Source organism: Pseudoalteromonas sp. Ld20 (genome assembly GCF_045064175.1).
Classification (GTDB): domain Bacteria; phylum Pseudomonadota; class Gammaproteobacteria; order Enterobacterales; family Alteromonadaceae; genus Pseudoalteromonas; species Pseudoalteromonas neustonica.
Genome location: NZ_JBISHB010000036.1, coordinates 173,015 through 230,685, shown reverse-complemented (window position 1 = coordinate 230,685; position 57,671 = coordinate 173,015). Strand labels below are relative to the sequence as shown.

Annotated in this window: 54 protein-coding genes (1 of these 54 cut by a window edge); 29 read left to right on the top strand and 25 right to left on the bottom strand. The window is 36.6% G+C overall.

Translation table 11 applies throughout. The features are described from left to right. Window positions 1–91 precede the first annotated feature (91 nt). On the bottom strand, window positions 92–613 hold the full coding sequence (locus tag ACJJVX_RS13640) for a TetR/AcrR family transcriptional regulator (RefSeq protein ID WP_054204611.1): 522 nt from the start codon (window positions 611–613) through the stop codon (window positions 92–94). Between the two features lie 107 nt (window positions 614–720). On the opposite strand from ACJJVX_RS13640, the gene ACJJVX_RS13635 reads away from it, so the two are divergent. Together ACJJVX_RS13635 and ACJJVX_RS13630 are read left to right on the top strand one after the other, a co-directional pair. Beyond that, complete coding sequence (locus ACJJVX_RS13635; protein ID WP_054204610.1) at window positions 721–903, top strand: hypothetical protein; 183 nt, start codon at window positions 721–723, stop codon at window positions 901–903. Between the two features lie 128 nt (window positions 904–1,031). After that, entirely contained in the window at window positions 1,032–1,889 is an 858-nt protein-coding gene (locus tag ACJJVX_RS13630) for an alpha/beta hydrolase (RefSeq protein ID WP_405631896.1), read from the top strand. Window positions 1,890–2,147: 258 nt separating this feature from the next. On the opposite strand, the gene ACJJVX_RS13625 is transcribed toward ACJJVX_RS13630, so the two are convergent. Continuing rightward, window positions 2,148–3,356, bottom strand: coding sequence for a porin (locus ACJJVX_RS13625; protein ID WP_054204608.1), 1,209 nt, complete (start codon window positions 3,354–3,356; stop codon window positions 2,148–2,150). A 311-nt stretch (window positions 3,357–3,667) separates the two neighbouring features. On the opposite strand from ACJJVX_RS13625, the gene ACJJVX_RS13620 reads away from it, so the two are divergent. The 7 genes from ACJJVX_RS13620 (at window position 3,668) to ACJJVX_RS13590 (ending at window position 12,264) form a co-directional block, all read left to right on the top strand. Next, window positions 3,668–5,254 (top strand): ABC-F family ATPase, encoded by a 1,587-nt coding sequence (locus ACJJVX_RS13620; RefSeq protein WP_082355598.1) that lies wholly within the window; start codon window positions 3,668–3,670, stop codon window positions 5,252–5,254. A 394-nt stretch (window positions 5,255–5,648) separates the two neighbouring features. Then, the gene (purE, locus tag ACJJVX_RS13615) at window positions 5,649–6,134 is read left to right on the top strand and encodes a 5-(carboxyamino)imidazole ribonucleotide mutase (RefSeq protein ID WP_054204607.1); all 486 of its coding nucleotides are present in this window, start codon (window positions 5,649–5,651) and stop codon (window positions 6,132–6,134) included. 1 nt (window position 6,135) lies between these two features. Then, window positions 6,136–7,284: a 5-(carboxyamino)imidazole ribonucleotide synthase gene (locus ACJJVX_RS13610; protein WP_054452978.1), complete on the top strand. Its 1,149-nt coding sequence runs from the start codon at window positions 6,136–6,138 to the stop codon at window positions 7,282–7,284. A 56-nt stretch (window positions 7,285–7,340) separates the two neighbouring features. After that, window positions 7,341–7,565 carry a DUF2798 domain-containing protein gene (locus ACJJVX_RS13605; RefSeq protein WP_405631893.1) on the top strand — a complete coding sequence of 75 codons (225 nt, stop codon included), beginning with the start codon at window positions 7,341–7,343 and terminating at the stop codon, window positions 7,563–7,565. A 7-nt stretch (window positions 7,566–7,572) separates the two neighbouring features. Further along, the gene (locus ACJJVX_RS13600; RefSeq protein WP_099458965.1) at window positions 7,573–8,505 is read left to right on the top strand and encodes a YeiH family protein; all 933 of its coding nucleotides are present in this window, start codon (window positions 7,573–7,575) and stop codon (window positions 8,503–8,505) included. A gap of 17 nt (window positions 8,506–8,522) precedes the next feature. Continuing rightward, window positions 8,523–9,677 carry an endonuclease/exonuclease/phosphatase family protein gene (locus ACJJVX_RS13595; protein WP_405631912.1) on the top strand — a complete coding sequence of 385 codons (1,155 nt, stop codon included), beginning with the start codon at window positions 8,523–8,525 and terminating at the stop codon, window positions 9,675–9,677. A gap of 97 nt (window positions 9,678–9,774) precedes the next feature. Continuing rightward, complete coding sequence (locus ACJJVX_RS13590) at window positions 9,775–12,264, top strand: prolyl oligopeptidase family serine peptidase (RefSeq protein ID WP_405631891.1); 2,490 nt, start codon at window positions 9,775–9,777, stop codon at window positions 12,262–12,264. A gap of 32 nt (window positions 12,265–12,296) precedes the next feature. On the opposite strand, the gene rrtA is transcribed toward ACJJVX_RS13590, so the two are convergent. Next, a complete protein-coding gene (gene rrtA / locus ACJJVX_RS13585) occupies window positions 12,297–12,884 on the bottom strand; it encodes a rhombosortase (protein ID WP_054204603.1) in 588 nt (195 codons plus the stop codon). 87 nt (window positions 12,885–12,971) lie between these two features. Here rrtA and ggt point away from each other — a divergent pair, with 87 nt between their 5' ends. From ggt to ACJJVX_RS13570, 3 genes are all read left to right on the top strand, one after another. Then, window positions 12,972–14,762 carry a gamma-glutamyltransferase gene (gene ggt, locus ACJJVX_RS13580; RefSeq protein ID WP_405631888.1) on the top strand — a complete coding sequence of 597 codons (1,791 nt, stop codon included), beginning with the start codon at window positions 12,972–12,974 and terminating at the stop codon, window positions 14,760–14,762. Window positions 14,763–14,922: 160 nt separating this feature from the next. After that, window positions 14,923–16,617, top strand: a complete 1,695-nt coding sequence (locus tag ACJJVX_RS13575; RefSeq protein WP_054204602.1) for an NAD-dependent malic enzyme — start codon at window positions 14,923–14,925, stop codon at window positions 16,615–16,617. 106 nt (window positions 16,618–16,723) lie between these two features. Continuing rightward, a complete protein-coding gene (locus tag ACJJVX_RS13570) occupies window positions 16,724–17,437 on the top strand; it encodes an SIMPL domain-containing protein (protein WP_405631886.1) in 714 nt (237 codons plus the stop codon). Window positions 17,438–17,447: 10 nt separating this feature from the next. On the opposite strand, the gene ACJJVX_RS13565 is transcribed toward ACJJVX_RS13570, so the two are convergent. After that, the gene (locus ACJJVX_RS13565) at window positions 17,448–18,800 is read right to left on the bottom strand and encodes a DUF2254 domain-containing protein (RefSeq protein ID WP_054204600.1); all 1,353 of its coding nucleotides are present in this window, start codon (window positions 18,798–18,800) and stop codon (window positions 17,448–17,450) included. A gap of 115 nt (window positions 18,801–18,915) precedes the next feature. Between ACJJVX_RS13565 and ACJJVX_RS13560 the strand changes: the two genes are divergently transcribed. From ACJJVX_RS13560 to ACJJVX_RS13510, 11 genes are all read left to right on the top strand, one after another. Continuing rightward, window positions 18,916–19,290: an MAPEG family protein gene (locus ACJJVX_RS13560; protein WP_054204599.1), complete on the top strand. Its 375-nt coding sequence runs from the start codon at window positions 18,916–18,918 to the stop codon at window positions 19,288–19,290. Window positions 19,291–19,292: 2 nt separating this feature from the next. After that, complete coding sequence (locus ACJJVX_RS13555) at window positions 19,293–20,183, top strand: hypothetical protein (protein WP_054452963.1); 891 nt, start codon at window positions 19,293–19,295, stop codon at window positions 20,181–20,183. A gap of 3 nt (window positions 20,184–20,186) precedes the next feature. Then, window positions 20,187–20,831, top strand: a complete 645-nt coding sequence (locus ACJJVX_RS13550; RefSeq protein ID WP_405631882.1) for a sulfotransferase — start codon at window positions 20,187–20,189, stop codon at window positions 20,829–20,831. A gap of 101 nt (window positions 20,832–20,932) precedes the next feature. Further along, window positions 20,933–21,505 carry a tRNA-(ms[2]io[6]A)-hydroxylase gene (locus ACJJVX_RS13545; protein ID WP_405631880.1) on the top strand — a complete coding sequence of 191 codons (573 nt, stop codon included), beginning with the start codon at window positions 20,933–20,935 and terminating at the stop codon, window positions 21,503–21,505. 537 nt (window positions 21,506–22,042) lie between these two features. Next, window positions 22,043–22,396, top strand: a complete 354-nt coding sequence (locus ACJJVX_RS13540) for a hypothetical protein (RefSeq protein WP_405631878.1) — start codon at window positions 22,043–22,045, stop codon at window positions 22,394–22,396. After that, window positions 22,374–22,637 (top strand): hypothetical protein, encoded by a 264-nt coding sequence (locus ACJJVX_RS13535; RefSeq protein ID WP_405631875.1) that lies wholly within the window; start codon window positions 22,374–22,376, stop codon window positions 22,635–22,637. Before ACJJVX_RS13540 ends, ACJJVX_RS13535 begins: the two co-directional genes overlap by 23 nt. Before the next feature lie 766 nt (window positions 22,638–23,403). Continuing rightward, a complete protein-coding gene (locus ACJJVX_RS13530) occupies window positions 23,404–23,784 on the top strand; it encodes a response regulator (protein ID WP_054204595.1) in 381 nt (126 codons plus the stop codon). A 7-nt stretch (window positions 23,785–23,791) separates the two neighbouring features. Then, window positions 23,792–24,697 (top strand): MoxR family ATPase, encoded by a 906-nt coding sequence (locus tag ACJJVX_RS13525; protein WP_342884195.1) that lies wholly within the window; start codon window positions 23,792–23,794, stop codon window positions 24,695–24,697. A 3-nt stretch (window positions 24,698–24,700) separates the two neighbouring features. Next, window positions 24,701–25,705: a DUF58 domain-containing protein gene (locus ACJJVX_RS13520; RefSeq protein ID WP_405631873.1), complete on the top strand. Its 1,005-nt coding sequence runs from the start codon at window positions 24,701–24,703 to the stop codon at window positions 25,703–25,705. Then, window positions 25,689–27,683 (top strand): DUF3488 and DUF4129 domain-containing transglutaminase family protein, encoded by a 1,995-nt coding sequence (locus ACJJVX_RS13515; RefSeq protein ID WP_405631871.1) that lies wholly within the window; start codon window positions 25,689–25,691, stop codon window positions 27,681–27,683. Before ACJJVX_RS13520 ends, ACJJVX_RS13515 begins: the two co-directional genes overlap by 17 nt. Continuing rightward, on the top strand, window positions 27,680–29,002 hold the full coding sequence (locus ACJJVX_RS13510; RefSeq protein ID WP_054204591.1) for a Na+/H+ antiporter family protein: 1,323 nt from the start codon (window positions 27,680–27,682) through the stop codon (window positions 29,000–29,002). The genes ACJJVX_RS13515 and ACJJVX_RS13510 overlap by 4 nt, the downstream gene beginning before the upstream one ends. 31 nt (window positions 29,003–29,033) lie before the next feature. Here ACJJVX_RS13510 and ACJJVX_RS13505 read toward each other — a convergent pair whose 3' ends face one another. After that, complete coding sequence (locus ACJJVX_RS13505; protein ID WP_405631869.1) at window positions 29,034–30,977, bottom strand: response regulator; 1,944 nt, start codon at window positions 30,975–30,977, stop codon at window positions 29,034–29,036. Between the two features lie 169 nt (window positions 30,978–31,146). Here ACJJVX_RS13505 and yvcK point away from each other — a divergent pair, with 169 nt between their 5' ends. Then, window positions 31,147–32,031, top strand: coding sequence for a uridine diphosphate-N-acetylglucosamine-binding protein YvcK (gene yvcK / locus ACJJVX_RS13500; RefSeq protein WP_405631867.1), 885 nt, complete (start codon window positions 31,147–31,149; stop codon window positions 32,029–32,031). On the opposite strand, the gene ACJJVX_RS13495 is transcribed toward yvcK, so the two are convergent. Continuing rightward, entirely contained in the window at window positions 32,014–32,346 is a 333-nt protein-coding gene (locus ACJJVX_RS13495; RefSeq protein ID WP_054204588.1) for an Hpt domain-containing protein, read from the bottom strand. The two genes, yvcK and ACJJVX_RS13495, sit on opposite strands and share 18 nt — an antisense overlap. A gap of 20 nt (window positions 32,347–32,366) precedes the next feature. Here ACJJVX_RS13495 and ACJJVX_RS13490 point away from each other — a divergent pair, with 20 nt between their 5' ends. After that, the gene (locus ACJJVX_RS13490; RefSeq protein WP_054453560.1) at window positions 32,367–33,398 is read left to right on the top strand and encodes a glycosyltransferase family 4 protein; all 1,032 of its coding nucleotides are present in this window, start codon (window positions 32,367–32,369) and stop codon (window positions 33,396–33,398) included. On the opposite strand, the gene ACJJVX_RS13485 is transcribed toward ACJJVX_RS13490, so the two are convergent. From ACJJVX_RS13485 to ACJJVX_RS13420, 14 genes are all read right to left on the bottom strand, one after another. Then, window positions 33,367–34,794, bottom strand: a complete 1,428-nt coding sequence (locus tag ACJJVX_RS13485; protein WP_054204586.1) for a sigma-54 dependent transcriptional regulator — start codon at window positions 34,792–34,794, stop codon at window positions 33,367–33,369. The two genes, ACJJVX_RS13490 and ACJJVX_RS13485, sit on opposite strands and share 32 nt — an antisense overlap. A 99-nt stretch (window positions 34,795–34,893) precedes the next feature. Next, the gene (locus ACJJVX_RS13480) at window positions 34,894–36,357 is read right to left on the bottom strand and encodes a SpoIIE family protein phosphatase (RefSeq protein ID WP_054204585.1); all 1,464 of its coding nucleotides are present in this window, start codon (window positions 36,355–36,357) and stop codon (window positions 34,894–34,896) included. Between the two features lie 7 nt (window positions 36,358–36,364). Continuing rightward, window positions 36,365–37,069 (bottom strand): AAA family ATPase, encoded by a 705-nt coding sequence (locus tag ACJJVX_RS13475; RefSeq protein ID WP_054204584.1) that lies wholly within the window; start codon window positions 37,067–37,069, stop codon window positions 36,365–36,367. Further along, window positions 37,066–39,159, bottom strand: coding sequence for an SLBB domain-containing protein (locus ACJJVX_RS13470; protein ID WP_054453554.1), 2,094 nt, complete (start codon window positions 39,157–39,159; stop codon window positions 37,066–37,068). Before ACJJVX_RS13470 ends, ACJJVX_RS13475 begins: the two co-directional genes overlap by 4 nt. A 1-nt stretch (window position 39,160) precedes the next feature. Continuing rightward, entirely contained in the window at window positions 39,161–40,033 is an 873-nt protein-coding gene (locus ACJJVX_RS13465; RefSeq protein WP_235575728.1) for an OmpA family protein, read from the bottom strand. A gap of 9 nt (window positions 40,034–40,042) precedes the next feature. Next, window positions 40,043–40,363, bottom strand: a complete 321-nt coding sequence (locus ACJJVX_RS13460) for an STAS domain-containing protein (protein WP_054204582.1) — start codon at window positions 40,361–40,363, stop codon at window positions 40,043–40,045. 164 nt (window positions 40,364–40,527) lie between these two features. Further along, window positions 40,528–42,351 (bottom strand): sugar transferase, encoded by a 1,824-nt coding sequence (locus tag ACJJVX_RS13455; protein WP_054204581.1) that lies wholly within the window; start codon window positions 42,349–42,351, stop codon window positions 40,528–40,530. A gap of 10 nt (window positions 42,352–42,361) precedes the next feature. Next, on the bottom strand, window positions 42,362–43,444 hold the full coding sequence (locus ACJJVX_RS13450; RefSeq protein ID WP_054204580.1) for a glycosyltransferase: 1,083 nt from the start codon (window positions 43,442–43,444) through the stop codon (window positions 42,362–42,364). Beyond that, entirely contained in the window at window positions 43,441–44,934 is a 1,494-nt protein-coding gene (locus ACJJVX_RS13445) for a sugar transporter (RefSeq protein WP_054453546.1), read from the bottom strand. Before ACJJVX_RS13445 ends, ACJJVX_RS13450 begins: the two co-directional genes overlap by 4 nt. Window positions 44,935–45,119: 185 nt before the next feature. After that, complete coding sequence (locus tag ACJJVX_RS13440; RefSeq protein WP_342884186.1) at window positions 45,120–46,262, bottom strand: glycosyltransferase; 1,143 nt, start codon at window positions 46,260–46,262, stop codon at window positions 45,120–45,122. 3 nt (window positions 46,263–46,265) lie between these two features. Further along, window positions 46,266–46,970 (bottom strand): acyltransferase, encoded by a 705-nt coding sequence (locus ACJJVX_RS13435; RefSeq protein ID WP_054204577.1) that lies wholly within the window; start codon window positions 46,968–46,970, stop codon window positions 46,266–46,268. 1 nt (window position 46,971) lies between these two features. Then, the gene (locus ACJJVX_RS13430) at window positions 46,972–48,327 is read right to left on the bottom strand and encodes an O-antigen ligase (protein ID WP_054204576.1); all 1,356 of its coding nucleotides are present in this window, start codon (window positions 48,325–48,327) and stop codon (window positions 46,972–46,974) included. Further along, window positions 48,311–49,729, bottom strand: a complete 1,419-nt coding sequence (locus tag ACJJVX_RS13425; RefSeq protein ID WP_082355622.1) for a lipopolysaccharide biosynthesis protein — start codon at window positions 49,727–49,729, stop codon at window positions 48,311–48,313. Before ACJJVX_RS13425 ends, ACJJVX_RS13430 begins: the two co-directional genes overlap by 17 nt. Window positions 49,730–49,737: 8 nt before the next feature. After that, window positions 49,738–50,889, bottom strand: coding sequence for a glycosyltransferase (locus ACJJVX_RS13420; protein WP_054204574.1), 1,152 nt, complete (start codon window positions 50,887–50,889; stop codon window positions 49,738–49,740). 151 nt (window positions 50,890–51,040) lie between these two features. On the opposite strand from ACJJVX_RS13420, the gene ACJJVX_RS13415 reads away from it, so the two are divergent. Both ACJJVX_RS13415 and ACJJVX_RS13410 read left to right on the top strand, forming a co-directional pair. Next, window positions 51,041–52,030 (top strand): glycosyltransferase family 2 protein, encoded by a 990-nt coding sequence (locus tag ACJJVX_RS13415; RefSeq protein ID WP_316244662.1) that lies wholly within the window; start codon window positions 51,041–51,043, stop codon window positions 52,028–52,030. After that, complete coding sequence (locus tag ACJJVX_RS13410; protein WP_054204573.1) at window positions 52,030–52,416, top strand: response regulator; 387 nt, start codon at window positions 52,030–52,032, stop codon at window positions 52,414–52,416. The genes ACJJVX_RS13415 and ACJJVX_RS13410 overlap by 1 nt, the downstream gene beginning before the upstream one ends. A gap of 7 nt (window positions 52,417–52,423) precedes the next feature. On the opposite strand, the gene ACJJVX_RS13405 is transcribed toward ACJJVX_RS13410, so the two are convergent. From ACJJVX_RS13405 to ACJJVX_RS13390, 4 genes are all read right to left on the bottom strand, one after another. Continuing rightward, window positions 52,424–53,335, bottom strand: a complete 912-nt coding sequence (locus ACJJVX_RS13405; RefSeq protein WP_405631858.1) for an endonuclease/exonuclease/phosphatase family protein — start codon at window positions 53,333–53,335, stop codon at window positions 52,424–52,426. Between the two features lie 129 nt (window positions 53,336–53,464). Further along, on the bottom strand, window positions 53,465–53,902 hold the full coding sequence (locus ACJJVX_RS13400) for an acyl-CoA thioesterase (protein ID WP_054204571.1): 438 nt from the start codon (window positions 53,900–53,902) through the stop codon (window positions 53,465–53,467). Window positions 53,903–53,907: 5 nt separating this feature from the next. Then, window positions 53,908–54,723, bottom strand: coding sequence for a M23 family metallopeptidase (locus ACJJVX_RS13395; RefSeq protein WP_405631856.1), 816 nt, complete (start codon window positions 54,721–54,723; stop codon window positions 53,908–53,910). After that, window positions 54,716–55,573, bottom strand: coding sequence for a 6-carboxytetrahydropterin synthase (locus ACJJVX_RS13390; protein WP_054204569.1), 858 nt, complete (start codon window positions 55,571–55,573; stop codon window positions 54,716–54,718). Before ACJJVX_RS13390 ends, ACJJVX_RS13395 begins: the two co-directional genes overlap by 8 nt. A 352-nt stretch (window positions 55,574–55,925) precedes the next feature. On the opposite strand from ACJJVX_RS13390, the gene fabA reads away from it, so the two are divergent. Then, a complete protein-coding gene (gene fabA / locus ACJJVX_RS13385) occupies window positions 55,926–56,441 on the top strand; it encodes a bifunctional 3-hydroxydecanoyl-ACP dehydratase/trans-2-decenoyl-ACP isomerase (RefSeq protein ID WP_054204568.1) in 516 nt (171 codons plus the stop codon). A gap of 70 nt (window positions 56,442–56,511) precedes the next feature. Here the strand turns inward: fabA and rmf are convergent, their stop codons facing one another. Further along, window positions 56,512–56,682 carry a ribosome modulation factor gene (gene rmf, locus ACJJVX_RS13380; protein ID WP_054204567.1) on the bottom strand — a complete coding sequence of 57 codons (171 nt, stop codon included), beginning with the start codon at window positions 56,680–56,682 and terminating at the stop codon, window positions 56,512–56,514. 446 nt (window positions 56,683–57,128) lie between these two features. Here rmf and ACJJVX_RS13375 point away from each other — a divergent pair, with 446 nt between their 5' ends. Beyond that, window positions 57,129–57,671, top strand: the 5' portion of a protein-coding gene (locus ACJJVX_RS13375) for a TetR/AcrR family transcriptional regulator (protein ID WP_082355623.1). 93 nt of this gene lie beyond the right edge of the window; only the first 543 of its 636 coding nucleotides appear in the window; its start codon is at window positions 57,129–57,131; its stop codon lies off the right edge, out of view.

Here is a 57,671-nt window from a genome sequence, read left to right as displayed (position 1 = left end):
ATAAAAGCTGTGGTTGGAAATGGTAGCCTAATAATATTAGGCTTTAATTACATATTGTGAATTAAGTAGCTTAAAACTACAGTTATATAAGCTAGATAATTGCTATTTTATTCATTAACATGCGTAACATTTTTTTTGGATCGGGGGTTGTTTGATTCAAACCTGAAATAATTGTCATAAAATAACAATCCATCATTACAGACGCTTTAATGTCATCAAATTGAGGTTGTTCACTAAATAGTAGTGCTTTAAAGTCATTTATTTGCAGCTCAAAAAACTCAGTTTGCCAAATCATATCGCTAATTAGTATTTTACTAAATTCAATATTACTACAATAAAATTCAAATAACGGTTGGGCGTAATGATGTAATTTCAATCGAGGTGAATGTTGAACATCGGTCTCTTTTGACTGCATGATTATTGTGCCTATCTGCTGATGCATACCAGCTTTAAGTAGGTCAATTTTGTTTTCAAAATGACTAAATACCGTGCCGGTTGCAACACCTGCATTATTAGCTATTTGCCGTGTAGATGTTTGCTCATAGCCTTGATTTAAAAATAAGAGCCAAGCAGAATCTAAAATTTTATGCCGTGTTATATTTTTTTTATTCATTTATTTCATTACTTTATTTGTTTTTTAGAGTGACTTAAATTACATAGCTTGATTTATTGAGCGCGCTCAATTATATTTATGAGCGCGCTCAATAAAAGGGAAGCAAAATGAATTTTTTCAAACGTGTTATCGGTTATGTTTTATTTTTACCATTCATCGGTTTTTATTCTTACATGTTAGGCCCGTTACTTAAAGGTATATTGATCCCTGGTGGCTTGATCATGCTGTGGCTTATTTTAGGCCCAAAAGAGGGGTATCTTGCCTTAAAAAAAGCGTTTATAACAAAATGATTATTTAGCCCTTCATCTTGTTCGCCTGTTTTAAGTGTAGTCACTGTGCTTACTTATAATAAAGATGTGACTTGTTATCTATTTTTTGATACGTTTTGTGAACTCTAAAATCTCATTACAAAGAACGAATGAAAATAAATAAAAGTCATATAATTACTTTTTGTTTAGTCATTGCATTGGTGGGAGTGATTACACTTACTGCGCGTTATAATGATCATTATGTATCCTCCTTTATGGATATTACAATAGAATCTAATGTATTGAATGAGTCAAGAAAGGTATTTATTCGATTACCTGAGAATTTTGATTCAAATAAAGCTTACCCGTTAATTATCAGGACTGATGGTAATTTTAACTTAACAAAATGGGATGCTGTGCTTAACGAACACACTAAAAATGGAGTTATATTAGTGTCAATTCCAAATCAATTTTGGGAATTCACACGTAATAGAGATTTAGTGCCGCCATATGCTCGACAAGATGTAAATACTGATGCTAGACCTGAGGCGAATTTTGAAGCGCGAGGTGAGGCTGATAAATTTTTACAATTTATTGAAATTGAATTACTCCCTTACCTGTCTTCAAATTATAAGCTAACAGATGATCGTATCTTAAGTGGTTTTTCAGCAGGCGGTAGTTTTGTACTTTACACATTGCATACAAAACCAGAGCTTTTTAATGGTTATTTCGCGTTTAGCCCTGCTGCGTGGTATGACGATATGACTGTTGTAAAACACTTTACTGATTTTTTACAAACATCGTTACACGAGTTACATCGGCCAACTTATTTGTACATTTCAGTTGGTGGGGCTGAGCATCCACTAATGCTTAATGCGTTTAATAAGCTTGAAGATACATTAACAGTAAATAGAAATGACCGCCTTGAGTGGCACAGCACCATAAATGCACATGCAGAGCATTCTGAGAACCCAGCATTAAGCGTCGAAAGTGCGCTAACTCGCTATAATAAATTTATAGAAAAATGACGCGTATATGCAAAGTATTGAACAGAAAACTCCTTATTAGTATCACACACGAAAAAGAACACATCATACATTTTTTTGATAATCGTAATCTCAACAAAGGTGCAAGGCTCATTAATAATTACCAAAGGAAAGTTTACTTCAGGAGTATGTTTACTTTCATTATTTCTATGGCTACAACGATTAAAAGAACTAAAGAAAAGAGTGTGGATCAGTAAAGTCAGAAATAAGCAGAACATGTAAGCTCTGCTTATTTAAATTTTATAAAGTATAGTTAAACCCAAATGCTATACCATCATCTTCAGATTGCTCCATTGAAGCTTGTTGTTGTTTATTGCTACTTGTAAAATCGCTAAAGTCTTTACGCGCTTCAATATATACAATTGTGTCTTCATCGAAAAGGTAGTGCAAACCAGCCACCGCAAACTGACGCTTAAATACATCGTTTGGGTCGGCATTGAAGTTTGGTTGAATTACGTAGTCAGCACCTGCATTAAATACGTTGTAGGCTACAAATGGTCTAAAGTCGTTATCAAACCTGTAAGAGACAAAAGTCTCAACACCAATAGCATCTTTGATTAACCGACCTAAATTATCAGTGTCGTGATTTTTATTTTTATTTATATTTGCTGCAACATAAAGGCCGCGAGAACTGATTTTACCAAAGGTAATACCTGCACCATATATTAAGTCAACGACTGACTTATTTTGACCATCTCCGTAGGCAATATTAAATTCACCACGGTTGACACCTGCGGTAAGTTTTATCTTATTTGTCATTGAGTAGGTCAGCGCAGCGCCGTAAGTTGAATTAAATTCTACCTTTTGGGCCGCTGTATTACCTGAATTCCACAGATCTTCACATGCTGATTGTGATATTGCGTCAATATCACAGGTATAAAAGTTATCATTTTTCAATTGTACTTGTGTGGCAATACTAAAATCACCAAATGTGTTTCGGTATTGCAGTAGCTTGTCACCTCGACCGGTGCCATTTACAGCGCCATCGTCTTTATTATATGTATATACACCGGCGGCATTTCCGTCCCAAACAAGGCTGTAGTTGGTACTATAAACAACGTCATACCAAGCTCCCCACTGTTTACCAAGAGTCAGCTGACCATATTTTTCATGTGCTAAGCCCACATAACCCAATCGGTTATATAAAAACTCATCTTGAATTGATTCAAAGCGGTTATTATAAATAATGTCGCTACTGCCAACAGGGTTTACTCCCCATTCAAGTAAGGCTAACGCCGTCCATTCATCGTTTAGTTCTCTACTGAAATCAAAATTAATTCGTGATGCACCATTTACAATTTCTGTTTGCCCTTGCGTATTAATAACGCGCGCATCGATAAACCCACCTATGGTAACGGTATTTTTATCATCCTTATAAATTTCGATAGCATAGAGATTTGGCGTAATTAAAATACTCGTGAGAGTAGCGGCAACTAATATTTTCTTCATGCGGTACTGCCTTGTTTAAATTATTTCATATTGTGTGTTTAGCGGCGAAGACTAACAAAGCTCTATTTGGGTCTAAAGTGAAAAAAAATCATTTAAAAAGCATGGAGGAAATTTAACTGTAAATTAATCGTAAACAGGGTTTTAAGTTCGCTAAAACTCATTAAAATAGCAGTTCTTTTGGGTTGGTTTTATTTAATAATAATGCTACTCAGGCTTTTGCTATTACACTAATAATTCATAGAAAAATTGCGTTATTTAGTTTAAACTCCAGCCAATTTTATTCCTTTGTTTTCCCCTTGGAGGGTAGCGCTATCATTAGTACAGCTAACATCACCATGCAATTTGGTGCTAAACCATTATTTGATAATATTTCAGCTAAATTTGGCGAAGGAAACCGTTATGGTTTAATCGGCGCTAATGGTTGTGGTAAATCAACATTTATGAAAATTTTAAGTGGTGAGCTTGAACCATCAGCTGGCAATGTAAGCACTGATCCAAACGAACGTGTCGCTAAACTTAATCAAGACCAGTTTGCCTATGAAGAATACTCAGTAATCGATACTGTGATCATGGGCCATAAGGAATTGTGGGAAATAAAACAAGAGCGTGACCGCATTTACGGCTTGCCAGAAATGAGCGAAGCCGATGGTATGAAAGTTGCCGATCTTGAAACAGAATTTGCTGAAATGGATGGTTATTCTGCTGAATCAAAAGCGGGTGAATTACTTTTAGGTGTTGGTATTGCGACTGAGCAACACTACGGTCCTATGTCTGAAATTGCGCCGGGCTTTAAGCTACGCGTGCTATTGGCTCAGGTATTATTTTCAGATCCAGATATTATGCTACTTGATGAGCCTACCAATAACTTGGATATTTACACTATCAAGTGGCTTGAAGACGTTTTAAACCAACGTGACTGTACAATGATCATCATCTCGCATGACCGTCATTTCTTAAACTCAGTGTGTACACACATGGCCGATATTGACTACGGTGAATTACGCATTTACCCAGGCAACTATGATGAGTACATGTTTGCAGCAACACAAGCCCGCGAACGTTTACTAAGTGAAAACGCTAAAAAGAAAAATCAAATTGCAGAACTTCAACAGTTTGTTTCTCGTTTCTCTGCGAATGCATCTAAAGCTAAGCAAGCAACTTCGCGTGCTAAGCGCATTGATAAAATTCAGTTAGATGAAGTTAAAGCATCATCGCGCCAAACCCCATTTATTCGTTTTGAGCAAGAAAAACAATTATTCCGTAATGCATTAGAAATGACAAATCTTGGCCAAGGTTTTGACGACATGCTTTTCACCGACCTTGAAGGCTTAGTTGAAGTTGGCGAACGAATTGCGATTATTGGTGAAAACGGTGTGGGTAAAACAACACTTTTAAATACGCTGGCAGGGCGCTTAGCACCTAAACAAGGTGAGTTTAAGTGGTCTGAAAATCACAATATAGGGTATTACGCGCAAGATCATGCTGATGAGTTTGATACAGATCTCAATTTGTTTCAGTGGATGGAGCAATGGCAACAAGAAGGTGACGATGAGCAAGTTGTTCGTAGTTTCTTAGGCCGTATGTTATTTTCACAAAATGACATAACTAAATCTGTTAAAGTTATCTCTGGTGGTGAGCAAGGTCGAATGCTGTTTGGCAAGATTATGATGCATAAGCCAAACATCCTATTAATGGATGAACCAACTAACCACATGGATATGGAATCAATTGAAGCGCTCAACCTTGCGCTTGAAGCATATGAAGGTACGTTATTATTCGTATCCCACGACCGTCAATTTGTATCATCTGTTGCTACACGTATCTGGGAAGTTAAAGACGGTAAAATAATTGATTTCAGAGGCACTTATTCTGAATACTTAGCGAGTAAAGAAAGCTAAATTTTAATTCGTTCAAAAAAGCCATGCCTGTCATGGCTTTTTTGTTTTTTGATACTTGCAATTTAGCCATTAATAAACAGGCCTGCAGAAAGATTACATTCCACGTTTCCCATAGCTTAATAGTCAGCGTGACTTCGCAATAATGGCGATCCCTTTTAAGGAGTAATAACGCAGAAAGTAAGTGCCCGTGAAGCGCCCTCGAATTGGTTTAAAAGCTGTTTGTACTACGTTACCGATTTTAAAAGATCACAGTCATTATTTGCTTCAATGCCTTGCTTAAATCGCTTTTAATGCTAACGACACTCGCATCTTGATGTGGCTTGGGTATATAATACGTGCCATAAATGCGGACATAAGTCCGCTATTAGTACAAAACTATTACTGAGGAGTATTTATGAGTGTTGTTGGCATTATTATGGGTTCCAAATCAGATTGGCCAACTATGGAACACGCAGCGATTATGCTAGATAAGTTTGGCATTGCATACGAGACTAAAGTTGTTTCTGCGCATCGCACTCCTCAACTGCTTGCTGATTATGCAAGTTCTGCGGCAGAGCGCGGAATTAAAGTTATTATCGCTGGTGCTGGCGGTGCTGCGCATTTACCTGGTATGGCTGCGGCCTTTACCTCGTTACCAGTATTAGGTGTTCCTGTGAAATCAAAAACACTCAATGGGGTAGACTCATTATTATCTATTTGTCAGATGCCAAAAGGCGTTGCAGTGGGTACTTTAGCCATAGGTGATGCCGGTGCTGCAAATGCAGGTTTATTAGCCGCACAAATTTTAGGGTGTCATCAACCTGAGATGTTTGCAAAAATCGAAGCGTTTCGTAAAGAACAAACTGAAACAATTTTAGCTAATCCGAACCCAGCAGAGTAATATGACTATTTTAATTTTAGGTGCAGGTCAGTTAGCACGCATGATGTGTTTAGCGGGTGCACCACTTAATTTAAATGTGGTTGCTTACGATGTCGGTAGCCAAAAAGTTGTTCATCCATTAACGGGTGAAGTTTATACCACAACATTAACTCAAGCAATTGATCAAGCAGATGCAATTACTGCTGAGTTTGAACATATCCCTGATGACGTACTTACATTATGCTGTGCAAGCAATAAGTTTTACCCAGGTAAAGCCGCCATTAAAACAGGGGGCGATCGTGCTCTTGAAAAAGCATTGCTTAGTAAAACATCTGTAAAATGTGCGCCTTATCAGTTAATAACAGAAAAAGCTCATCTAGAACAAGCCGTTATTGCTTTAGGCAAACCGTTAGTGATTAAAACGTGTCAAGCTGGCTATGATGGGAAAGGTCAATGGCGATTAAAGTCAGATGAGCAAATCGAACAAATTTGGTCTGAAATGGCTGACTTTATAGCATCAGGGACCGATATAGCGCCGCATTCTATTATCGCTGAGCAAATGATCCCTTTTGATCGCGAAGTATCGATTATTGGTGCGCGAGACAAAAGCGGTAATACCGTTATTTATCCGTTAACTGAAAATCAGCACACCAATGGTGTACTAACATTATCAATTGCTGGGAAAGAGAAGACGACTATCCAACAGCAAGCTGAAGATGCCTTTAACAAATTAGCGACTGAGCTTGATTATGTTGGTGTATTAGCTATTGAGTTCTTTGATGTTGACGGTCAATTACTTGTGAATGAAATTGCCCCACGTGTTCATAATTCTGGTCATTGGACACAACAAGGTACACACAGCAGTCAATTTGAAAATCATATGCGTGCCGTTGCAGGATTACCACTTGGTAATACGCAATTACAACGAGTCACTGCAATGATAAACGTATTAGGTCAAGCCGCTATACCTACGCAGGTACTCAGCGTACCCGATGTAACAAGCCACTGGTATGGGAAAACTGCGAAACCAGGTAGAAAAATGGGTCATATAAATGTCTCAGCAGCAACCCTCCATGAGCTAGGGGAGCGCTTAGCGGAGCTCTCAGAGCATCTTCCTGAGGAAGATTATCCCGGAGTGCTTGCCACCAGCACCGCGCTGATTTTAAATTAGTTATAAGCCGAGTTTATCTCGGCTTTTTTAATAGTACCTAAAAAAGGATGTTGCCAATGATAAGCGCTAGGTATCGAGCCATTGTATTTGCTTTTTTTATGGCATTGTTTATGTCTGGTTTTATGTCGTTAGTTATTCCAATTTTTAATGTTGGCATAATTGATACTATTATATCTGTGTGGCTAAAAGCGTGGATCTTTGCATTTTGTATCGCGTTTCCAACTGTTACATTTGTAGCCCCAATGGTTGATAAGCTTACCGCTAAGTTAGTACGTCCATAGGATTGAAATGTCTTTATCAAACACGATAACACAACCTTTGTACCTTATTTTACTTGCTCTGTGTATTACACCTTGGGTTGGTGCTGGCAGTGCTCTTATTATTGGCGCGGCTTTCGCCATATTTTTAGGAAACCCTTTCGCCGACTTATCTCAAAAAGCCAGTAAGTGGATGTTAAAAGCGGCGGTTGTTGGCCTGGGTTTTGCCGTTGATTTTAACCAAGTAATAGAAGTGGGGCGAAGCTCACTTGTATTAACAATAGTCAGTATCACCGCGATTATTGGATTAGGTGAAATTTTAACACAAGTTTTTAAACTTAATCGTAATACCGGCGTGCTAATATCCTTTGGCACGGCAATTTGCGGCGGTAGCGCCATTGCCGCTATGGCGCCAGTTATAAAAGCAAAAGATCATGAAGTTGCCGTTGCCCTTGGGGTGGTATTTTTGCTTAATGGCGTTGGGCTATTGTTATTTCCCAGTATCGGCCATTATTTTAACCTAAGCCAAGAACAATTTGGATTGTGGGCTGCTTTAGCTATTCATGATACTAGTAGCGTAGTGGGTGCATCGGCTACGTATGGTGCAGTTGCACTGAGCATTGCCACTACAGTCAAGCTTACTCGTGCAATGTGGATCATTCCGTATACCACATTAGCAGGGGTATTTTGGCGCTCAGAAGAAAAAGCCAGCATTCCTTTATTTATCATCGGCTTTTTAGCCGCTGCATTGATCAACACCTATTTACCGCAATTTTCAGAGGCCTGGCAACTTATCAATAGTGCGGCAAAACAAGTATTAGTGATGACTTTATTTTTAATTGGCAGTGGGTTATCGCTTGCAGTATTAAAGCAAGCAGGACTTAAGCCCTTTATAATGGCGACATTTTTGTGGATAGTGGTAAGCAGTGTCATTTTATTATTAATTTTAGATGGATTCATATAATGAATAGTAAGGTTTTTATGGCTGCGATTAGTAGTGTGTTACTACTTGCGGGTACTTCTGGCGCAGCGTTTGCTGCAGACACATTACGCGTTGCAACGTTTAATGTGAGTATGGATGCGACAAATTATACCAAACAAGGTGAACAAGTTAACCCAAATGCATTAATTGAAGCGCTGCAAAATAACCACCCACAAATTAAAAATATTGCCGAAATTATCCAACGTGTTCGCCCTGATATTTTACTCCTCAATGAGTTTGATTATGTGGCTAAAGAGCAAGGCATTGAATACTTTAAGGCGCATTATTTAACTAAAAGCCAAAACAAACAACCTGCTATTAATTACCCTTATACCTACATAGCACCGGTTAACACCGGGTTAAAAACGCCGTTCGACCTTGATAATGATGGGCAGGTTACAGGTGTAAAAGGCGATGCGTATGGCTTTGGTTTGTTTGAAGGCCATTATGGTATGGCTGTGCTGTCACGTTATCCAATCGATTTTGATAACATTCGTACTCTTCAAAATTTCAAGAATAAAGATATGCCTGGTGCTCAAATGCCTGTAGATCCAGTAACAGGTGAGAATTGGTATAACAATGAAGAATGGCAAGCGCTACGTGTAAGCTCAAAGTCATTTTGGGATATTCCCGTTAAAATAAAAGGCAACACACTTCATGTTATTGCTTCACACCCAACACCACCGGTGTTTGATGGCGCTGAAGATCGAAACGGTAAACGTAATCACGATGAAATACGCTTAATAAAAGACTATGTTGCCAACGCAAACTATTTATACGATGACAAAGGCGTAAAAGGGGGGTTAGCTGCGCAATCGCGCTTTGTTATTGTTGGTGACTTAAATGCCGCACCTGAGGGCGATAAAAAACGCCCAGATACGACAAATCAGTTACTAAAAAACCCGTTGATCAATAGCCAATTTGTACCTCACAGTAAAGGGGCTAAAACCAGTTACCCACAAAAGTACGGTGCTGCGTACACAGCTTATTGGCAAGCGCGGGTTGATTATGTATTACCATCTACCTATGGATTAGATGTAGTGGATGGCGGTGTCTTTTGGCCTGTAAAAAACAGCGAATTGTATCGGCTTATTAAAGACCGCAATGCATCATCAGATCATCGTATGGTCTGGCTAAATATTTCAATGAAGTAATTGAACAGCAAAGTTGTGTTGTTTATCTAAAAAAATTGCTATTACATAGGTGCTTCTGATTAAATTAGGTTAATTATAATAACCTTACAGAAGCACTATGACTTTTAAATCTTCTACTCAAAAAACCTTAGTTGCACTTGCCGTAGCATCTAGCTTTATGCTTTCAGGTTGTCAATCAACAGCATCACAAGCACCTATTACAAAAACAGTAGCCCCAAGTGTTGTCGTAACCCCACAAGATACTGGCTCAACAGCTATTACACTAGAGCAAGCAATGGCTCATCCTGATTGGTTAGGGCGTCAACCTGAGCGTGCATATTGGTCTGCAGATTCAAGCACTATTTTTTATGCGCGTAAGCAACAAGGTAATGAATTACGAGATGTCTTTAGTCAAAGTGCGACATCGCAAACAGCAGAGCAAGTTGCCTTAAGTGCACATCATACACTTGGCACTAAAAATGCGGTTTATTCAAATGATAAGAAATTGCAAGCGTACACATTTGAAGGCAATGTATTTGTAAAAAATGTTCAAACGGGTGCTATAAAACAGGTTACTCACAGTAGTGCCAGAGAGTCTAATTTACAATTTTTGAATGACGGCGCACTTGTTTATCGACAAGGCACCACTTTTAATAAAGTTGATTTAGCTACAGGTATTACAAGTGAACTTGCGAATATTAAGCTAAGTGATAAACCCAAAGGTGTAGAAGCGCCTGCTACATATATAGCAAAAGAGCAGCATAAACTAATTGATTATGTCTCTTTGATGCATAAAAACAAGCAAGACAAGCAAACTCGTAATGAGCAGTTAACAAAACAAAACACCTCTATTGCCAATGCCCAATTTTATTTAGGTAAAGGCAAAACACTGGTAAATGCGCAGTTATCACCAAATGGTCAAGCCATCCTTGCGGTTATTAAAGATCAAAAATCATGGCGCGATGACGCTGATATAATGCCTAACTACATTGGTGACGATGGCACAATTAAAGCTGAGAAAGTACGCAGACGTGTAGCAGATGAAAAATCAGCAGGCTCTGAACTTATTTATATTGATTTAACCGACAATAGCCAAAAAACAATTTCAATGACGAGCCTTCCTGGGTTTGATGAAGACGTGCTAGCCTCTGTAAAAACAGAAAACTATGCCCGTGATGGTAAAACGTATAAATCAGAAAAAGCACCGCGTGATATAAACCTAATGATGGATTGGGGCTGGGATCAAGGCGCAATAGTATGGAATGATACAGGCGATCAAGTCGCTGTTATGCTTGAAGCGTGGGATAACAAAGATCGTTGGCTAGCGACCGTTAATGTGGACGAAGCCAAACTTGTATCGCAGCATCGTCTTCATGATGATGCCTGGGTTAATTACACGTATAATGATTTTGGTTGGTTAAATAACTCAGACACCTTGTATTATTTATCTGAAGAGTCAGGCTATAGCCATATTTATAAAAAGCCGCTTACAGGTAAGGCTACTGAGCTTACAAAGGGTAACTTTGTTGTTTCAAATCTAACACTCACTGATGACAATAGCGCTATATATTATAAAGCGAATGTTGAACACCCAGGGTTATACGAGATTTACAAAGTAAATGTTGAATCAGGCCAATCAGAGCAAGTCACTAACCTTGATGGGATGACCGATTATCAATTAAGTCCAGATCAAACTAAACTGTTGCTAACACATTCAAAAATTATGCAACCGGCCGAGCTTTATGTAGCACCGGCAAAAGCTAACACTCAAGCTACACGTTTAACTAATACTGTATCTGAAGAGTTTTTAGCTAAAAAACTCATTGCACCTAAAATCATTGCAGTCCCATCGAGTCATACTCAACAACCTATTTATGCAAAAGTATATTACCCAGCGGATTACGTAGAGGGCGAAAGCGGCCAAAACCGTAAAGCAGTCATCTTCAACCATGGTGCTGGCTATTTACAAAATTCACACATGGGTTGGTCAGGTTACTTTCGTGAATTTATGTTCCACTCGCTACTCGCCTCTGAAGGGTATGTGGTAATGGACATGGATTACAGGGCGTCAAAAGGTTATGGCCGTGATTGGCGTACCGCTATTTATCGTCAGATGGGCACACCAGAAATTCAAGATTTAGCCGATGGTGTAAGCTGGATGGCTGACAATGCGAATGTTGATACAGCCGCTGTAGGTACTTATGGTGGGTCATATGGTGGTTTTATGACCTTTATGGCATTATTTACTCAGCCTGATTTATTTCAAGCGGGTGCAGCGCTTCGCCCTGTAACTGATTGGGCACATTATAACGGACCTTATACGTCAAATATCTTAAACCACCCAGATGTAGATCCAATCGCATATGAGCGCAGTTCACCAATTTATTTTGCTGAGGGCCTAAAAAACCGCTTATTGATCAATGCCCCAATGGTTGATGACAACGTGTTCTTTCAAGATGTGGTACGTGTTGTACAGCGTATGATAGAACTTGAAAAAGAAAACTTTGAAACAGCCATTTACCCAGTTGAGCCGCATGGTTTTAGACAACCATCAAGTTGGTTAGATGAGTATCGCCGTATTTACAAAATGTTTAAAGAGACTCTTTAATCACAGTCTGTAAATAAAAAATAACGCCAAGTTTATGCTTGGCGTTTTTTTATTAACTTAAAAATTAGCGGTATAGCTAATAACACGCCTCCAATTGCACCAATGAGATGTGCATCAATAGCCACATTAGAGGCAATAAGTTCACTTACTTGTGCACTAGGACCTTCAAGTTGTTCAAATAATATTTTTGCCCAAATACCAAAGAATAATAGCCATCCCGTCTTCATTCCAACGGTAATGTCTTTTATAGCACCCCACACAATAACCCCGTGCAGTAATGCACTTAACCCTGTATAGATTTCAATATCAGGGCAAAAATAGTAAATACATATACCACACCATGTGGCGAGAACAATTGTATGTGCACCATATACAAGCGGTTTTGTGTGTTCAGCATGCAATGCCCAAATTAAAATGATACCGGCGCAATTTAATCCTAAATGTGCCCAATTAGTATGTACATATTGACTACTTATTAAACGCCACACTTGGCCTTGTTCAATTAATTGGCGATTAAACTCTAAGGAATCATTGAGGCTAAATAAAGCAAAAAGTGCACTTAGTACCATTAAACACAGAGGCGGTAATATATAGCGGGGTTGAATTGGCAAATTGACCATTTTATTCTTATTTTTTACATAATATTTTGCATATTGTGCCCGTTTAACTTTAAGATGCCAAATATCTCAATGCAATTAAGCTTTTTTATGTTTTCACACGCCTATACCAGTATCATTTTTAGTTTAACGTTATTAACACTGCCTGTTTTTGCAAGCCAATTACCCCCAGAAATACGTGAGCCAGAAGCTGCTACTGGACTTGAGCAAAAACAACACGTTGTTGGTGATGAATATATGATTGCAGCCGCAAATCCATATGCAACACAAGCGGGTCAAACAATATTAGCAAGCGGTGGGAGTGCGGTTGATGCCGCTATAGCAACACAATTGGTATTAACACTTGTTGAGCCACAATCGTCTGGTATTGGTGGTGGGGCATTTTTACTTCATTACGACAAACAAAAGAATGCGTTAACAACATTTGATGGTAGAGAAACAGCACCAAGCAATGCAGACGAATCGCTGTTTTTAGATAAAGATGGTAAAGCTGCATCATGGATTGATGCAGTCGTTGGAGGGCGTTCAGTAGGTGTGCCAGGTGTATTACATGCATTGGCTCAAGCCCACAAAGAACACGGCAACCTTGAATGGGCTGCACTTTTTAAGCCTGCCATTGAACTTGCAGAACACGGTTTTATTGTATCACCGCGGTTGCATGCGTTATTAGTGAAACAGATAAACCCTGGTGTGACCAAGCTTCCTGCGATCCGAGATTACTTTTTCCCAGATGGTAAGCCTTTGGCAGCAGGTGTGCTAAAAACCAACCAACCCTTAGCTGATCTATATAAAGAGATAGCCAGTAAGGGGATCGATGCTTTTTACAAAGGCGATAACGCGATAAAAATGGTGGATGCGGTACAGCATTCAGTCGTAGCACCCGGTACGCTCGCATTAACTGATTTAGCTAATTATAAAAGTAAACAACGTGATGCGGTTTGTACGCCATATCACGAATACAACGTCTGCTCTATGGCACCACCAAGCAGTGGTGGTGTTGCTGTATTACAAATACTTGCATTACTTGAAGACAAAAATATGCGCCAATACCAGCCTAATTCGGCCAAAGCGATTCATTACTTTAGCCAAGCATCTCGATTAGCCTTTGCTGATCGTAATGTATATATGGGGGATCCTGACTTTGCAGACATTCCCACTCGTGAGCTACTTGCTCATAGTTACGTGAGTCAACGAGCAACATTAATTACAGAACATGATAAAAAAGCAGAAGCAGGTCAGCCCCGTCCATTACTAAGTTACGCACAAGATGATGCTTACGAGTTACCTTCAACCACTCATGTATCAATTGTGGATGCAAAAGGTAATGCCGTTTCAATGACCAGTTCGATAGAAATGGCATTTGGTTCAACGGTCATGGTTAACGGGTTTATATTAAATAATCAGCTTACTGACTTTGCATTGTCACCCTACAAAAATGGCATGCTATTAGCAAATAGAGTTGAGGCAGGTAAACGACCTCGAAGCTCAATGTCGCCAGTGATGGTTTTTAATAAAGACGGCAGTTTACGTTTAGTTGTAGGCTCACCGGGGGGAAGTCGTATCATAAATTATGTAGCGCATGTTGTAATTGGCGTACTTGATTGGCAATTAACCGCGCAACAAGCAATTGACTTACCACGTATCACTAATCGTAATAACTATACCAGTGTAGAAAAAGGCACCGCTATTGAAAGTATCATTCCCGATCTAAAAAAGCGTGGTCATACAGTAAGACAAGTTGATTTAAACTCTGGATTACATGCAGTTGAGCTGCTCAACGGTAAATTATATGGTGCAGCTGATCCACGCAGAGAGGGTATCGCATTAAGCGAACAGAATTTTGTTCTTAAAGAACATAAAAACGCTGTGAATAAGCCTTAATCACAGTACTAACTTAATGTACAATAACACGCTACGCACATAATAAATGTGCGTATTTCTCGTATCGTCAATGGTCTGACAAGGTTGAATGTCATTGCTTTTTAATATTCAACGGTAATAATGGCAGATCAAAATTAAAGACTTCGTTAAGCTTGGAATTATGACTACAAATACCGATCCAAATTATCTTTATATTCATCACTCAGGCCCAGGCTTGATTGAAACTCCTCTATTAAATAAAGGCAGTGCATTTACTCAAAAAGAGCGCGAAAGTTTCAACCTTGCAGGATTACTGCCTCCTCGCTACGAAACAATCGAAGAACAAGTTGAACGTTGTTACCAACAGTATTCAAGCTTTAACGATAACCTTAATAAGCACATTTATTTGCGTGCGATTCAAGATAACAACGAAACACTTTATTATCGTTTAGTGCGTGACCATCTTGAAGAAATGCTGCCTATCATATACACCCCAACAGTGGGCGATGCCTGCGAAAAATTCTCTGATATTTATCGCAGTGCTCGTGGTTTATTTATATCTTATGAAGATCGCTTCCAAATCGACGATATACTGCGTAATGCGACCAAAGGTAAAGTAAAAGTCATCGTTGTAACCGACGGTGAGCGCATTCTTGGTTTAGGCGACCAAGGGATCGGTGGTATGGGTATTCCAATCGGTAAGTTGTCTCTTTATACCGCCTGTGGTGGTATAAGCCCTGCGTACACATTACCAGTTATGCTTGATGTAGGGACTAATAACGAAAAACTATTAAACGACCCAATGTACATGGGGGCACGCCATAAACGTATTGCACAAGATGAATACGATGAATTTTTAGATCTCTTCATCAAAGCAGTTAAGCGTCGCTGGCCAAACGTGCTGTTGCAATTTGAAGATTTTGCACAGCCAAACGCTATGCCGTTATTAAAGCGCTACCGTGATGAGATCTGTAGTTTTAATGATGATATACAGGGCACTGCGGCTGTCACTGTTGGTTCATTGCTTGCTGCATGTCGTGTAAAAAACTCAAAGTTATCTGAGCAGAAAGTTGTGTTTGTTGGAGCAGGTTCTGCAGGCTGTGGCATTGCAGAACAAATCATCACACAAATGATATCGGAAGGTATTACAGACGAACAAGCGCGCAGCCAAGTGTTTATGGTTGATCGTTTTGGCTTAGTGACAGCTGGTATGCAAGGTTTACGTGACTTCCAACAATCACTTGCACAACCGACAGAAAAGTTAGCAGATTGGACATACAGTGGCGAATTTGCTTCGTTATTAGATGTGATGCATTGTGCCGCGCCTGATATTTTAATTGGCGTATCTGGTCAACCGGGTTTATTCACTGAGCAGGTCATCCGTGCTATGCACAGTGGCTGCGCGCAACCAGTTATCTTCCCGCTAAGTAACCCATCAAAGCAAGTCGAAGCACTTCCTGAAGATGTAATCAACTGGACCGAAGGTAACGCGATTGTTGCAACCGGCAGTCCATTTGCACCTGTTGTATTCAATGGTGAAACATTTACTATACCGCAGTGCAATAATAGCTATATTTTCCCTGGTATTGGTTTAGGTGTTATCGCGGCTAAAGCAACACGTATTACCGATGCAATGTTGATGGTCTCAAGTGAAATACTAGCTGAATCATCGCCACGAGCTAACACCGGGAAAGGCAGTTTGCTTCCTGCACTAACAGAGATCGAAACCTTAAGTAAACGTATTGCATTTGGCGTTGCTAAAAAAGCAATTGAAGAAGGCGTTGCACTTGAGATCAGTGATGATATGTTATGGGCAGCCATTGATAGAAACTATTGGTTACCAAAATATCGCAATTATAAACGTTGTAGTATTTAACCGTTAAAAAATAAAAACAGACTTCGGTCTGTTTTTTTATACTTGTTCATTTTCAATTAACCACTTAGGGTATCTAATAGCTACACTAAAACTATTAAGGATCTTTATGCGTTATTTATCATTGTTAGCTGCAGCTTTAAGTTTCAATACATTTGCAAGTACAACTCCTGATGCCCCACATATATATATTCAAGGCCAAGCACAAGTTACAACTGTAGCTGATAATGTCAAGCTGAGTGTAGGTATTGTTGAAATACATAAAGATTTAATGCTAGCAAAACAAAAAGCTGACACAACAATGGCAAAAGCCATTAAGCTAGCTAAACAAGCTAGTGTATTAGATAAAGACATTAATGCTGGCCAAATTAGTATCCACCGAGAAAACCAATATAACCGAGAGACAAACAAGCAAGAGTTTGTTGGCTTTAGGGTTTCACGTAGCTTGTCATTAACGTTAAAAGAAGTTGATAAATACCCATTATTATTGCAAAACCTTGTAAGTGGCGGAATTAACGAAATTAATAATACGCAATTTATATCAAGCAGGTATGACGAATTACAGCAAAAAGCGCAAAAAATGGCGATACAAGATGCTAAAAGTGCCGCAAAAGAATTCGCATCCGATTACGACGTAGAAATTAAAGGTCTTTATAGCGCATCTTTAAAGCCAATAGAAACAAGCTCTCAACCTTATATGAGAGCTAAAATGGCCAGCATGGCCGATGCCGAATCAGGTAGTTTTGTACCAGATGCTTACCATGCTGGTGAATTAGTTATTAGCGCTTCTAGCTATGCTATTTATTTAATTGATAATAAATAAAACGTGAAAATCATTTTGCTGGCGCGTTAAAACGTGCCAGTAATTGCTCTCCTTGATCAGGGCTAATTCGAGAGATTGCATTTAGCATGTTGGTTACTTCCTTTCGATCATATTCATTATTTATCTGCTGATTAATATCATCAATTATCGCAGTTAAATAATTAAATAAACTACATGTTGCATCTTCATTGTCGTTGGCAACAAATAAAATATTTTTAAAAGCCTCCAAAACATTGGTCATTACATATGCATCACTTTTCGCGTAATTACGAATTGGTGTGAAATTATCGTGCAATAGTTCATCAAATGATGTTTCATGTAAATACAGCAAAGGAGAGCTGTCACTGTGCTTAAACGAATAGTTTGTGTCAGCTATTTTCAATCGTTCGATCAGTAATATGCTCAACATATCAATTGCTTTAACGGCTGTCCCAGGATCATTTATACCCGGGCTCATTGCTTTGACTGCAATCTCAGAAATCTGTGTTAAGCCGTAACGGTAATGATCGCTAATATACTCTTCAATATAGAAAATAAAACAGTTCAATAACTTTTCTACTAATTCAGGCTCTTCACTCAAATCTCGGCTGGACTTTAAAAACGGGTAACCCTTGACTGTAAAAAAACCTTGGTTCACCACAATATAAAGCTGTAAATTATGTTCAGCTAATACAGCACATAATTTGTCACTGTGCACGCCTTTGAAATAACCTTCAGTACTACTTTCTATAGAGTACCATTGATTAAAATCTGGAAAACAATCTACTTTATGCTCATCTTGGCGAGCAATGATATGCTTAATAACGTTTTTGGTATGTTTAAATAAATCATTTAGTACATTATCAACTTGAATCGCCTTGGATATCGAGTGAATAAAATACACAAAAAGGGCGAGTGATATTAGCCCAAATATCAACGAAAAAAGCACACCAAGAGCAGGGATCGCAACTGTATTGTCATCGATTTTTTTTATGTTTATTAACATTATAATAGAATAAATAATACTACCGAGATAAAACCCTAGTACCATTTGATGTGATTTTCGGGTTATTAACCCCGGGATAACTCTTGGCGACAAGCTAGCACTTGCTGTATTAAGTACAATCATAACCATTGAAAAACTAAAAACAGTTAAAGATATTATACTTCCAGCTAGCGTACTTAAAATAGTTCGCGCATTTTCTTCACTATCAACTAATACGACTGATAGATATTTTTTAAGCGCTTTAACAAATTCTGCATACTCGATCGACATTGTAAAGACAGCAAATAATAAAAATACAACGGCTAACATTGATGGGTAAAAACCAATACTATTGATCAGCTCTCTATAATTATCAGCTATTTTTCTAGGTGCGAACATAACTTTCCTTTTTTCAGTATATATTTAGCACGTTAGCATATAAATCAGTGTAACTGCTGGCTATTTGTTGATTAATCTTGTGTTACTATATAAAAAAATAAAAGGGATTATTATTATGGTTATATCTTTCTATGCAGCGGTGCTGGCCTTTATCTATATCTATTTAAGTATGAATGTCGTTAAAGTAAGAAAAGCGAACAAAATATCATTAGGAACTGATAATAACCCACAATTATTAAGAGCAACGCGAGCTCATGGAAATTTTATCGAGTATGTACCTTTTGCCTTAATCTTGATTTTTTTAGCTGAATATCAAGGATTAAGCAGCCACTATTGCCATGCTTTAGGGACATTACTCGTATTTGGGAGAATTTGTCATTTTGTAGCCATTAACGACGATACACTAAAACTTCGTGTAATAGGTATGCTGTCAACATTTGCAACACTTGCATTGAGCGCATCTATCTTGTTGATGGGTCGGCTTTTCTAGTTATGGCAATTAGTAAGTTTACACTATTAAGTATATTATTTTTATATACATTGAATGTTCACGCTAACAATAAGCAAAACAGTGAACCATTACATGTTATTTATCCAAAGCCTGAACGCGAGAATGAACAGGATAATTGGTATCCACTTGTATTACTTAAACTTGCTTTAGAGCATAGTGAACAACCTCATACTCTCCAATCATCAGTAAAAATGGTGCAAAGTCGTTCTTTAAAAGAGCTAGAGCAGGGGGAGCTGATCAATGTTGGTTGGTCAATGACAAGTAAAGAGCGGGAGCGAATTTTTACTCCGATACGTATTCCCATTTATAAAGGTTTATATGGGTGGCGCTTATTGTTTACCACTAAAGATAAGCTTCCGTTATTTAAAGATATAAAAGATGAATTTCATTTTCATAATATTGATTTTATCCAAGGACATGACTGGCCTGATACCGATATCTTGAGAGATAACGGGTTACAGGTCTCAACATCGACAAGTTATGCCGCATTATTTAATATGCTTATTAGAAACCGAGGCGATGCTTTTCCACGCTCAATTTTAGAAATTGAATGGGAAAAAAAACAGTTATCGGTCGAGGAAAATATTGTAACGGTGCCCAATATAGCTTTGTCCTATCCCGCAGCTATATATTATTTTGTTAACTCTAAGCGCCCAGATATACATCAAGCTATAAAAATCGGCCTTGAAAGAATGCAACAAAATGGGGAGTTCGATAGGTTATTTAATCAATATTTTGCCACTAGTATTGCAAATGCAAAGCTGCACGAAAAAATAATCATTAAATTAGATAACAAACATCTCTCTAAATTAACACCGCTTAACGACAGCGAACTATGGTTTACTCCAAAAAACCTACAATTAGATAAGTAAGTTATGAATGCACCTACCAAAATTTTTATAATCGGTTTACCAAGAACTGGCACAACGAGTGTGTGTAATGCTTTTTTACAGCTGGACTTTAGCTGCGCACATACGGCTTATACTAAACGTTGTATGATTGACGCAAAAGTTATTGCGGATACGCCTATTTTTAATGATTACCAAAATTTAGATACTCTTTACCCTGATTCAAAATTTATTTATTTAGAGCGTGAGCTCGTTAAATGGATCCCATCCATTCGTCAGCTTTTAACGCGTATGTACAAAAATTTAATGAGAGAGGATGGGGGATTCAACCCACACATTAAACGTTGTTACCTCAATACATTTAAAGATTTGTCCCTTGGTAAATTAGAATGTGACGCATATTTACAGCAATGTTATACAACACATTTAAATGGCGCAAAGCAATATTTTTCGAATCGTCCTGATGACTTTCTGTCGATTGATATTTCTGATATAAATAGTTTTAATAAGTTGTGTCAATTTTTAGATATAAAAAGCGAACTAACTAATTTTGAAAGAATGAACATTGGTGGCAAAGTTACAGCATGGAACGAAATAAAACACCCATTAAAGGTAGCTTCAACTGCTCATGGGAAAATTGACAAGTTGCTATATCCTAATGGAAATTTATAACTTTTTTATGCGTTAATGTAATTGTAAATTTATATCTAACAACAAGATTTTATAATCCATTTACGTTAAAATCTGACTATTAGATCTTAAGTAAAAATATTATGTTTGAATTAAAATATCACACCCCATTTTCATGGACCGAAGCAGTTATGGCTGACTTTGATACCTTTTTACAAGATCATGCTGCAGCAGAAAAAAAAGCGTCGGGCATGGCAATGTCTATGTTATCGCATTACCCAGATCGTCGTAAGCTTGTAAAAGCAATGACCGATCTCGCACTTGAAGAAATGATTCATTTCAAACAAGTTTTAAAGCTGTTGATTGACCGAGATGTAAATTTAGGAAATGATCAAAAAGATCCTTATGTAAAAAAAATTCGTGCTGTATTTAGAAATGGCCGTGACGAATTTTTTATGGATCGTTTGTTAGTTGGAGCTGTTATAGAGGCGAGGGGGCATGAGCGTTTTTCTCTAGTAGCGCAAGCACTACCTGATGGTAAAGAAAAAGAGTTTTATGCTGCGATCGCAAAATCTGAAGAAAAACATAAAAACTTATTTGTTGAACTCGCTTATGAATATTTTGATAAAAATGAAGTAGATACACGATTAGAAGAAATACTAATCGCAGAAGCTGAAATTTGTAAGAACATTCCATTTACAGCTGCGCTTCATTAATCATTATTGGCACTGTTACCCAGTGCCAATAATTTAAAATTGAGCATACAATCTGACAATTCAAAAAAAGGTGGCAGGGAATTCGACGCTGCCTCATTTTAGAAATAAAAACTCTAATCTTCTTTAGTTAAATCGTAAATCCTCTACACCTTATTTATATTTAGTGCTTATATATTATCTCTTCTAATTAATATCTTTAAATAATTTTGCAAAGAAGTAACTCTAAATAATGATTGACCGAAAAGATATCGGACTTTTGAGAGTCGGTTAAAAATAGTTAGTGACCATGGTTGATCATACAATGGTAAACGAGGCCGGCGATCGACAGTCATTTTTAAAAATAATAAAACACCGCGCGAGTAGCAAAAAATAGATCACAAAAAACATTAAAAATCGCAGCCAATATATTAATTATATTTAATAACAGACATTCGTCGCGTTAGATCCAATCACAATAAGTGGGATTAGATTTTACTGAATTGATTACCCGTAAATACTTATAAGTGTTAGCAATTAATAAAGGTGAAAATTGCACGCATGGGTTTATCAGTTAGCAAACCTGAAAAAGTTAATAAATTTATGGAGTCATTCAAAGTTGTAGATTCATCAACAGGTGAAGAACTTAATAAATTGCCTGGCATAGATTTAGGCTGGGATTATAATCCGGGCAAAGCATGGTTAGGTGCAGATATAGCAGCAGGAAAATCAGTTATAAATTTATCAACGGACTTACAAAAATTAGCAATCCCACAATTTAACGAAGCCATTTTGAAATCTCAGCAGTACTATATAAAGCAGGTAAATTTACACGCAGCAAAGTTAGCGCTTAAAAAATCCAGAGCTGATGGCCAGCAATTTACGCTAGGGCTTGCCTGCAAATTTATTAAATGAATTGTCACGTAAAAACGCACCTATATATAGTAGCGCCGTTACAGTTGGCAGCACTCAAATTGAAAAACTTTTAGCGGGTCAACTTAGTCTTGAACAAATACATGATCTAATGAACGCAGTTCAAAAACCAAATACGTTTGCTTATATAGGCAACCAAATAAAATTATCGTATCAAGGCTACATGGTCACAATTGAACTAGGACCACAGTTTAATACGATTATATTTGCCGAAAAGGTTTAAATAACCACGTTTTGAAGATTTAAAGAGCGTTTAAATGGTGTTTAAACTCAGTTTTAAGCATGTTAACACTCAAAATATCTCGTTTAAAACGCCAAATAAGCAGGAATATGTGGATTTATGGCGTTTAAACTTGGTTTTAAGCACGTTAACAATCAAAAAAACATCTAGTTTTAAACGTAAAATGAGCAGGAATAAGCGGGTTTTGGGTCATTTTGAACGGTTTTGTCTAAAAACAAGCGTAATTCAAAGTTAAGGATTTACACGCTAAAATCAGTACAAACCCAGTAACGGCGCGGGTTTCCGCAAGGCAAGGGCGAAAATATCCATATCTTTATTATTCTACAAACGAACAACCCCTTACACTTACTGCAATGGGTCATCATCATTAAGATCCTGTAAACCTCCTTATTTAACATAATATAAATTATGGGATATTAATGATTTGGTGATTACTTCCTGTAAACTACTGCATTATCTATTGATATGTCCAATACTAGGCGGTATCGGACATTTAATGAATTTTAAATAACATCAACTCAATAGTTATAATATTAGTTGAACTAAAAATTATTTATTAGTTACTGTTATTATTATCTAGACCATAAGTTCACACTTCTGTTTACTATAATCACTTAAATAGGACTGATTTATAATTAGTCCTATTTCATTAAAGTTACTTTATTAGCGTATCTTTCTTGAGGTTATCTATCGCTTAGCATAGTATTGAAAATACAATTTGAGCTGTACGTAATAAGAAGTAAACAATATGGAATTTGTGCGCCCGCTAGAACCAATCCTAATCATTGACGATGTTCAGGATATTCGTAACTACTTAAATCAAATTTTAACTGAACTAGGATTTGAAGATATCCTTGAAAGTAGAGATTTTGAATCAGCAAAATCAGTCATTGATGAAAAGTCCCCTAATGTTATTTTCCTCGACATTGAGCTTCCAGATACAGATGGTACACAAATACTTGAGTACCTAAATGATCATTATCCGCACACTCATGTTGTTATGTGCTCTGGCCACAATAGTCTCGAAAATGTACAAAATACGTGGGAACTTGGCGCAAAAGGTTTTATTGCAAAACCCTTCAACGCTAAAAAAGTAGATACGGTAATGAAACGTTTGGAACTAATTTAAGGTTATTATGCAAAGCTCTGTAAACGAAATTATTGAAGATTTATCACAGGTTATTTTTGGAAAACAACGACAAATTAAATTGGCATTAACGTGTCTTTTTAGCCAAGGACATTTGTTGATAGAAGACTTACCCGGTATGGGAAAAACAACGTTATCACACGCGCTTGCTACGGTACTTGGTCTATCGTATCAGCGAGTCCAATTCACGAGTGATTTACTACCCTCAGATATACTCGGTGCAAGTATATTTAATGCCAACGAACACGTTTTTACTTTTCATAAAGGACCTATATTTAGCCAGGTAGTTTTAGCCGATGAAATCAACCGTGCTGGACCAAAAACACAAAGTGCTTTATTAGAAGCAATGGAAGAAAACCAAGTTACTATTGATGGTGAGAAACATGCCCTACCCATACCATTTTTTGTTATAGCAACTCAAAACCCTTCTTATCAATCAGGTACTTATCCGTTGCCTGAATCTCAATTAGATCGCTTTTTTATGCGAATAAGCTTAGGTTTCCCACCAAAGGAAGCTGAACGTAAATTAATTCTCGGTACTAACAATCGAGATTATGATGGTTTACCTGTACGTATTGATCCACAACAGTTAATAGAGATACAAAAACAAGTAACAGCTGTGACGATAAGTGCGCCTGTAGTTGATTATATTTTAGCATTGGTAACTTATACACGAACAGATAATAAATTTGCAAACGCACTTTCTCCTAGAGCCAGCATTGCACTTGGAAAAGCATCGCAAGCATGGGCTTTTATTGATGGCCGAGATTTTGTTACACCAGATGATGTTCAAGCTATTTTTGCAAGTGTTGCGCAGCATCGCTTAGGCCTGCAACATGATATGAGTGATCAACAAATTAGCCAATTATTAAATGCTGTTAATGTGCCACTTTAATTTATGAAGAATAAAAAAAATCAACGTATTTCAATTTGGTATAAACTAAAAACGATTGTATTTAAAGCATTGCTAAAGAAAAAACACAACACCGAGCGTTTAATACTAAAACATAATACTATTTATATTTTGCCCTCTAAAATGGGGGCTGGTTTTTTATTAGTAACGTTACTTAACTTTGTGCTTGGTATTAATTATCAAAATAACCTAATACTAGCAATGGCTTATCTTATGCTCGTTGTTATGGTACTTTCATTATTAATGGCTTACAGTAATGCAAAAGGGTTAACCATTGAATATATAAAAAATATTTCTAGTTATGCTCCCTCCTCTGCTTTACTCCTTTTACAAATCCATACTGAAAAAAATTGCCAAGCGCTACAGATTTTTTACGAAGGTAAACTGCTTTCTACAATTGATGAAGTTACCTCTGAAAAATGCATAACTCACTTAGACTTAGGCCTTAATACACGAGGCGAATACTCACTTAATCGTTTGAAGTTTTTAAGTCGCTACCCTTTTGGCTTAGTATCAGTCTGGAGTTATATGCAGGTTTCGTTAAATGTTTTTGTTTATCCCAAACAGCAAAAGCCACAGCAAGACGTTGTAGTGACAAATAATCAAACCCCCAATGATGGGAGTAATAGACATCTAAATGGTGCGGATGAATTTGATAGTTTAATCACTCATCAAGTTGGCATGGGGATGCAACGAATTTCTTGGAAGCATTATGCAAAAACTCAACAGCTTATGATGAAGGAGTTTGTTAGCTTTTCATCCGACAGCCAAATTTTTGATTTTAACCAACTTAAAGGAAGTACCGAATTTCGCCTACAACAATTAAGTTTTTTAATTAGCAACGCGCATGATTCAGGTGTGCCCTTTGGATTACAATTAGCCTCAACGCACTATTCCATTAGCCAAGGTAAAGAGCATATGCAAAATTGCTTACAAGCCCTTAGTCGTTTTTCAAACTTGACGAAGGCTGAAAATGAACATAATTCCTAATCACAAAGCGATCAATTTATCGCTTTGTGTCATCTACAGCCTGGTTTTATGTTTTATTTTTCCGGAGTTGCCACCGGTATTCAATTCATTATTAGTGGCTTTATGTATCTGGAATGGGGTAACCATTCTATCCAATAGAAATAAACCTAACGCTGTTATTGCGAATATACTTGCAGCGTTGAGCTTATTTGTACTTTTTTATGATGTGGGTTTTAGCGATACCGTTACGCTTTTTGTCGCAATGCTCATTTTATCTAGCTTGTTTAAACTGTTGCAAGCCACAACTAAAAAGCATTATCAAACAATCACATTGCTAAGCTTTTTTAGTTTATCTACCGTTTATTTATTCTCACAAAGTATTTTAGCTACCTTGATAATTAGTGCACTTTATATACTAAATTTTTCTGTCTTAGCCCTTATTGAATCTAAGCATAACTTGAAAGTAGCATCAAAAAAGAGTGCTAAATTGCTGCTTTTAGCATTACCTATCGCTGTTTTTTTACTCTTATTTTTACCTAAACTTCCCGCTTTTTGGCAATTGCCTGGACCTAAATTGGCTAAAACAGGTTTGTCTGAAAGCGTAAATCCTTTCGATATTGCTAAGCTATCAAATTCAGATGAACTCGTTTTTAGAGCTCAATTTAATGATGAAAAGCCACCACAAGGCCCCTATTATTGGCGGGCAATTATCCATGATGAGTTTGATGGTAAAACGTGGCTGATATCTGATACTTTAAAACAAACACAAACTCATAAACCGATTAAGCATAATGTAGCGAATGAGTCATTACAGCGCTATCAGATATTCGCAGAACCGTCTTCGCAGCCTTGGTTATATGGATTAGCAGTGGCGACCTCTGAGCACGGCGATATTAAAGTTACTGAAGATGGCCTATTACTTCGTAGCCAATTTTTAAGCAACAGTATAAATTACAGCGTTAAAAGCGCCCCACTATCATCAATGCCTATATCTCGCTGGCAACGCTTGCAAAATATACAAATTGATTTAGCCGAAAATACAAACCAGCAGACTCAATCTTTAGCTAAAAATTTATTTTCTGCTAATGACAATGATCCACAACGCTTTTACAGTGCAATGTATAACTACTTTTCCAGTAATGGGTTTAGCTATACCTTAACACCGGATCCGATGACTGGAGATAACACGCTCGATCAATTCTTATTCTCCAATAAGCGCGGATTTTGCGGGCATTATGCGAGTTCTGCTGCATTTATGTTTAGATCTATAGGCATACCTGCACGTGTTGTATCCGGTTATTTAGGTGGTGAATATAATATAAAAAGTGGTTATATGAGTGTTTACCAATATGATGCGCATGCTTGGGTTGAAGTTTATATCAAAAATCGTTGGACCATTTTTGATGCTACTGCTGTTGTTTCACCAGAACGATTAAATGGCTCTCTCTCGCAACATCAATCACTTAGTGATGAATTTACCAGTAATCTAGGGTTTGGTTTACTGCGTTTAAGTAATATTGCCGGATTTAATTGGTTAAGGATAAAACTTGAAAACCTCGATTATCAATGGACAAGCTGGGTGTTAGGCTTTGATCAACAAAAGCAATCTTCTTTTCTAAAAGACATTTTTGGTAATAAGCAGCTTTGGCAAATTGCATTGATAGCGTTAGCAACTGTTACCTTGATATTTATTGGCTATTTTATTTATTTAAGTTGGCCTTATTCATCTAAGTCATCCACCCATCCAATTGTTAATGATTATCTGAAAATAGAGCAATGGCTTATTAAAAAAAATATTAAACCTGAGTCAAATGAGACCCCATTACTGTATTTACAACGCGCTTCATATGCACTTCCTGAAAAAAGCAACTATATAGAACAGTTCAAGCAACTATATAGTGATGTCCGTTATCGCCAATTAGTATTTAGCGCTTATCGTAAAAAACGAAGCTCAGATCTGGTAAAATTAATTAAAACAAAAACAAAGAGAAAACAATGAATGCAGTCGTAATTGGCGTTATTTTGATGCTAGGCCTAACTTTAGCGCGGGTGAATGTGATTGTTGCAATGACTTTAAGTGCTCTTGTGGCAGGCCTAACTGCGGGTCTTGGGTTAACGGATACACTGAATGCTTTTAATGCTGGCCTCTCTGGCGGCGCAGAAATAGCTTTGAGCTATGCGATGCTCGGAGCATTTGCAGTTGCAATATCTAAATCTGGATTAACAAGGATTTTAGCAGCAAAACTATTACAAAAAGTGAACGATAACAGCGGCAAAAGTGAAAATCTACTTAGCTATTTTATCTTATTTATCATATTGGTCTGCGCGATATCATCACAAAACCTTGTACCTGTTCATATAGCCTTTATCCCAATTTTGATACCTCCCCTTATTGTGGTATTTAATAAATTAAAACTAGATAGACGCGCAATTGCATGTATTTTGACATTCGGTCTAGCGACGTCTTACATGGTTCTACCCTATGGATTTGGTGGTATTTATTTATATTCTATTTTGCATAAAAATCTTGTAGATAATGGCCTTGAAATTATTAATACCCAAGTGCCAATGGCAATGATTATACCGGCTTGCGGTATGCTCTTTGGCTTACTCATTGCGGTGTTCTTCAGTTATAAAAAGCGCCGTATTTATAAACAAGATGAAGAAGAAGAAAATGCAGTAAACGTTATTATAGAGCATCCTAAAAAAGTTTTGATCGTGGGTGTCACTGCTGTTTTAGCTTCTCTTCTGGCTCAAAATGTCAGTGGTTCGATGATATTAGGCGGGCTTGTTGGTGTAATGATTTTTAGTTTATTCGGGGTGGTTAAGTGGGAACAAAATAGCGACGTATTTAGTAAAGGTGTTGCTATGATGGCCATGATTGGTTTTATTATGATTTCGGCTCAAGGTTTTGCTGCTGTTATGAAAGCAACGGGGGATGTTGGCAGTTTAGTTCAAAGTGCAGCCCTTATTATAGATGGAAATAAACCATTAGCCGCTGCTTTAATTTTATTTGTTGGTTTATTGATCACAATGGGAATTGGTAGTTCATTTTCGACCGTGCCAATCATTGCAACTTTATTTGTTCCTTTATGCTTAGAGTTAGATTTCTCAATTATGGCTACAGCTGCATTAGTGGGAACTGCCGGTGCTTTAGGCGATGCCGGCTCGCCTGCTTCAGATTCAACACTTGGGCCAACATCCGGTTTGAATGTTGATGGACAACATGATCATATTTGGGATTCAGTGGTTCCAACCTTCATTCACTTTAATATTCCACTTCTTATATTTGGTTGGATTGCAGCCATGTTGTTATAGTAAGTTCCTTAAATAGTACCGTTATCATATATTACTGAGTAAAGTACGTCTTGAGCGCTTTATTTAAATCATGAAAGCGTATAGGTTTAGTAAGCACCTTATCCATTCCAGCATCTAAGCAAGTCACCTTATCTTGGTTAGATGCATTGGCAGTTAAGGCAAATATAGGTATATTTAGCCCCAATTTATTGCGAATTATTTTTGTCGCAGTTATCCCATCCATGATAGGCATCATCATATCCATTAAAATTAAATCATACTGCTGATCATTTAATTTATCTAATGCCACTTGCCCATTATCCGCTAGTGTAACATCATGATTTAACTTTTCTAAAAAGGCCTTAACAAGAACTTGGTTTGTTGTATTATCCTCGACGACTAAAATAGACAGCGACTTTAATGTGAACTCCTTATCTGTGCTGTGGTCAACTTCTTCATATATCTGGTAAGGTATGCTAATTGAAAAAGTTGTTCCTATATTTAAAACACTATCAACATTAATAGTTCCATTCATTAATTCAATCAAACTCTTCGTTATGGTTAGGCCTAAGCCTATGCCCTGTTGCCCTCGGTTTACGCTGTTATCAGCTTGATTAAATGCATCAAAAATTGAATCTATCTTATCATTAGAAATACCTTGTCCAGTATCACTCACCTCAAACTTTAAATAGTTCTCAGCACAAAATGCATGTAAGTGAATAGTACCTACTTTTGTAAATTTAAACGCATTGCCTAGAATATTAAATAAAATTTGTCCTAATCTAATATCATCAATTAACACGAGTTTAGGTAGTGTAGGTGAGATATCTGTATTAAAAACAATACATGAAGATTTCTCGGTAATTAAAAATTGCGCCGCAATATTTTTTGCTAATGATGCAACATTCGTAGGTCTAAGCTCCAACTCTGCGGTTCCTGATTCTATCTTTGAAAAATCAAGGACATCAGAAATAATACCTAATAATAAGTCTGCACTACTATTGGCGTAGTTTAACCAACGTGTTTGTTTTTGGGTCAACTCAGTATCTGACAGCAGCTCTAGCATTCCTAAAATAGCATTCATGGGTGTTCTGATTTCATGAGACATCACAGCTAAAAAAAGAGATTTAGCTGTGCTCGCTTCTTCGGCTCTTTCTTTGGCTTGCTGCAGAGCTTGCTCTCTATCTTTAGCAACGGTTATATCTTTAGCGATACCTAAATAGCCGATGTAATTTCCTTGCTGATCGTATTGTGGCTTTCCACTTAAGGAAACCCATGCATTTGGGTCGCTATCTATCTCGAATTCGAAGTCAAGGAACTCCTCTTTACACACTAATAAGTGATTAAACTGAAGCCATTTTTTGTGCTGTTTTTTTTCATTTTCAGTCACAATTCCATCAAAGGTTTTATTAGTAAATTTTTTATGATAAATCTTATGATAATTATCATTGCTCAGTACATTTAAAAATATATTTTTGGTATCCGTACGCCAGAACCACTCACTTGCAAAATCTTTAAATAAGTCGCTGCGTAGTGAGTAATCTCGAAGCAAGGATTGTGAAATATCCATTTTTACTTTTGTACTTGCAGAGTGCTTTATAAATAAAAAAAACTGTTGCAATAAAATATCGATAAGCTGAAGCTCAATAAATTGATACCAGCATTCTTTTAATACACAAGTAAAGACTAAAAAATCACGATGTGTAACCTCATAAAGTGCATTAACTTTCACAGTGTCAGCTTTTATTCGTGATCCTTTTGGATAAAATAATTCGGAGCTATCTATTAAATCATTAACCTTAAGAACGGTAGAGTTACTATAAAGTACAGAGTAGCTGTTACCTTGTTTTCCTAATATGGCACACTCATCATAATCTATATAATTACAAAGAATTTTTTTTAAGTTGTCATATGCATCTTGTTCATCCTTGCTGGTTGTTAAAAGTGCTAAATCGTCTTTGAGTCTACTTGAGCTATAGTTGTTTTTTATTTGCACTTATCACCTATTTATAATATGCATTGCACATTGCAAATATAGATGCTCTTGTTGTTTTTATCCACTAAGTTTAATAATTTTGTTCTTTAATTTTCATTAGCTTACAAAGTAACTTAATCATGGAATAAATAATGCTGTATATAAACAACATTATTAAGGTGATTAAATTATGAAGATAGTATGTTTAGGTGGTGGCCATGGTTTAGCGCAGGTATTAAGTGCAATAAGACCATTATGCAGTCAGTTGTCAGCAATTGTTGCTACTACAGACAATGGTGGAAGCACTGGACGGATACGAGAGGCCCAAAAATGTGTAGCATTAGGCGATATTCGTAGGTGTTGTTTACAATTGACGGATGATCAGTCTCTTATTCATTCTATTTTCAAACATAGGTTTGATGGTGGTGAATTAGATGGCCATAGTCTTGGTAACTTAACCTTATTAGGGCTGACTCAGCTGACAGAATCACCAACTGAAGCGGTAGCTTGGTTTAATGCAATGTTAGGAAATGCTGAGACAATTTATCCAATGTCAGATCAACCAACAGATTTAGTCGCAACACTACAAAACGGTGAACGTATAGTCGGTGAATGTGAAATAGATGCTCTTACAGAGATACCGAATACCATCAGTTTGTCATCAAACATAAAAGCAGCCCCAGGCTCAGTAGATGCAATTATGAACGCCGATCTTGTTTTAATTGGTCCAGGTAGCTTAATAACAAGTGTTATGCCTTCTTTGCTAATTCCTGAAATAGCCGATGCAATTAAAAAAACATCGGCATGCAGAATATTTATTGAAAACATCACTACAGAAAAAAGTGTTATGAAAAATATACCATTAAATGGCGTAGACTGGCTAGAAACCCAACTTGATTATCAGTTTTGTGACTTAAGTATTTCTGCGGAAGCAATTAACGATATTTTGCTCCATTTTAATGAAGAAATTAAAGTAAACGACCAACAGCATGATATTAGCCAGCTGAGTCAGGTATTTTCAGAGATTCTAAAGATACCTATGCGCGATCACAGTACATCAACTACCATTAATTAGTCGCTCTGCGTGTTTAAAGGTGGTAATACTTTGATGCTCAGCTTGTGAAATCAGGTTGCTTAATTGAGAGTCGAATTGTCGCTCGTTTGCTTTGACCTCAATTTGGCCGCAAAGCTTGCCTAATTCGAGCGCACCATAGCTTAGACTGCTGCTTTTTAAGCTGTGCGCATTAATTTCTATTTCTTGCTGTTTTGTTGGGTCTATTAGGTTATCGATTACTTTTTTAGACTCTGTAACATAGACTTGTAATAATTTTTTTGCCAGTTCAGGGCCAACATCTTGTTCGAGCTGCGAGAATACAGTGTTATCGATCATTCCTACTCCTTGGAGGTGTTATGTATTATAAAGTGTTGTTGTTAATAGATTCTTCACTGTTAGGTGGTGTAGAAACCCATATAATTGAGCTTAACAAACTTTTAAAAAAAAACCAGATAACATCGACAGTTTTATTTATTCAAGATCATAACAATGAACCTTTTTACGCGCTTCTAGATGACGCTAACATCAGCTATACATTTTCGGACGGCAGCTACACTACGACAGCCAGATTAGTAAATCAAATAGATATAAATACGGTTTTACATACACATGGTTACAAAGCGAGTATATACGGTAAGTTAATTTGCAAATTACATGGTAAGCGCTGTGTTTCTACCTATCATGCAGGAGAAGCTGGTAAAGGTAAAGTATGGTTATATAATCAGTTTGATACCCTTATGAGCTATTTTTCCATCAATTTTGCTGTATCTTCACTTATAAAAAACAAAATATATAAAGCACAATTACTCGAAAATTTTATTGAATTTAAGTCATCTAACGTACAAAAAATGAATGGCGGCATTTTGAATATTGGCTATGTTGGGCGCTTATCTTACGAAAAAGCACCAGATAAATTTACTCAACTTTCAGAGATGTTTAAAAACAACTTAGGTGTGCAGTTTCATCTATTTGGTGAAGGCCCAATGAAAGACAAACTGAACCTTAGCTATCTAACTTACCATGGCTTACAACCCCAGGATAAAATATGGAAAACTATCGATGTTTTATTAATTTGTTCTTTGGAAGAAGGTTTACCTATGGTATTGATTGAAGCCATTGCCAATAATGTTCTCGTAGTCAGTACGCCAGTTGGTGAAGTACCTAACATTATTGAAAATAACATTACTGGTTATTTACTCAAGAATCATACAGTTCAAGAGATGTATCGAGTATTGAACTTAATAAGCAAGCAGAGCTCAGTGGAAATTAATAAAATAAAAAACGCAGCATTAATATCAGCTAAACCGCGCTTTTGTGGCGATCTACAATTTAACTTATTACAACAGGCGTATAAAACTAGCTTACCGCGGACTCTTCCCAGCCTTTAATTTTTCTATAAATAGTCGATGGACTCACATCCAACAATGCAGCAGCCTTTGGGATATTGTTATTGCAAATTGAAATTGCATTTTCGATGTAGCGTTTTTCCACAACCCATAACGGCTCTATCTGGTTTTTATCATTTAGTTTTGCCGGTTTGTTTAGCTCTTCATTTATGTGCTCATGCTGATTGAAAGGCGAAACACTGTTAAGCTTATTAACCGCGTTATGAATAGGCGATGTAGATGGAAAAATTGGGATCATACTTATTTCAATAAACTCGGCATTATTCAAGACTATTATATTACGAATAGTATTTTCGAGTTGTCTTACATTTCCAGGCCACTCATAGCGTTCAAATAAGCTTTTAACTTCAGCAGACATACCTTTATAAACGCGACCTTCTTCTTTACTGATCTTTTTAAATAATGCATCTGCAACTTCTATTACATCATTCTCACGGTCCCTTAAAGGTGGCAATGAAATTGGAATTACATGTAAGCGATAATATAAATCCTCTCTAAAACGCCCGGCTTCTACTTCAAGCAATGGATCTCTATTCGTTGCACAAACAAAACGTACATCTACTTTTGTCTCTTTCTCACTGCCAACTTGTTGATAGCATCCAGTCTGAATAAAACGTAATAATTTACTCTGCAGATTGATATCCATTTCGCAAAGTTCATCTAAAAATAGAGTTCCGCCGTTCGCTTGGCCAGCTGCACCTTCTCTATTCGATATTGCGCCGGTAAATGCACCTTTTAAATGGCCAAAAATTTCGCTTTCGATCAAATCTTTCGGTATTGCAGCACAATTCAACGCTACAAAAGGTTTATTTGATCGTGGCGATGCTAAATGTACGGCTTTTGCGCATAATTCTTTACCAGTTCCACTTTCGCCAGTTATAAATACCGTTGCTTTACTTACCGATGCCGAATTAATTATCTGATAAACAGATTGCATAACACGAGAGCTACCAATTAAATCGAAATATTTTCCATTTTCATAAGTTGTCTTATAAGTTTTGACTGTTTGTTTTAATGCTTTTAACTTTAATGCATTATTAACTGTGATTCGAAAACGATCTGCTTCAATAGGTTTCTCTAAGAAATCACTAGCACCTAACTTAATCGCTTGTATAGCCATTTCTTTTGTCGCATGGCCAGTTAACACAATAACTTGAGGTGAATTTTCCGTACTAAAAGAAGATAAAATATCTAAGCCATTCATATCAGGTAACATTACATCTAAAATAACTAAATCAGGCTGAAATTCATCGAGGGCATCCAACGCTTGTTGACCCGTATGAGCAATCTTTGTATTAACACCTGTCGGAATTAAATAAGATTGGTACATAAGTGCTAAAGATTCTGTATCTTCTATTATTAAAACTTTAGGGGGCATAAAGTACTTCCTTTTGGTTACAACCAACTACAGAATATAGGATCTCTTACTACAGCTTAGTGTGTATTAGGTAGATTTGTAAACACTAATAGTAAAATGCTAGCTAATTACTATCAAAGACGCATCATCTATCTCTTTTGTTAACGATACTTGTGTACTACGCCAAAGCTGTTCTGCGTATTCATTATGCGCTAATTCCCCCCCAGGCAAATTTACACGCAGTGAAGTAATATCATCTTGCTGAGTTTCTCTATTCTCTAGCCACCCGTCAGTGTAAAGTAATATATGCTCAATATCGTCCATGGGATAATCAAACAACTTATAATGATGATCTTTTGACAAACCTAATAATGGATCTGTGCCTTTTAAATCAATTATCTCCCCTTTTTTAGTAATTATAACTGGTGATGGGTGGCCTGCATTTAGCCAGTAAAAGCGATTATTGTTAATAAAGGCGATCAGTAATGTAACTATGCTTGATTTACATATTTTTTGATCATAAAGCGCTTTGTTTAAACTTGGTAATAATGAGGTAAGAGATGGATTACTAGATAAATAACCACTTATGAACCCTTTAACAGCAAAACTTTCTTTTAGTGCCTGAAGGCCATGTCCCATCATATCACCCAATACAATTGGCTGTAGTTCATGTTCAGGTAGCATACAAAAATCCCCCCCATTATTGGTCGTTATTGAACCAAAAACACGGGCTTTTCTATTATTTTCAATATCAATTACTGCTGGTGTTTGGTTATCGGATGTATAATATTTTAAAGCCGAGAAACGATGTATAACGCGCTCAATACTTTGTAATAGGCGCATCTTTTTTACTGGCTTAATTAAGTAATCATCAACACCAAGGTGATTAATTGTTCTTATAACTTCTTCACTATCATCCCCTGTAAGCATCACTACTGATAGTTGCATTTTTAAATTTGATTGGTTTAATTTCTTTAGCAGCGGCTCACATGTGCCTTGTTTTAGCTTGTGATCGAGTAATAAAATAGTGGCGCCCGATGTTAAAATTGCTTGCCAACCTGATTCAATATCAAGACAGGTGATAACCTGAAAATAAGGTGTTAAGTAGGCCTCTAACAAAGCGAGTTGGCTTTTATCATCATCTATATAAATAAGCGTAGGACGCTTATCTATATTCTGTAATGTAAATGAGAAATAATTGTATTGTTCATAATTACGATATGACGCTTTAGGATAGTAATGCCTTATAAGAGCAACTCCCATGCCCCCTTCAACAAGTTCCCCACTCCCTATATCCCAGTTTGAATCATTGTTAGCGAATAAATCATATGGCTCTAAATTATCAATGAACTCTAAAGTAATTTTTTTATCATCGCTGCGATATATCTTTAAAGTCAGGCTTTCTATTACATCACTCATATTATGACGAATTAGATTTGTTAAATATTCCGTACTCACCAAACCGGCAGAATCTATATCGCTATTACGTACCGATAAAGCAGTTAAAACATGTTTAAGTACTTGGCGTATTTCGCTTACTGCTGACCACTGTAATGTGAACTTTCGTTGATATAATGTATCCATAATTGGCTCAATAGGGATGAAATAACCATTGCTGGCGGTTAATTTTATTAATTAAAAAACGTGTAAGTCGTGGCCATTTATGCTGCCTTGCTTTTAAGGAAGCGATCATTCTAACGCCTAGTGGTGCAAATTTATGCTGGCCAATAATTATTCTTATATGTTTATGCGCCGCATGTTTTAAATTCTTAACAGCACTGCACAATGATTCTTCATCATTCACACCTAAAGCAACTGTAAGAAGTGTTAAGTCAGAGCATAAACTAAGCGCATGCAATGGAACATTCCCTCTGTTTCGTTTTAATGCAGGTGACATATCAAGTAAAATATAGTCATATTCTTGTTTTAGTCTATCAATTCCATCGTTTAATATTTGCTTGTTTTTGACTGATTCAGTTTCACTTAAATTTTGCATCGTCAACAAGTCAACATGCTGATACTTAACAATGTTCAGTTGGCATGAAATATCGCTGAAGCACCATTCGTTGCTAAGAGATGGTAAGGAGTTCCCTATTTGAAAAGGATGTAACGGGTTTAAATCAATGATTAAAACTTTTGCTCCTTGTGCATTAAGACGTCTTGCAATACTTGCACATAGTGATGATGAGCCTTCTTCGCCAGATAATGACATAAAAGTTATGCATCGGGCTTGGTGGCTATTAATTTCATTACACACCTCTTCGAGCTCTTGATATTGAACAGGAATTAGTTTCATAGGCCAACCACTAATGCAATTATTGTTACAAAATCAAGAAAGTTGGATCTAAATTGGCTAAGTAAGTCTTGACCTTTATCAGGTACGTATAACGTATCGCCCGCTCGCAATACAGGTAAATTTACGGAGTTTGGGTTTTTAACAAAAGCTTCTAAATCAAATACCCTAGATTGCTCCTTGCAGCAAGAGTGATTTACAACGACTATTTTATCAATTAATGCCGAACTTGAAGGACCGCCAGCTTCGGCTAGTGCATCAAGAATACTCATTGTGTCATTAAAAGTATAACGCCCAGGTTTTTGAACAGCCCCCATAATTCTAACTACTTGTTCTTTGGGAGTACGCAACCAATCTTTATCTTTTTCTGGAACGAATATGGTGTCGCCTGGTAAAACGTGCGGAAACAATGTTTCATCGCCAGTCTCAAAATACAGGGCTAGGTCAAGTTTACTAACACGTGCTGTATTGCCATTTCGATGGGTGATTCTAATGTTACGAAGATCAGCGTTTGCGTTTGGACCATCCGCCGCAGCTAAAATATCAATAAAGTGCATGTTGTCATTAAATGCGTAGCGACCCGGAGAGCCAACTTGACCCATTATATAAATAGACTTGCTAGATTCTTGACGTATCCACTGTGACTTATTGTTTCCAGGATCGACGGGTAACTCTTCAACAATAATTGTGTCACCAGCAATTAATTGAGGTAATGTTAATTGGCCATCTGTGATTGTGTATTTTTCTAAATCGAAGCGCTGTGTCACATCACCATTTCGGACAATTTTTATATCATTAATGTTTGCGCCTTTAGTCGGCCCCCCCGCATGCGCTAGTAAATCGGTGAAGTCCATCTCTGTGCTCCATTCATAGCGACCTGGGGATGTAATAGCACCAATAATTTTGATTGCTCTTTTGGGTGGGATTTTAAGCCAGCTTTTTTCATTTTGATCTGTTTTTTCTGGAACAAAAATTACATCACCTGGGTTCAAATCTGGTACTGTTACTGACGTTAAGCCTTCACTATAACCTTGAAGGTCAAAAAGAATACTTTCCCCATCAGGTGTTAATATTTTAATTTGTCGAGTTTCAGCAAAACGAGTTGGTCCACCTGCATTAGCTAATATATCCAAAAAATTAGTGCTGTCAGCTGCCTCATAAGCGCCAGGTTTTTGTACTTCACCCATTATATATACAGTGCGTGAAGTTGTATTTACATCATCAACCATAATAGGGACATATACAGTGGAACCTGATTTTAACCTAGGCATGGTGTCATTATTAGGTTTATCAAGATACGCTTTTAAATCAAAAATTATGGGCGTTTTATCATTAATTACACGGATTTTAGTTACATCAGCGTAACGTGTTACCCCTTCAGCTCTCATTAAAGCGTCTAGTACGCTCATCTGTTCTTTGAAAGAGAAACTTCCTGGATTATGAACCTCTCCTAATAATGTAATTGCACTGTTATCGCTTGCGTCACCAGATGCACTTAATGTTTGTGCGTCAAAGTCAATTTGTACATTACCAAGTAATGGCGATACTGGCACAAATACTGTATCTGCACTTTTAAGTTTCGGCAGTAATTTGCTATTACCAGAATCAAGATACGCTTTGTAATTAAACTCTATAACTTCTTCACCTCGACGAATTTGTAGACGATCTAACTGAGCCCCTGGTTTTAAATCCCCCGCCGCAGATATAACCATTTGAATATTTCCATCAAATGGGATACTCACTTGTGAGGGAGTATTAACATAACCTAATACATTGATAATAATGTCACGAGATCTTACTTCCACGTAAAAATCTTCCATTGCCACATAAATATCGCTTAGGAGCGTTTTTAACTCACCTTCAACTTGACTTACTTGTTTATTAATAACAACCACCTTACCAATTTCAGGTAATAAAATGGTGCCGTCTTTATTAACTTCAAATACATTTTCGAATTCAGGTTCTCCAGGTAAATACAAAAATAATTTATTGCCCACTTCAATATTTCTAGTGTTATTTTCAGCATTTTCATTACTTAAGCAAACACTAGAATAGCTCAATAGAATAGTTAAAATGATCACAATAAACTTCATACTAATACTCCTTCGGACCATTTAATATTTTGGTCCAATTAGATAAAGATTTAGCTTTAGGATTGGTAGATTCATCATCTGCTGTAATATCAATCACAATCGCTTCGACTCTTCTGTCAGAGTGACGTTTAGCAAATGAATCAGCATCACTACTATAAGGCTTTAGATTACCTTGAGTTAGGGTTGTTATGTATTCAGGATTCACACCATAAATACCTAGCCAATGCTTTACTGTTTCTGCTCTTTTGAGTGCCAGTTCAAAATTATCATTCCGAGTGCCGGATTCATCAGTATGACCAATTAGTAATAGTGATATATTTTTAACTTGTTTAATTAAGTCTGATGCCTGTGCTAGCTGGGCCATGTATTTAGGCGTAATTTGAAAATCATCAACAGCAAATTGATTATCACTGTTAAGTAGGTTTTTAATTTGATCTCTAATTGACCGTGTTGCTTTTTCTTGAGCCTCAACTTTTACACCCGCACAAGATGTCATTTTGCTTACAGTTTCAAAATGATTACTCAACTGTGTTAGAGCATGATGATGTATTAATAAATCATGCTCTGCGTCTTGCCACATTTGTGCAGACACTAATCTTCTAATACGATTTTCATAGATTTGTGCTCTAAGCAATTGTCCTGGCATGCATTGTTGAATCCCTTGAGCTTTAAGTAAATCAAGTTTTAGTACTTGGTGCTCAAATTCACTAATAACGAGGGTTTCTTCTGATTGGAAGATCCTATCTTCTTGTTCATCCGTTAACGGGTAATTTTGATATCTTTCAGCCCATCCACCTTGCCCTTCATCTGGCCAAGAAGCACAGCCTCCCATTAATATTATTAAAACTAAACATATTATGTGCTTCAAATTCATAGTTTGTCCTTAAATTACGTCAGACTGCTCGATAAATGGAATTGTTTTATCTACACGTAACAAGCTCATCAGTTTATGGGGTTGCCCTGATACGTTTAGCAAAGCTAGTTTTTGTCCATTTTTTTCAATGCGCTTATATAAAAAGACCATCGCACCAATACCTGATGAATCAATAAATTCAGTTTTAGAGAAGTCTAAAATAATCTGCGGTTCAGGACTGTGAGCTAATTGCTCAAATTGATCTTTAAATGTATCGACGGTTAGGCCTGAGAAATCTGTGGGGAGTGCGATAATTTGAATATCGCTATTTGCATTAGTTGATGAAGTCATAATATTAACCTTTATGTTGTTAGCTAATTAAATATAGTACAACTTAAGTGCCAATGTTTAACTTATTGATATATAAATGATAAAGATTAAGGAATGAAAATAAATACGCAAAATGCAACATAACTATAGTCATCCTTTGCATTTTGCGAACTTGTTTGGCGGCTTTATTGCCCTTTCCCAGTAAAAACAACGATAAAAGTTTTAGTTAAAATTGATATTTCCATTTTTAACCAGGACATTGGCGACGATAAACTGAGTACATAGGCATAATCCCACCCTATTTTATTTCTCGCATCTTCTAAGGTTTCATCATAACCATTCATTACTTGCGCAAGGCCTGATATGCCGGGTTTGATGCCATAAGTTCGTTGACAAAAGTATGGGATTTCTTTTTCTAATTTACCGTAAAATATAGGCCTTTCTGGTCTTGGGCCTATTAAAGACATATCGCCTCGTAATACATTCCACAATTGCGGCAATTCATCAATTCGGGTTTTACGAATAAAGCGACCAACCGGCGTTATCCGAGGGTCATCTTTCGAAGCCCAGACAGCACCACTTACAGCTTCAGCATCAACAACCATCGAGCGAAATTTATAAACATTGAATAAAGAGACGAATGTATCTGTGCTTTCACCAACCCTAAATTGTTTAAATAGCACAGGCCCTTTCGACGTTGATTTAATAACGATGGCTGTAGTAAGCAGAATAGGAAGCACAAGAACTAACCCAACAATTGACCCAATGATATCAATTACTCGCTTAATAACTCTAACTACCGGAAATTTTTGTTTCGATAATGTATTTACACGTCGCCATGGCTTATTAAAACTACCAAATTCATATTTAATAATGCCTAAGAGCGCCATAAAATAGCTATTGATGATATAGATAACTTTGTCGACAATGGGTATTTTTTTTTGCACATTAAAAAGGCGTTTTATAAAGTCAATACTATGTATCGTTATTATTCCAGTACTTATTAATATAGCCCAAGGTGCATGGATAACTATTGCAGCACAAAAAACGGTAATATAAATTGCAGCTAAGATTAGCGGCATCACCCCGCGCAGTACTTTATGCGAAAAAAAGTTAATAAACGTCCAGCCTAACCTAGGGTTGAGCAATGACATTAAAGATTTTATTTGCTGCCAGTTACCAGCCCCCAACCTCACGCGACGAGCATAGTCTTGTGCTTGTTGATCCGAGTCCAATTCATATATAACAATATCTTTATCGATGACTGCTTTGCCGCCACTTTGCATAGCTCGCATAGATAAGACAAAATCGTCATTAATTGTTCCATTCTCAAGCTCAAATGCATGATCAGATCTCATCGCAAACATTGCACCAGGCACTCCAATTACAGCACCACGTTCAGATTCCATCTGTTTAAGTTTATTTTGATATTGCCAGTAACCTTTTTGTTCATTTGTCGCTGCTTCATCAAGTGTATATAGCCCGGTGGTCACGGTAACATCAGGGTCTTCAAATTGGTTTGCGATTTTATTTAATGCATCAATGCTTAGTAATGCGCTAACATCTGAAAACAATAAAATATCGTATTGTGAACGAGCAATATTTATTAAGGTATTAATACCTTTAATTTTCCCTTGGTTATCTGGGTTTACATGAAAAAAACAGTTTACTTGTTGATCAAAAAGAGATGCTTGAGCCTTTTGCGCTAAATCAAAGCTATTATCTGTACAACCATCGAAATAGACATGTATATCAAATTTTGTTGTCGGATAAAGTAAAGAAGCAAGGTTATGCAGCTTTTCACTTATATGTGCCTGTTCATTATAAACACACATTAATATTGCAATAGTGGGTAATTCATCCGTATTTACCGCAGTATTGTCTGTCGCTTTATCTTGAGGCTGCGAAGCAAGCTCTGGTTTTAATAACCTGAGTAGTAATGGATAGCCTAAGTGGTGGTATAATACGATACTCACCAACAAAATGAAGATAACCATAAATATTTCCATTTTTTATTCCTTAAACTGTCAAACCTGCATATAAGTTATCGTATTGGCTACTCATTCCCTTAGCGTCTGCAAGAGCTATAACATGATTTCGAATTGGCATACCACTTATTAGAGTTGTTGCTTTAATCAACGCGGGAGCTAAATTATGAGGCTCTGATGCAGACACTAGAATACCTTGCTCTGGGGTTACTACTTCATGAATACCACCTACATCAGAGGCAACGATAGGTTTACCACATGCCATAGCTTCTAATATAGATAATGGCAGTCCTTCTCGTTGTGAAAACAAACACATAACATCAATACTGGAATAAAAGACTTCCATATTCTGAACGTTCCCTAGAAAGTGAACCCGTTCTTGTAAACCCATTTTCAAAGTCAAAGCATTTAATGTGCTTTTTAAACTCCCATCACCGGCAAAAACTAAATGATAATCGCTAGGAAGATCCAGCAAGCTCATGATTAGATCTTTATGTCCTTTACCTTCCTCTAAACGTGCAGAACATCCAATGAGTGTTGCAAATTTAGGTAAGCTGAATTCATATCGTGCATGATCACTGTCAATTGATGAAAACTTACAGCAATCAACGCCATTTAAAATAGTTGAGTCTGTGTTAATGGCTGTTTTTGAATGGAAGTCATCAGCAACAACTTTTGCATCGGCAACCCAGTGTACATTTGATAAACTATTTAGCGCTTTAGTAATAAAACGTTGTTTAAAGTTATTTAAATACCATGCATCATGTACTGTCGATAGGTGCTTAAGTTGGTTATTCTTAGCAGAAACACAGGCAAGACCTCCGTAAAGCATTGGTCCAATATGATGGCTATGAATAATATTAATATTGTATTGCTCAACTAACTCAACTAGTTTGTTTACAACATCCAGTTTAAAGCCAGGTTGTTTGTCTAAACAGATTATTTGTGGATTAAGCTCAGCAAGTTCAGGCCACGAAGCTATAGCGGTGTCTTTATCTCCTTCTAAAGAGACAATAATGCTACTTTGGCTATAACGACTTTTTTGTAATAAAGTGACAGCCATTTTTTCAAGACCACCAATTTTAAGATGTTGTACTAAGTGCATAACCTTCATGATAATTCACCCTCTTTAACCATATTTTGATCACTGTGTTCAAACTCAAAATCGTTATCAATAATTGGTAATACTGTAACGACTTCACAACATGCTAGCTTTTCAATAGTCTGTATATCCTTCAATCTACTATCACAAAGTACAGCAACGAACACACTCGCTATACCTGTAAAAATGCCTAGAAACACTCCCACGATACTTGATAAAATAAGTGAAGTATTAATTGGCTGAGTAGGACTATATGCCCGCTCGATATTTTTAACTTTATCCGGGCCTTCATATTTAACTAACTTACCCGTGACTTTAGCCATTTCGTAACGGCTCAGCATGTCTTTATAAAGTGACTGCTTCACGTCATAGTCACGCTCTAATTTTCTTAATTGCTTTTCAACATCGCTTGTTACTAATAGCCGATTGCTAACCAGTTCAACTTGCTCAGAAAGCATCTCGAATTCCTGCTCTTGCTGAAGTACTTGATTCTTTGCCTCTTCAAGTGCTAAAAGTTGTGAAACTAAAACACTGGTTTCGTTATTTTTATCTGTGGGTAAGGTATTAACCATTTGCCAAAGTTGATCGATGTTCTCTATATCAACCTCTTTACTGGTTTCAAGTAAAGCCTGCTGTCGGTTTTTAAGATTCGTAAGTGCCCTTTTTTTTTCAACAACTTTACTGTGTTTGTCGGTATAGCGTGATCTTAATGTACTCAGTTCTGATTCAGTTCTAATTATTTTCTCTTCAATTCGTCCAAGAATGGGGTTTGCTTGTCCCATTTTGTTCATTAGTGCTTTAAGTTTAGCTTTAGCCCCTGAAAGTACGATAGATTTCTGTTGCTGATCTGATAGTAATTTATCAAATGTCTGACGGTTACTGTGTAAAACGGCTGGTAACGTGCTGCTATTTTTAGCTTTAAATTGAGCAAGCAACTCTTCAGATAGTTCCAGTTCATCTCTTAAACTCACTAGCTGTTGATAAAAAAATTGCTCAGATGTATCAAGTGAGGCTTTAGTTGGTGCAAGCAAGCTTTCTATAAATTTCTCAACGATTTTTTCCAGTACTGCTTTCATTTGTGTCTGGTCATGCCAAGTAAAATTAACACGTACTAATTCATCGCCAATTAAAGATAATGACAGCGCTTTTGCTAATTTTTGATGTATTTCTTCAACTTCTTTTGGCTTTGAGTTTTCATTAATTAGTTCAGTTTCCCTTGCTACAGTAATCAATACTTTACGGCTTATTACTAATGTGCGAAGTGCGGCCATACGGTCAGACAATTGAAAAGAAAAAGATAAATCATCTAAATAAGGATTTAGTAATGCAGATTCTTCAATTAAAATTGTTGCATGATTCATGTATTGCTTTTGTGCAGTTGCTGACATAACGAAAACGACAATAGGTACAATGCATAGCGGGATCATAAATAGTTTAGCGCGGGTGTACAGAGCGTACAGCGCCAAATAAAGTAACCTTTTAATTTGCTCTTTTACCAACATCTATTTACCACCGATATTTCGCATTTTGCTAATTCGTTTCTCGAATCTATTTGCATTTTGAGAAACTCATCTCTAAAACAAACTATTAAATTAATAGCTGCAGGTTGTGAGCCACAATGATGAAAAATTTAGGGGAATAAGCACACCAACAGTAGAATTTGAGGTTCAGATTAAATCAGGCAAGTTTAGTCGCTGAGATTTACTAAATGGGATTCCACTAATGATGCTTTCGATTGCCAGCTGTGGTTACTTGCTAAGTTTGACTGTATCTCGCTGAAAGAGAACTCAGTTGCGCAGCTTAATTGAACTGCTATATCAACACGTGTTATAAATCCATCATGATCATGAGCAACTAAAATAGTTTCTTGGTATTTATTTACAGCAGGAAAACTGGTGGCTACGATCGGAGTACCACATGCAAGGTATTCCTTTAGTTTGAGGGGATCACAAGCTCTTATTTGCTCATTATCTATAAAAGGGAGTAACGAAACTTGCCAATGTTGTGAAAATTGAGCAAGCCTAGCATGATCAACAGCATTTATATGCGTCACATTGGAAAGCGCCAACAAGTCGCTAAAATCATCGCTTATATTTCCAACAAGAACCAGCTCATATTGAGTACGACTGGTAGCTAATTTGTATAATAGCGCTTTATCTAGCCAAGCATTTAAAGAGCCATAAAAGCCTATTTTTGGTTTATTTATGCCTTTGAGCTCAATTGCTTTTACTGCTCTGTTATGAAATAAATCAAAATCAACACCATGAGTTAGTAATTCTACTTTTTCTTTGGGCATTTTATCAGCCAAAAAATCGCTAATAACGTAGATTAAATCAGCTTTTTTTATCAATGCAGATTCAAATGGTTCAACCATTTGATGATCAACCCCCGCTAATGCGCTAAAATCATCACCACAATAATAAACAACACGATCGATTCCTTTTCGTGGGGATATTAGAGAAATGGCAGTGGGTACGCTTAACCAATAAATAATAGGCTGTTCATTTAAAAATGAACAGCGTGAAAATAAATAACGGTTAAACATCCTCGCTAAATTAAAGTCATGCCATGGTAAAATAAATAAATTATACACTTTCATTAACTTATCGTTATCAGCAGACGTTGCTTGATTTTTTTTGTTCGTATTGCTGCTACAGAGTTGCATCAGCTTTTGTAAAACTCTTTTAATATCAGTAACTTTGATGCTTGGCTTCCTCATTCCGATTGAATTTATCCAATGCACTTCATGCTTTTCAGATAATTCTTTAAACAGGTGCTGAGTACTACTTGGGTGTCTCCCCCAATCTTCTCCAAAAACAACAAACTTCATATATCAGCCCTCTATATTTTTTACGACTTTAGCTGGATTACCCGCAGCGATAGTCATTGCTGGAACATCTTTGGTCACTACACTGCCTGCCCCAATTATTGCCCCGCGACCTATTGTTACGCCAGCGAGTATAGTAACGCCTGTGCCGATCCATGCGCCTTGTTTTATGACTATATCACCTACTTGAGACTCATCATCGGGTAAGCCTGCTGCGCGTTTATCACAGTCAATTGGGTGCCCTGGGAAACCAGCTAAAAAGACACGTCCAGCTAGGCGTACATCATCTTCAAGCACAATTAATCGACCTACTGAAAATGCATTTTGCCATCCAATATCAACGTTGTTTCCAATAATAAGTTTCGGCGTCATACCGTCACTCCCTCTTGCACAAAACGTACTTATTCCCGAAATACGATTATTATTACCGCAACTAATTTCAATATTACCCAGTAGTTGCGGCATACCGGAATAAAGGAAGAGCCCTTGTTTTGAACCCTTAATTTGGCTTTTGAAAAGTGGCGTAAAATAAAAAATGCGCATTAATTCACTCACCACTGTAATGAGAAAATTATGTAATTTATAGATCGCAAAATGCAAACCTGGAATGACGAACATTTGCGGATTTCGAATGGTTTTTGCGATTTTAAAAAGTGACTTAGCTAATGAACTATCACTATTTTTTAACCACATTTTGAAATTTAAAATCATGCTATAACTCCTTTTGACTTTCAAGTGCAAGCTTTTCTAATGCAATTGTCAGTGCTAAAATTATGTACAAAGGCCAAGTAAATGCTTGAGTTAAAAAGGTTCCAGATACCATAAAGCCAATTAAACCGGCTTTTAGTGCCGAAGCATTTATTGCAATGTTGTCGTTACGGTTAATTTTTATAAGCGTAAAAACTCGCGACAAACTTCTATAAATGCTGACTATAACTAGAATGAAAATACATAGTCCAACAAAGCCCGTTTCTCCTAATACTTGAAACCATGTACTATGCACTGCATGATTCTTGCCATCCCAATGCGGACTGTAAAAGTAATAATTAACAAAGAAGTTATTCACTCCAACCCCTGTTAAAGGATTAGCAAGCGCCATATTAATAGCCGCTTGCCATGCATAAATACGTCCCATTGCCGACTCATCAACGCCGCCTTCTTGAGCCCCTCCGCTTTGACGATCAGTAATACCGGCAAAAATCATAAGTACCAACATCCCCACTACGCCGATACCAGCAACGATTAGCGGATTTTTAATTTTTTGGTATAAGAAAAAACATATAATTGCAGCAATACCGAGTAACCCTCCTCGGCTTTGTGTTGCTATAACTCCTGATATTGCTAATAGCAAACCGATTGCAGCTAGCAATCTACGCAACGAGTGTGCATTTGTGTTAAACATCTCGGCGGCTAAAAAAGAGACTGGAAACATCAATACTAAAGACAAATCATTTGGGTCGCCTAATTGAGAGCGAATATCGCGAGAAATCGTAACCCGAGTGCCTTCTACTAGGCCAATACCATTGATTTTATTGCTTAAAGCAACAATTGCTATGGTAACCCCCGACACCATAATACCTAGGCGAACACTATTAAAATGAGAAAGAGATGTCATCCACCAACTAATAGCGAAAACCATAATTAGCACTTTGACCAATACACCTGACCAATATTCTATTGCGATCCCTTTATTTGAAGCACTAAATACACACACTGTGAGCCACACAAACCAAATTACAAAAATTAGATGAGTTGTACTCCAATGTGGCTTAAGTTTTTTTGAAATAAATAAATGCCACACGATCCCTAAAATAGACGCCAATGCTAAAAGCTTGGGGATCTTCAGAGGCATTAGCACAGGGAATGCTTCGTGTAGTCTAAAATAACTAAATAAAATAAATAAAATAATAAAGGCCACACTTACTTTAACTGCTGTAAATGCGGCAAAAGGTAGAATCAAAAAAGCAAATACAGCAATAGGACCCAGTTGAAGATACAACCCAACTACTAAAAATGTAACTAAGCTTGCATTAATAAGATGACTATTATTTTTATAAAATTGATGCATCAACATGCCTTGTAGGGAAAGCTTTAATTACTCGCTGAATATCTGTTTTATAGAGTAATGAAAGAAAAACTAAAAATGCAGTGAGGATACCAATATGTAAAACAAACCATTGTGGGTAAAAGACTACGCTACAGAACAAACAAGCAAGTGAAATCCAACTCACTATTAAGTCTTTGACGTTAATTTGTATTTTTTCAAGTCGTTGGCTTATCACAAAAAAACTGGCTGCTTTAAATAACTGCATTATTAACAATGCTAAAATTGCACCGTTAACACCTTCATTTGCAACCAACAACCATAACCCAATCATTGCGATTACTGCTGCACATGCATTTATTAATGTTACGTACAAGCCATTTTTATGCATAAAACAGCCTATATTTAAAATATCGCTATGATGCCTTATTGCAACAATAATTATTAAGGCGGGTAACCACCAAGTGTTTGTTTGATATGCTGAAGGTAAAACCAGATTGAATAATATTGGAGCTAGTATCAACATAATAGCGCATAACGCTAAACCAATATTAAGACTGCGCACCGCACTAAAACTGTAGTTAACTTTGTCTTCTTTTATAAAGTCAAAACGCTTGGCAAACCACCACATTCTAATTGGTTCGAACGTGAAAGAAGTCATAACTGCAAACTGTACAGCAACATAATATTGGGCTAAGACGGCTTCTCCCTCATGCGCAACAATAAACCAGTTTTCAGCGCCATTGCCAGCGTACACACATAGTGACGATACTATGATAGCCAATAAAAAAGCGCTATGTTGTTTATTGAGTCGCCATGAAATGGATGCATAGGTAATTGTTAATTTTTTTATTACAAAAAATAGCGCAATGAGCAAAATCAGTAACGTGCTGATCATTCCTGAAAACATGACACCGGTGATACCTTTTCCCAAAAGTAATAATGAGATCGTAACTACAGTTTGTAATAAACCATGGCAGACGGCTAATACGCAATAATGTTTAGCTAAATTGTAAACTCTAAAATATGTATAAGGTATTGCTAGTAAAGCGGATAAGGACAAGTTAATACATAACAGTTGAAAATCAAGTGGTGCCACATTAGCAGGTAAATGCACAATAATTTTATGTGTAAAAATCAAAGCAATTACAATAAATAAACTACAAACAACAGCGCTTAAAACTAAACAATCTCTAAACAAAGCAAGCTTTAATCGGTTGTCATTATACTGTTGTTTAAATAAAAGCTCTGGCAAACCTAAACATAGCAAAAGTGAACACACCGAGGAGACAGAAACCAAAAAGTTTAATTCCCCAAACTCTGTTAAATCTAAAAGCCTTGTCGTTACTGGCAGTAATAAAAACCCAAGTCCTTTAACAACGACAACAGATATACCAAAATATAGTATTTGCTTTAAGCCTGTCATAGGCTCTCCTATAGGGCTTGCACCCATTGTGAGAGTTTTTTTGCCTGATGCGTTGCATTAAATTGTTTAGCAACAAGTTTCTTTGCATTTTGGCCCATTTCAAAGCGTTGATGTGGTGTTAGCAAGTAAAACTTATAGATCATTTTTGTGATATCAGAAATACTCCCTGGTAAGCATTTATAACCTACTTGATTAGTTACTATTTCATTCGCCCCCATAAGACTAGTAGTTAGTACAGGTACACCGCAGGCCATAGCTTCTTTTAATACAACGGGACCTGTATCACGGTCGCCATTGTTAGCAATGCAAAATGGAGCGATAAGTGCAGAGTATTGGATAGTATTTTGAGCGATCCAATCAGGAGACTTTTTGCCTAAAAATTTGATTTGATCTCGAATTCCTAGTTTCTCAGCCATATAAATCAAATCATTTAACATTGGGCCGTCCCCTACTACATCCAATGTAATATTGAATTCATTAGGCAGTTGCTTTAAAGCAGGTAATAAAAATTGTAAGCCTTTTTTCTCCACTAAACGACCAATAAATAATAACTTAACAGACTCATTAAGTGATCTAGGTGAAAACCTAAATTGCTCAAGGCTGATACCACAATGAAGTAACTTGATAGAGTTTTTTGAGTATTCCTTAAATTGGTCAGCCATGTCTTTGCATACAGCAACAGAGAAGTCGCACAATGCAACTTTTTGCTCTAAATCAGCTTTATTAACATACACATCGTGGCCATGACCTATAGACGATACAGTGATCCCAGCAATTTTAGCGCCGATGATCCCATAAGCTAATGGACCATGCATAAAGTGACAATGCAGATGGTTTATATTGAATTTATTAATTAAACGAGCAATCTCATTTCCATAAGCTAATAATGATGGTGTTGAAATAGATTTAAATTTATTTGAGTAATTCAGTGCTTTAAAAAGCGTAGGTAATTTTGTAGTAAAATTCGAGATGCTTATAATTGATGGTTTATCTATTGTTACAACATTAACATTGATATCTAAAGCTGTTACCAGCTTTGTTTTTTCAAACGTAATAACAGTCACTTTATGACCCGTAGCTACTAATGCGTTAATTTCAGTGATTACAAAAGTTTCAGATGCAATTGGAAAGCTTGGTACAAGGATGCCAATGTGTTTCATAGTTAATTCCCAAAGAATATATATTAACTATTAAGTGGCAATATCCGTGCCTTATAAAAAACCACTAAAACCGCTCATATTATCACCGCTTTGCAAAATACTTGCAAAATGCAATGCGTTTAACAAATTAAAACTTAAAAACAGTGTTTAAATGGGCATTAAATCTTGGCTTCGTAATTGCGTAGTATTACTTAAGGTAATTAAAGAGAGAATGGATATGAAACCTGATGTTAGCGTTATAATCCCAAATTACAATTGTATAGATTACTTAGCTAAATGTATCGATAGTATTGTTATGCAAAAAAACATATTAGTAGAGATTATTATTATCGACGACGGTTCAACAGATGGTAGCGTTGACTGGATAGAACATGAACAAAAAACTGTCCCTCAGATTGTACTGATCAAACAAAGCAGACAAGGAGTTGTTAATGCTAGAAACTTAGCAATTGAAAAAGCACAATCAGAATATATAGCTTTTTTGGATGCTGATGACTATTGGTGTGAGGATAAGTTATTTTCACAATTTAATTATATGAAAAAAAATATTGATTGTGTTCTCTCGTTTACAGATTACATGCACATAACAGAAGATGGCAAAGAGATTATTAAGTGCTTTGAGTATTGGCCTGAAGCTAATTTTTCTAAAAGTAAGTCTCTTATAAATGATTACAAAACCTTTGATGATGCGCTGAGTAAATTAATGTACGCAAACGTAGTCGGCACATCAACAGTCATGGTCCGTCGAAGCGCAATTATAGAGGCTGGATGTTTTGATAATAAACTAACCAGCGCAAGTGATTTAGATTGCTGGTTAAAACTAGCGAATATTGGAAATGTTGCCTATTCACAACAATGTGCTATGCATTACTTAATGAGAAGTAATTCAATCACGGCAAATAGACTTAACAGACTGACCGCGATGGTTGAAATTGTTAATCGTAATATCAAAAACTTAAGTTTTTTAGAAAATGCTAAAGTTAAAGCTAGAATTAATGAATGTTATGGCGAGTTTTACAGAGAAGTCGGCAAGCGAGGCAAAGCATTAATGTGTTCTCAAAAAGCATTTTATTTATTTCCTCATAAACGAAATTTTAAACACCTACTTTATGATCTTAAAAGCCTTGTAGGAAATAAATAATGTCACATACTATTGTGATAGTCGATGATGACGAAGCGATTTTACGAGCTTTAAATCGCTTACTCAAAGCAGACTTTATTCTTATTCTATTTACTAATCCTTTAGAGGCGATTAAGTATGCGAAAGAAAATGAAATAGATCTGGTTATTTCTGATTTGCTTATGCCAAATATTGATGGCTTGAATTTGCTAGAGCAGTTTAAACAGATCCAACCTGACTGCTCACGAATGTTGCTCACAGGCTATGCAGATTTAGAAACATCTAAGTCTGCGATTAAACAAAACATTGCTCATTTGATAACATCCAAACCATGGGATAATTTTGAATTAGTGATGCTTATTAGGTTGTTAATTGAAAATAGTTGTTTACGCAAAAAAATGCTGTGAACATTATCTACCTTTCTATCATTTTAAATGTTAAAGAACGATGATCACTACCTTTTATTGTTGATAAATAGACCTCTCTAAGTTTAATGTTTTCACTTACAATACAGTGATCAATCGGTACCCCTGTAACTTCACTAAATAACTGACTAAAAGGAGACCAGCTAGAATAAATACCGTAGGCGTCAACGCATGTTTCACCGAGATCACTTGGAAAATAACGAGACCAGCTAACTGTATTTAAATCCCCTGTTATAAACCAACTACTATCAGTACTTGTAACAGCTGTAGTTAACACACGAAGTAACTGGTTCCGTTGCATCCAAAGCTCTTTTGAACGAGGTGAAGGTGGATGTAAAAAAAAGCCATACAGTACTTCGTCATTTTTTAAAAAACCTAACTTAATATAACCAAGCTTTCGATTTTCCTGTGTATTTAAATATCGAAATATAATTGGCAGTCTAGAAACAACCACAATACCAAATGGGGAGCCTTCTACTGAGTCATACCCATAGAGTGAAAATTGTTCATTAAACTTAGTTAATTTACTACGATGTGTATCATTAAACTCTTGAAGAACTAAGATGTCCCATGTATTTTCTTCATAAAAATCTTGTAACACAGTTTTAATATGCTGATTATAGTAATGCAGGTTTATTAATTTAACCGTGATTGTATCTTCTTCTGTTATGTTAAATTTACTTTGAAATGGTGCATAGTGAGCTAACAGCAAAACAAAAGAAATACTTAATAAAACCATAGCCGTTTTTTTAATCTTCAAAAATAGCAGTAAACTAATTAAGACCAAGCAATAAATTAGCTGGCCTCTAAAAGAGGCTATTAAATCCAACACATAGTTATCTATTTTGTTAAAAGCCAAGAACAATACAAAAATATAAACCCCACCGAGAAATATTGCCATAACCCCTCCTTTGATAATTATTTTAGTAAAGGTTCACAGCAGGTGCTTATTATTATTTACCTAAAACCCAGTATGATGTGTTCTTTTTCTGTTGCGAATAAGCCCAATTTAAGCTTATTCGCATACTTTTTATTTATCGAAACCATAAATCATTTTGTCACATACAACAGGTGTCGGACGATGGTTATCATCAACAGCCACAAAGGTAAAACTTCCTGTAATTGCTGAGTGTTTGTTATCTTTATGCATAGTCTCTAAAAATATTTCAACATCGACTCTTAAGCTAGTATTACCAACGTGAACAACTTTTGATATTAGTTCAGCAAACGTTCCTGCAGGAATTGCTTCTTTAAAGTCGACTCGATCAGATGAAATAGTGACTAGTGGCTTTCGACAAAAACGAGTCGCTGCAATAAATGCGACTTCATCCATCCATGCTAATGCATCACCACCAAATAAAGTATTGTGGTGATTAGTCCGTCCAGGGAATACCGTTTTAGTAACAGATGTTGTTGAATCAATAATTCGCTGTGCAATAATCTTTTCACGATTTACTTCAGTTGTCATAGTTTCTACTTTTTGTTTGCTAATGTGTCTAACATCATAAGAGCTGGATCAAGGCGTTCGCCCTTCCAATTAAAACGCCAATCTAAATGCGGGCCAGTCACTCGTCCTGTAGCGCCTATTTCAGCTATTTTTTCCCCACGGATAATTTTATCACCTACTTTTACATCTAATTTACTCAAATGAATATAAGTTGATGTAACGCTATGGCCATGATCTAAAATTAAGGTGCCGCCAGAATAATACAAATCAACATCAGCAAAAACAACAGTACCGCTCACAGGCGCATACACTGGACTACCCGTTTTATTGGCAATATCTAAGCCAAAATGAGGCCTACGGGGTTCTCCATTAAAGTAACGTTGACTACCATAAACACCCGAAATCCTTCCTTCGGCAGGTTTATAAACAGGATCTAAAAAGTAGGTTAGTTCTGAATCTACTTTTCGTGCATTACGAACAGCAACAGCTTCACGGCTGATACGTGCACTCACCTCTTTAGGTGGCGATACATATTTTTTAGCTACACCGGTGATTTTATCGATATTATAATCACGCTTGGTGATCAATATAGGTTGCTCGTGTGCCTTGCTGTTGCTATCAACCCACGATAAATTGTGCTTAAGCTGCGAATCACGGCCAAAGCCAAATGCAAAAAAACCCTCCTTTGTTACTTTTAATGGCTCACCATTAAACTTTATCAAAGTAGCGTCTTCAAGCTGCCCGGTGACTAAACCACCTTGCGTTAAATGGCCTTTTAATTCGACTGCTTGGCTAAAAAAGCTTAATGTTGATAATGCGCCTACTAAAATAAAATTACGCATAACAAATTGACCCTTTAGCGACACCTTCATATGCCGTAACCTTTACATCATTATCAGGGTGTACTAATTTAACTTGTTCAGCTAAGTAAGCTGCAATACATTCAACGGTTGTATCTACGGGTAAAATATCGCAACGAACCTTACTAAGTACCATTTCGAAATAACCTTGGGCAGCCGTATATGCAAAACATAAATCATCTTTTTTTGCAGTGATGTGAATTAATTGCTCTGCTTTAATTTCATCTTCAGCGGTCGCTAAATAGATATCTTGCCATTTATCAGCCCATTGTTTTTGTAAACGAGGCATAGCCATACCATCTAATGCAATACCAATTTGTGACCGATGGCCATGAATAATACGCTGGCAATTCCCGTCATGCTTTTTAAGCCCATGACTGTAATGATAATAAAAGCTTTTACTATGCTCAGGCTTTAGTTCAATCTCGATTTTGTCTATGTTACTAGGCAGTTGCGGCATAATTGTAGCGATTAAAAAGTCGATGACTGATTGTTCATTAATAACAGGTGCATCGATCATACAAAATGCTTGATGCGGCGCACTCATCGCTAAGTGATGGCCGTCACCAAAAGTACAATCAAGTGTTCTATAGTCATCATATGCGACTACTTCACCTTGAATAATTGACGGTATCGCTAGCTTATGATCAATACAATCATCAATAATACCTTTGATCTGTTTTTTAACTAAACCAAAATCGAGAACCATCGATTCTTCATTTAATTGACCGTGCAACGTTAAATCAACAATCCAGCTTTCGCCAACTGCGCCTCGTTTATTACACAGATAAGAAAAATCAATTACTGTAAGTGCGTTAACAAAAAGGATCATAAACTTCCTTTATACTGGTTAAAAAATCAGGCTAATTATACCCAAACCACCTCAAGAAGCGAGTTTAGGTTTGAATTAAAAGCCATTTAACTAACGCATTAATGAAAATAAGACGTAATTAGATATATGCAACATTAAGTTTAAGCATATCCTTAATTTTTCGTCTATTTTTTTGAAGTCTTGATGACAGAATTTGATAAAAATTCTTTTATTTTAAACGTGAAATTAACATGTTATTTATCTTTTTAGATTGATTTACGTGCTAATCAACTATTTTTTAACTGCTCAGAGTTGTTTAGCGTACAAGTGTACGCTAAAGTACTCTGCAATTTCTAAGCGACGAAAAAGTGTTATGGAACCTAAAAATAGCTATACAAAAGAAGATTTGATCCTATGTGGTCAAGGCGATATGTTTGGTGAAGGCAATTGCCGCTTGCCAAGTGATAACATGTTAATGATGGATCGCATCATTTCGATCACTGATGATGGTGGTGAACACGGTAAAGGTGAAATAGTTGCAGAGCTAGATATCAACCCTGACTTATGGTTTTTTGATTGCCATTTTAAAGGTGACCCTGTAATGCCTGGTTGCCTTGGTTTAGATGCGATGTGGCAATTAGTTGGCTTTTTCCTTGGTTGGTCAGGTGGTCCTGGTCTTGGTCGTGCTTTAGGTGTAGGTGAAGTTAAATTTACTGGCCAAGTGTTACCTACCGCTAAAAAAGTTACCTATCGTTTAACGATGAAGCGCGTAATTAAACGACGTTTATTCATGGGAATGGCTGACGGCACCGTTGAAGTTGATGGCCGTGTAATCTATGAAGCAAAAGATCTTAAAGTAGGCCTTTTTCAAGATACTAGCGCGTTTTAATTTTAAAACATTCCTGCAAAAACGCCTCGCTATTTTAGCGAGGCGTTTTTGCTTAAATTTGATCTAACCTTTAGGTCTTATACAAGTTACGACTATCTATCGCCTCACGCCAACCACCTAACCATTCTGATTTAGGATCTATTTGTTGATAAGGGCAAAGGTCTTTTGAACGACCCGCTAAGCCTGCTTTAAAGCCTTGAGAATGAGCTCTTTCTAACCGATCTCTTTTCTGTCTCTTCATAGGTAAATCCTCACCTTTTATATTTATATATTTGTAGCGTTTATGACATCTACATTTAATGAATAGTTAATAAAACTGTTAAATTCAAATCACAAATGCAATTAAATAAATTGACATTAACTAAGCTGCTGATGCAAAAATGAATTAACATTTTAAAAAGCAATATGGTCATACCACTGACTCAGCGATTTATATTCATACAAAGATTACGGCAATCTAATCAATCAGAGGTACTCATGTGCTTTAATTATGACCAGTCAATATCTCTGATAGTTCCTAAAATAAATGTAATTATGACAATTTTATTTCAACTATTTAAATCTAAAGAAGTTCTTATATTTCTTACTTTATCGAAAAAAACATAATCACTAAGTTAACAATCGCAATATTTTTACGAATAAAATTAATACTTGCACATATAAATACGATCGGTCTAATATATGTATATGATAAAAAATACCGAACAGCAACCGCGACGTGGTCGCCCACCAAAAGCTAATCGCAGTAATGCCGACACAAAAGCATTATTGATTTCAGCAGGCGTGGAAACTCTCACTGAATTTGGCTTTAGTGCAACAGGGCTCGATACAATTTTAAAGAAAGTAGGTGTGCCTAAAGGATCGTTTTACCATTATTTTAGCAGTAAAGAAGCTTATGGACTGGAGGTTGTTGATGCTTATAATAGCTACTTTATAGCCAAACTTAATCGCTACTTATCGCAAAGTGATGCACCGTATTTAGAGCGCATTGTTAATTTCACACAAAGTGCTGCACGTTCGATGCATAAATACGATTATAATCGAGGTTGCTTAATTGGTAACCTAAATCAAGAGTTAAACCATTTAAATAATGAATTTAACACTAAACTAGTACAGTGCTATGAATCATGGCAAAGCCTTATACAGGTTTGTTTAGATCAAGCCCAGCAAGATAATGTCATTTCAAGCACTGTTAATACCCACCAAATGAGTGAGTATTTTTGGATAGGC

Excerpts from the sequence above, each read along its gene's own strand:
- ACJJVX_RS13440 (WP_342884186.1), bottom strand. The coding sequence starts at position 46,262 with ATGAAGTTTGTTGTTTTTGGAGAAGATTGGGGGAGACACCCAAGTAGT.
- ACJJVX_RS13570 (WP_405631886.1), top strand. The coding sequence starts at position 16,724 with ATGCGTTATTTATCATTGTTAGCTGCAGCTTTAAGTTTCAATACATTT.
- fabA (WP_054204568.1), top strand. The coding sequence starts at position 55,926 with ATGGAACCTAAAAATAGCTATACAAAAGAAGATTTGATCCTATGTGGT.
- ACJJVX_RS13560 (WP_054204599.1), top strand. The coding sequence starts at position 18,916 with ATGGTTATATCTTTCTATGCAGCGGTGCTGGCCTTTATCTATATCTAT.
- ACJJVX_RS13490 (WP_054453560.1), top strand. The coding sequence starts at position 32,367 with ATGTATTATAAAGTGTTGTTGTTAATAGATTCTTCACTGTTAGGTGGT.
- ACJJVX_RS13540 (WP_405631878.1), top strand. The coding sequence starts at position 22,043 with ATGGGTTTATCAGTTAGCAAACCTGAAAAAGTTAATAAATTTATGGAG.
- ACJJVX_RS13430 (WP_054204576.1), bottom strand. The coding sequence starts at position 48,327 with ATGCATCAATTTTATAAAAATAATAGTCATCTTATTAATGCAAGCTTA.
- ACJJVX_RS13480 (WP_054204585.1), bottom strand. The coding sequence starts at position 36,357 with ATGGATACATTATATCAACGAAAGTTCACATTACAGTGGTCAGCAGTA.
- ACJJVX_RS13515 (WP_405631871.1), top strand. The coding sequence starts at position 25,689 with ATGAACATAATTCCTAATCACAAAGCGATCAATTTATCGCTTTGTGTC.
- ACJJVX_RS13420 (WP_054204574.1), bottom strand. The coding sequence starts at position 50,889 with ATGAAACACATTGGCATCCTTGTACCAAGCTTTCCAATTGCATCTGAA.
- ACJJVX_RS13510 (WP_054204591.1), top strand. The coding sequence starts at position 27,680 with ATGAATGCAGTCGTAATTGGCGTTATTTTGATGCTAGGCCTAACTTTA.
- rrtA (WP_054204603.1), bottom strand. The coding sequence starts at position 12,884 with ATGGTCAATTTGCCAATTCAACCCCGCTATATATTACCGCCTCTGTGT.
- ACJJVX_RS13470 (WP_054453554.1), bottom strand. The coding sequence starts at position 39,159 with ATGAAGTTTATTGTGATCATTTTAACTATTCTATTGAGCTATTCTAGT.
- ACJJVX_RS13465 (WP_235575728.1), bottom strand. The coding sequence starts at position 40,033 with ATGAATTTGAAGCACATAATATGTTTAGTTTTAATAATATTAATGGGA.
- purE (WP_054204607.1), top strand. The coding sequence starts at position 5,649 with ATGAGTGTTGTTGGCATTATTATGGGTTCCAAATCAGATTGGCCAACT.
- ACJJVX_RS13475 (WP_054204584.1), bottom strand. The coding sequence starts at position 37,069 with ATGAAACTAATTCCTGTTCAATATCAAGAGCTCGAAGAGGTGTGTAAT.
- ACJJVX_RS13550 (WP_405631882.1), top strand. The coding sequence starts at position 20,187 with ATGAATGCACCTACCAAAATTTTTATAATCGGTTTACCAAGAACTGGC.
- ACJJVX_RS13460 (WP_054204582.1), bottom strand. The coding sequence starts at position 40,363 with ATGACTTCATCAACTAATGCAAATAGCGATATTCAAATTATCGCACTC.
- ACJJVX_RS13400 (WP_054204571.1), bottom strand. The coding sequence starts at position 53,902 with ATGACAACTGAAGTAAATCGTGAAAAGATTATTGCACAGCGAATTATT.
- ACJJVX_RS13410 (WP_054204573.1), top strand. The coding sequence starts at position 52,030 with ATGTCACATACTATTGTGATAGTCGATGATGACGAAGCGATTTTACGA.
- ACJJVX_RS13445 (WP_054453546.1), bottom strand. The coding sequence starts at position 44,934 with ATGTTGGTAAAAGAGCAAATTAAAAGGTTACTTTATTTGGCGCTGTAC.
- yvcK (WP_405631867.1), top strand. The coding sequence starts at position 31,147 with ATGAAGATAGTATGTTTAGGTGGTGGCCATGGTTTAGCGCAGGTATTA.
- ACJJVX_RS13610 (WP_054452978.1), top strand. The coding sequence starts at position 6,136 with ATGACTATTTTAATTTTAGGTGCAGGTCAGTTAGCACGCATGATGTGT.
- ACJJVX_RS13450 (WP_054204580.1), bottom strand. The coding sequence starts at position 43,444 with ATGAAGGTTATGCACTTAGTACAACATCTTAAAATTGGTGGTCTTGAA.
- ACJJVX_RS13520 (WP_405631873.1), top strand. The coding sequence starts at position 24,701 with ATGAAGAATAAAAAAAATCAACGTATTTCAATTTGGTATAAACTAAAA.
- ACJJVX_RS13525 (WP_342884195.1), top strand. The coding sequence starts at position 23,792 with ATGCAAAGCTCTGTAAACGAAATTATTGAAGATTTATCACAGGTTATT.
- ACJJVX_RS13455 (WP_054204581.1), bottom strand. The coding sequence starts at position 42,351 with ATGGAAATATTTATGGTTATCTTCATTTTGTTGGTGAGTATCGTATTA.
- ACJJVX_RS13555 (WP_054452963.1), top strand. The coding sequence starts at position 19,293 with ATGGCAATTAGTAAGTTTACACTATTAAGTATATTATTTTTATATACA.
- ACJJVX_RS13625 (WP_054204608.1), bottom strand. The coding sequence starts at position 3,356 with ATGAAGAAAATATTAGTTGCCGCTACTCTCACGAGTATTTTAATTACG.
- ggt (WP_405631888.1), top strand. The coding sequence starts at position 12,972 with ATGTTTTCACACGCCTATACCAGTATCATTTTTAGTTTAACGTTATTA.
- ACJJVX_RS13605 (WP_405631893.1), top strand. The coding sequence starts at position 7,341 with ATGATAAGCGCTAGGTATCGAGCCATTGTATTTGCTTTTTTTATGGCA.
- ACJJVX_RS13395 (WP_405631856.1), bottom strand. The coding sequence starts at position 54,723 with ATGCGTAATTTTATTTTAGTAGGCGCATTATCAACATTAAGCTTTTTT.
- ACJJVX_RS13415 (WP_316244662.1), top strand. The coding sequence starts at position 51,041 with ATGGGCATTAAATCTTGGCTTCGTAATTGCGTAGTATTACTTAAGGTA.
- ACJJVX_RS13590 (WP_405631891.1), top strand. The coding sequence starts at position 9,775 with ATGACTTTTAAATCTTCTACTCAAAAAACCTTAGTTGCACTTGCCGTA.
- ACJJVX_RS13495 (WP_054204588.1), bottom strand. The coding sequence starts at position 32,346 with ATGATCGATAACACTGTATTCTCGCAGCTCGAACAAGATGTTGGCCCT.
- ACJJVX_RS13435 (WP_054204577.1), bottom strand. The coding sequence starts at position 46,970 with ATGATTTTAAATTTCAAAATGTGGTTAAAAAATAGTGATAGTTCATTA.
- ACJJVX_RS13485 (WP_054204586.1), bottom strand. The coding sequence starts at position 34,794 with ATGCCCCCTAAAGTTTTAATAATAGAAGATACAGAATCTTTAGCACTT.
- ACJJVX_RS13575 (WP_054204602.1), top strand. The coding sequence starts at position 14,923 with ATGACTACAAATACCGATCCAAATTATCTTTATATTCATCACTCAGGC.
- ACJJVX_RS13405 (WP_405631858.1), bottom strand. The coding sequence starts at position 53,335 with ATGGCAATATTTCTCGGTGGGGTTTATATTTTTGTATTGTTCTTGGCT.
- ACJJVX_RS13425 (WP_082355622.1), bottom strand. The coding sequence starts at position 49,729 with ATGACAGGCTTAAAGCAAATACTATATTTTGGTATATCTGTTGTCGTT.
- ACJJVX_RS13640 (WP_054204611.1), bottom strand. The coding sequence starts at position 613 with ATGAATAAAAAAAATATAACACGGCATAAAATTTTAGATTCTGCTTGG.
- ACJJVX_RS13600 (WP_099458965.1), top strand. The coding sequence starts at position 7,573 with ATGTCTTTATCAAACACGATAACACAACCTTTGTACCTTATTTTACTT.
- rmf (WP_054204567.1), bottom strand. The coding sequence starts at position 56,682 with ATGAAGAGACAGAAAAGAGATCGGTTAGAAAGAGCTCATTCTCAAGGC.
- ACJJVX_RS13565 (WP_054204600.1), bottom strand. The coding sequence starts at position 18,800 with ATGTTCGCACCTAGAAAAATAGCTGATAATTATAGAGAGCTGATCAAT.
- ACJJVX_RS13390 (WP_054204569.1), bottom strand. The coding sequence starts at position 55,573 with ATGATCCTTTTTGTTAACGCACTTACAGTAATTGATTTTTCTTATCTG.
- ACJJVX_RS13635 (WP_054204610.1), top strand. The coding sequence starts at position 721 with ATGAATTTTTTCAAACGTGTTATCGGTTATGTTTTATTTTTACCATTC.
- ACJJVX_RS13530 (WP_054204595.1), top strand. The coding sequence starts at position 23,404 with ATGGAATTTGTGCGCCCGCTAGAACCAATCCTAATCATTGACGATGTT.
- ACJJVX_RS13630 (WP_405631896.1), top strand. The coding sequence starts at position 1,032 with ATGAAAATAAATAAAAGTCATATAATTACTTTTTGTTTAGTCATTGCA.
- ACJJVX_RS13545 (WP_405631880.1), top strand. The coding sequence starts at position 20,933 with ATGTTTGAATTAAAATATCACACCCCATTTTCATGGACCGAAGCAGTT.
- ACJJVX_RS13595 (WP_405631912.1), top strand. The coding sequence starts at position 8,523 with ATGGCTGCGATTAGTAGTGTGTTACTACTTGCGGGTACTTCTGGCGCA.